At 68.2% G+C, this 55,374-nt stretch carries 54 protein-coding genes (2 of these 54 running past the window's edge); 33 read left to right on the forward strand and 21 right to left on the reverse strand.

Translation table 11 applies throughout. The annotated features are described in order from the left end of the window. Window positions 1-563, forward strand: the 3' portion of a protein-coding gene (paaX, locus tag ACZ5PP_RS12680; protein WP_004324810.1) for a phenylacetic acid degradation operon negative regulatory protein PaaX. The gene continues 397 nt to the left of window position 1, outside the view; only the last 563 of its 960 coding nucleotides appear in the window; its start codon lies off the left edge, out of view; it ends in the stop codon at window positions 561-563. A 34-nt stretch (window positions 564-597) separates the two neighbouring features. Here the strand turns inward: paaX and ACZ5PP_RS12685 are convergent, their stop codons facing one another. The 6 genes from ACZ5PP_RS12685 to ACZ5PP_RS12710 form a co-directional block, all read right to left on the reverse strand. After that, entirely contained in the window at window positions 598-1,503 is a 906-nt protein-coding gene (locus ACZ5PP_RS12685; RefSeq protein WP_012584298.1) for a DmsC/YnfH family molybdoenzyme membrane anchor subunit, read from the reverse strand. Further along, on the reverse strand, window positions 1,503-2,150 hold the full coding sequence (locus ACZ5PP_RS12690) for a 4Fe-4S dicluster domain-containing protein (protein ID WP_004301603.1): 648 nt from the start codon (window positions 2,148-2,150) through the stop codon (window positions 1,503-1,505). The genes ACZ5PP_RS12685 and ACZ5PP_RS12690 overlap by 1 nt, the downstream gene beginning before the upstream one ends. Then, complete coding sequence (locus tag ACZ5PP_RS12695) at window positions 2,147-4,900, reverse strand: molybdopterin-dependent oxidoreductase (RefSeq protein ID WP_004301606.1); 2,754 nt, start codon at window positions 4,898-4,900, stop codon at window positions 2,147-2,149. Before ACZ5PP_RS12695 ends, ACZ5PP_RS12690 begins: the two co-directional genes overlap by 4 nt. A gap of 14 nt (window positions 4,901-4,914) precedes the next feature. Continuing rightward, the gene (fdhD, locus tag ACZ5PP_RS12700) at window positions 4,915-5,733 is read right to left on the reverse strand and encodes a formate dehydrogenase accessory sulfurtransferase FdhD (protein ID WP_004301608.1); all 819 of its coding nucleotides are present in this window, start codon (window positions 5,731-5,733) and stop codon (window positions 4,915-4,917) included. Window positions 5,734-5,981: 248 nt separating this feature from the next. After that, window positions 5,982-6,590, reverse strand: coding sequence for a nucleotidyltransferase family protein (locus ACZ5PP_RS12705; RefSeq protein ID WP_464826106.1), 609 nt, complete (start codon window positions 6,588-6,590; stop codon window positions 5,982-5,984). Then, the gene (locus ACZ5PP_RS12710) at window positions 6,566-7,567 is read right to left on the reverse strand and encodes an XdhC family protein (protein ID WP_273424341.1); all 1,002 of its coding nucleotides are present in this window, start codon (window positions 7,565-7,567) and stop codon (window positions 6,566-6,568) included. Before ACZ5PP_RS12710 ends, ACZ5PP_RS12705 begins: the two co-directional genes overlap by 25 nt. A gap of 240 nt (window positions 7,568-7,807) precedes the next feature. On the opposite strand from ACZ5PP_RS12710, the gene ACZ5PP_RS12715 reads away from it, so the two are divergent. From ACZ5PP_RS12715 to ltrA, 15 genes are all read left to right on the forward strand, one after another. Then, on the forward strand, window positions 7,808-8,932 hold the full coding sequence (locus ACZ5PP_RS12715) for a substrate-binding domain-containing protein (RefSeq protein WP_004301616.1): 1,125 nt from the start codon (window positions 7,808-7,810) through the stop codon (window positions 8,930-8,932). A 113-nt stretch (window positions 8,933-9,045) separates the two neighbouring features. Then, on the forward strand, window positions 9,046-11,004 hold the full coding sequence (gene mnmG / locus ACZ5PP_RS12720) for a tRNA uridine-5-carboxymethylaminomethyl(34) synthesis enzyme MnmG (protein WP_464826107.1): 1,959 nt from the start codon (window positions 9,046-9,048) through the stop codon (window positions 11,002-11,004). A gap of 79 nt (window positions 11,005-11,083) precedes the next feature. Next, window positions 11,084-11,737 carry a 16S rRNA (guanine(527)-N(7))-methyltransferase RsmG gene (gene rsmG / locus ACZ5PP_RS12725; RefSeq protein ID WP_004301620.1) on the forward strand — a complete coding sequence of 218 codons (654 nt, stop codon included), beginning with the start codon at window positions 11,084-11,086 and terminating at the stop codon, window positions 11,735-11,737. A gap of 107 nt (window positions 11,738-11,844) precedes the next feature. Next, the gene (locus tag ACZ5PP_RS12730; RefSeq protein ID WP_004301621.1) at window positions 11,845-12,615 is read left to right on the forward strand and encodes a ParA family protein; all 771 of its coding nucleotides are present in this window, start codon (window positions 11,845-11,847) and stop codon (window positions 12,613-12,615) included. Between the two features lie 14 nt (window positions 12,616-12,629). Further along, window positions 12,630-13,481, forward strand: a complete 852-nt coding sequence (locus ACZ5PP_RS12735) for a ParB/RepB/Spo0J family partition protein (protein WP_004301623.1) — start codon at window positions 12,630-12,632, stop codon at window positions 13,479-13,481. Between the two features lie 281 nt (window positions 13,482-13,762). Then, the gene (locus tag ACZ5PP_RS12740) at window positions 13,763-14,104 is read left to right on the forward strand and encodes an ATP synthase subunit I (RefSeq protein WP_004301624.1); all 342 of its coding nucleotides are present in this window, start codon (window positions 13,763-13,765) and stop codon (window positions 14,102-14,104) included. A gap of 2 nt (window positions 14,105-14,106) precedes the next feature. Continuing rightward, window positions 14,107-14,958 carry a F0F1 ATP synthase subunit A gene (gene atpB / locus ACZ5PP_RS12745; protein WP_004301627.1) on the forward strand — a complete coding sequence of 284 codons (852 nt, stop codon included), beginning with the start codon at window positions 14,107-14,109 and terminating at the stop codon, window positions 14,956-14,958. 66 nt (window positions 14,959-15,024) lie between these two features. Continuing rightward, window positions 15,025-15,270 carry a F0F1 ATP synthase subunit C gene (gene atpE, locus ACZ5PP_RS12750; protein WP_002925444.1) on the forward strand — a complete coding sequence of 82 codons (246 nt, stop codon included), beginning with the start codon at window positions 15,025-15,027 and terminating at the stop codon, window positions 15,268-15,270. 47 nt (window positions 15,271-15,317) lie between these two features. Beyond that, window positions 15,318-15,791 (forward strand): F0F1 ATP synthase subunit B, encoded by a 474-nt coding sequence (locus tag ACZ5PP_RS12755; RefSeq protein ID WP_012584301.1) that lies wholly within the window; start codon window positions 15,318-15,320, stop codon window positions 15,789-15,791. 3 nt (window positions 15,792-15,794) lie between these two features. Continuing rightward, window positions 15,795-16,328: a F0F1 ATP synthase subunit delta gene (locus tag ACZ5PP_RS12760; protein ID WP_004301629.1), complete on the forward strand. Its 534-nt coding sequence runs from the start codon at window positions 15,795-15,797 to the stop codon at window positions 16,326-16,328. Between the two features lie 14 nt (window positions 16,329-16,342). Beyond that, complete coding sequence (atpA, locus tag ACZ5PP_RS12765; RefSeq protein WP_004301630.1) at window positions 16,343-17,881, forward strand: F0F1 ATP synthase subunit alpha; 1,539 nt, start codon at window positions 16,343-16,345, stop codon at window positions 17,879-17,881. 21 nt (window positions 17,882-17,902) lie between these two features. Then, on the forward strand, window positions 17,903-18,772 hold the full coding sequence (gene atpG, locus ACZ5PP_RS12770) for a F0F1 ATP synthase subunit gamma (protein WP_004301632.1): 870 nt from the start codon (window positions 17,903-17,905) through the stop codon (window positions 18,770-18,772). Window positions 18,773-18,798: 26 nt separating this feature from the next. Next, window positions 18,799-20,199 (forward strand): F0F1 ATP synthase subunit beta, encoded by a 1,401-nt coding sequence (atpD, locus tag ACZ5PP_RS12775; RefSeq protein WP_004301634.1) that lies wholly within the window; start codon window positions 18,799-18,801, stop codon window positions 20,197-20,199. 54 nt (window positions 20,200-20,253) lie between these two features. Further along, complete coding sequence (locus ACZ5PP_RS12780) at window positions 20,254-20,679, forward strand: F0F1 ATP synthase subunit epsilon (RefSeq protein ID WP_004301635.1); 426 nt, start codon at window positions 20,254-20,256, stop codon at window positions 20,677-20,679. 632 nt (window positions 20,680-21,311) lie between these two features. Next, window positions 21,312-22,568, forward strand: a complete 1,257-nt coding sequence (gene ltrA / locus ACZ5PP_RS12785; protein WP_464826108.1) for a group II intron reverse transcriptase/maturase — start codon at window positions 21,312-21,314, stop codon at window positions 22,566-22,568. Between the two features lie 134 nt (window positions 22,569-22,702). On the opposite strand, the gene ACZ5PP_RS12790 is transcribed toward ltrA, so the two are convergent. From ACZ5PP_RS12790 to cobS, 6 genes are all read right to left on the reverse strand, one after another. Continuing rightward, window positions 22,703-23,284, reverse strand: a complete 582-nt coding sequence (locus tag ACZ5PP_RS12790) for a ubiquinone biosynthesis accessory factor UbiJ (protein ID WP_004301636.1) — start codon at window positions 23,282-23,284, stop codon at window positions 22,703-22,705. Between the two features lie 169 nt (window positions 23,285-23,453). After that, window positions 23,454-24,338, reverse strand: coding sequence for a Tim44 domain-containing protein (locus ACZ5PP_RS12795; protein ID WP_464826109.1), 885 nt, complete (start codon window positions 24,336-24,338; stop codon window positions 23,454-23,456). Window positions 24,339-24,356: 18 nt separating this feature from the next. Further along, on the reverse strand, window positions 24,357-25,094 hold the full coding sequence (gene ubiE / locus ACZ5PP_RS12800) for a bifunctional demethylmenaquinone methyltransferase/2-methoxy-6-polyprenyl-1,4-benzoquinol methylase UbiE (RefSeq protein ID WP_004301638.1): 738 nt from the start codon (window positions 25,092-25,094) through the stop codon (window positions 24,357-24,359). Window positions 25,095-25,101: 7 nt separating this feature from the next. Continuing rightward, window positions 25,102-25,524 (reverse strand): gamma-butyrobetaine hydroxylase family protein, encoded by a 423-nt coding sequence (locus tag ACZ5PP_RS12805; RefSeq protein ID WP_004301640.1) that lies wholly within the window; start codon window positions 25,522-25,524, stop codon window positions 25,102-25,104. A 39-nt stretch (window positions 25,525-25,563) separates the two neighbouring features. Further along, window positions 25,564-27,432 (reverse strand): cobaltochelatase CobT-related protein, encoded by a 1,869-nt coding sequence (locus ACZ5PP_RS12810; RefSeq protein WP_464826110.1) that lies wholly within the window; start codon window positions 27,430-27,432, stop codon window positions 25,564-25,566. Between the two features lie 10 nt (window positions 27,433-27,442). Further along, window positions 27,443-28,435: a cobaltochelatase subunit CobS gene (gene cobS / locus ACZ5PP_RS12815; protein ID WP_464826111.1), complete on the reverse strand. Its 993-nt coding sequence runs from the start codon at window positions 28,433-28,435 to the stop codon at window positions 27,443-27,445. 174 nt (window positions 28,436-28,609) lie between these two features. Between cobS and ACZ5PP_RS12820 the strand changes: the two genes are divergently transcribed. From ACZ5PP_RS12820 to phoR, 6 genes are all read left to right on the forward strand, one after another. After that, the gene (locus tag ACZ5PP_RS12820; RefSeq protein WP_004301646.1) at window positions 28,610-29,065 is read left to right on the forward strand and encodes a MarR family winged helix-turn-helix transcriptional regulator; all 456 of its coding nucleotides are present in this window, start codon (window positions 28,610-28,612) and stop codon (window positions 29,063-29,065) included. Beyond that, window positions 29,062-29,547, forward strand: coding sequence for a 4-hydroxybenzoyl-CoA reductase subunit gamma (hcrC, locus tag ACZ5PP_RS12825; RefSeq protein ID WP_004301648.1), 486 nt, complete (start codon window positions 29,062-29,064; stop codon window positions 29,545-29,547). Before ACZ5PP_RS12820 ends, hcrC begins: the two co-directional genes overlap by 4 nt. Beyond that, window positions 29,544-31,853, forward strand: a complete 2,310-nt coding sequence (gene hcrA, locus ACZ5PP_RS12830; RefSeq protein WP_012584306.1) for a 4-hydroxybenzoyl-CoA reductase subunit alpha — start codon at window positions 29,544-29,546, stop codon at window positions 31,851-31,853. The genes hcrC and hcrA overlap by 4 nt, the downstream gene beginning before the upstream one ends. Continuing rightward, window positions 31,850-32,824 (forward strand): 4-hydroxybenzoyl-CoA reductase subunit beta, encoded by a 975-nt coding sequence (gene hcrB / locus ACZ5PP_RS12835; RefSeq protein WP_004301651.1) that lies wholly within the window; start codon window positions 31,850-31,852, stop codon window positions 32,822-32,824. The genes hcrA and hcrB overlap by 4 nt, the downstream gene beginning before the upstream one ends. 232 nt (window positions 32,825-33,056) lie before the next feature. Beyond that, entirely contained in the window at window positions 33,057-33,767 is a 711-nt protein-coding gene (gene phoB / locus ACZ5PP_RS12840) for a phosphate regulon transcriptional regulator PhoB (RefSeq protein WP_004301653.1), read from the forward strand. A 34-nt stretch (window positions 33,768-33,801) separates the two neighbouring features. Next, window positions 33,802-35,118, forward strand: coding sequence for a phosphate regulon sensor histidine kinase PhoR (gene phoR, locus ACZ5PP_RS12845; RefSeq protein WP_004301655.1), 1,317 nt, complete (start codon window positions 33,802-33,804; stop codon window positions 35,116-35,118). On the opposite strand, the gene ACZ5PP_RS12850 is transcribed toward phoR, so the two are convergent. The 7 genes from ACZ5PP_RS12850 to gatC all read right to left on the reverse strand — a co-directional run bounded on the left by ACZ5PP_RS12850 (window position 35,105) and on the right by gatC (window position 41,972). Beyond that, a complete protein-coding gene (locus tag ACZ5PP_RS12850; protein WP_004301661.1) occupies window positions 35,105-36,724 on the reverse strand; it encodes a hypothetical protein in 1,620 nt (539 codons plus the stop codon). The two genes, phoR and ACZ5PP_RS12850, sit on opposite strands and share 14 nt — an antisense overlap. A gap of 14 nt (window positions 36,725-36,738) precedes the next feature. Further along, entirely contained in the window at window positions 36,739-37,158 is a 420-nt protein-coding gene (locus tag ACZ5PP_RS12855) for an HIT family protein (protein WP_004301666.1), read from the reverse strand. Between the two features lie 77 nt (window positions 37,159-37,235). Continuing rightward, window positions 37,236-38,069, reverse strand: coding sequence for a class II glutamine amidotransferase (locus tag ACZ5PP_RS12860; protein WP_004301668.1), 834 nt, complete (start codon window positions 38,067-38,069; stop codon window positions 37,236-37,238). Window positions 38,070-38,102: 33 nt separating this feature from the next. Next, window positions 38,103-39,563 (reverse strand): Asp-tRNA(Asn)/Glu-tRNA(Gln) amidotransferase subunit GatB, encoded by a 1,461-nt coding sequence (gatB, locus tag ACZ5PP_RS12865; RefSeq protein ID WP_004301670.1) that lies wholly within the window; start codon window positions 39,561-39,563, stop codon window positions 38,103-38,105. A gap of 37 nt (window positions 39,564-39,600) precedes the next feature. Beyond that, window positions 39,601-40,116: a hypothetical protein gene (locus ACZ5PP_RS12870; protein WP_004301672.1), complete on the reverse strand. Its 516-nt coding sequence runs from the start codon at window positions 40,114-40,116 to the stop codon at window positions 39,601-39,603. A 10-nt stretch (window positions 40,117-40,126) separates the two neighbouring features. After that, window positions 40,127-41,599, reverse strand: coding sequence for an Asp-tRNA(Asn)/Glu-tRNA(Gln) amidotransferase subunit GatA (gatA, locus tag ACZ5PP_RS12875; RefSeq protein ID WP_004301674.1), 1,473 nt, complete (start codon window positions 41,597-41,599; stop codon window positions 40,127-40,129). Between the two features lie 85 nt (window positions 41,600-41,684). Further along, on the reverse strand, window positions 41,685-41,972 hold the full coding sequence (gatC, locus tag ACZ5PP_RS12880) for an Asp-tRNA(Asn)/Glu-tRNA(Gln) amidotransferase subunit GatC (protein WP_004301676.1): 288 nt from the start codon (window positions 41,970-41,972) through the stop codon (window positions 41,685-41,687). A 169-nt stretch (window positions 41,973-42,141) separates the two neighbouring features. Here gatC and ACZ5PP_RS12885 point away from each other — a divergent pair, with 169 nt between their 5' ends. The 11 genes from ACZ5PP_RS12885 (at window position 42,142) to ACZ5PP_RS12935 (ending at window position 54,034) form a co-directional block, all read left to right on the forward strand. Beyond that, entirely contained in the window at window positions 42,142-43,185 is a 1,044-nt protein-coding gene (locus tag ACZ5PP_RS12885; RefSeq protein ID WP_004301678.1) for a rod shape-determining protein, read from the forward strand. A gap of 71 nt (window positions 43,186-43,256) precedes the next feature. Further along, complete coding sequence (gene mreC / locus ACZ5PP_RS12890) at window positions 43,257-44,135, forward strand: rod shape-determining protein MreC (RefSeq protein WP_012584308.1); 879 nt, start codon at window positions 43,257-43,259, stop codon at window positions 44,133-44,135. 3 nt (window positions 44,136-44,138) lie between these two features. Beyond that, the gene (mreD, locus tag ACZ5PP_RS12895; RefSeq protein WP_004301680.1) at window positions 44,139-44,660 is read left to right on the forward strand and encodes a rod shape-determining protein MreD; all 522 of its coding nucleotides are present in this window, start codon (window positions 44,139-44,141) and stop codon (window positions 44,658-44,660) included. Window positions 44,661-44,672: 12 nt separating this feature from the next. Continuing rightward, window positions 44,673-46,718, forward strand: coding sequence for a penicillin-binding protein 2 (gene mrdA, locus ACZ5PP_RS12900; RefSeq protein ID WP_012584309.1), 2,046 nt, complete (start codon window positions 44,673-44,675; stop codon window positions 46,716-46,718). Further along, window positions 46,715-47,857: a rod shape-determining protein RodA gene (gene rodA, locus ACZ5PP_RS12905; protein WP_004328740.1), complete on the forward strand. Its 1,143-nt coding sequence runs from the start codon at window positions 46,715-46,717 to the stop codon at window positions 47,855-47,857. The genes mrdA and rodA overlap by 4 nt, the downstream gene beginning before the upstream one ends. A 17-nt stretch (window positions 47,858-47,874) precedes the next feature. Continuing rightward, entirely contained in the window at window positions 47,875-49,020 is a 1,146-nt protein-coding gene (locus tag ACZ5PP_RS12910) for a septal ring lytic transglycosylase RlpA family protein (RefSeq protein WP_012584310.1), read from the forward strand. A 108-nt stretch (window positions 49,021-49,128) separates the two neighbouring features. After that, window positions 49,129-50,256 (forward strand): D-alanyl-D-alanine carboxypeptidase family protein, encoded by a 1,128-nt coding sequence (locus ACZ5PP_RS12915; protein ID WP_004322953.1) that lies wholly within the window; start codon window positions 49,129-49,131, stop codon window positions 50,254-50,256. Between the two features lie 42 nt (window positions 50,257-50,298). Further along, entirely contained in the window at window positions 50,299-50,583 is a 285-nt protein-coding gene (locus ACZ5PP_RS12920) for a YbeD family protein (protein WP_138860777.1), read from the forward strand. Further along, entirely contained in the window at window positions 50,580-51,248 is a 669-nt protein-coding gene (lipB, locus tag ACZ5PP_RS12925; RefSeq protein WP_464826112.1) for a lipoyl(octanoyl) transferase LipB, read from the forward strand. The genes ACZ5PP_RS12920 and lipB overlap by 4 nt, the downstream gene beginning before the upstream one ends. Window positions 51,249-51,370: 122 nt before the next feature. Then, a complete protein-coding gene (gene lipA / locus ACZ5PP_RS12930) occupies window positions 51,371-52,318 on the forward strand; it encodes a lipoyl synthase (RefSeq protein ID WP_012584312.1) in 948 nt (315 codons plus the stop codon). A 75-nt stretch (window positions 52,319-52,393) separates the two neighbouring features. Further along, on the forward strand, window positions 52,394-54,034 hold the full coding sequence (locus tag ACZ5PP_RS12935) for a hypothetical protein (RefSeq protein ID WP_324539754.1): 1,641 nt from the start codon (window positions 52,394-52,396) through the stop codon (window positions 54,032-54,034). A 92-nt stretch (window positions 54,035-54,126) separates the two neighbouring features. On the opposite strand, the gene ACZ5PP_RS12940 is transcribed toward ACZ5PP_RS12935, so the two are convergent. Then, window positions 54,127-54,927, reverse strand: coding sequence for a hypothetical protein (locus ACZ5PP_RS12940; RefSeq protein WP_464826113.1), 801 nt, complete (start codon window positions 54,925-54,927; stop codon window positions 54,127-54,129). Next, window positions 54,893-55,374, reverse strand: partial view of a type II secretion system protein GspD gene (locus ACZ5PP_RS12945; RefSeq protein WP_464826114.1) — the 3' portion only. The gene runs 166 nt beyond the window's last position; 482 of the gene's 648 nt are visible here — the last part of the coding sequence; its start codon lies beyond the right edge, outside the window; it ends in the stop codon at window positions 54,893-54,895. The genes ACZ5PP_RS12940 and ACZ5PP_RS12945 overlap by 35 nt, the downstream gene beginning before the upstream one ends.

Raw genomic sequence — 55,374 nt, forward strand, 5'->3', positions numbered from 1 at the left:
TGTCTTGGGCGGGCTACGGGGCGCTCAACGCCGGCGTGCTGTTGCGCCCGACCGACGACGCCTCGACCCTGCGCAACATCCTCGACGGCTGCGGCCTGCGCGACCGCGTGGTGCCGCTCACCGCGCGCGGCCTGGACGGGGTGACCGGCGCGGCCACCGACGAGCTGGTGCGCGAGTGCTGGGACCTGCAGGCGATCGCCGCCACCTACGACGGCTTCATCGAGCACTTCCGGCCGCTGCTGCGCGCCTTCGGTGCGGGCGAGGCCGAGCCGGAGCAGGCCTTCCTGGTGCAGACCCTGTTGATGCACGAGTTCCGCCGCGTGCTGCTGCACGATCCGCAGCTGCCGGTGCAGGTCATGCCCAACCGCTGGCGGGGGGACGCGGCGCGCGAGCTGTGCGCGCGACTGTATCGGCTGAGCTGGCGAGCGGCGTGCCGGCACCTGCAGGCGAGTTGCGCCACGCCCGAGGGGCCGCTGCCGCCGCCGTCGGCGCAGTTCTTCCGCCGCTTCGGCGGTCTGGAGCTGCCGCCGGCGGCGACGGACGAGGTCGCGGCCGAGGGCTGAGCGGGCGCTGTGAGGCGCCCGCCCGCATGGCCGCTCAGGCGTTGCCGAGGCGGGGTGCGCTGGCGAGGCCGGCGGGCTTGCCGCCGCGCACGGGGTGATGCTTGAGCGCGATGCCCTGGGTGAAGGCGGCGCGACGGATCAGGGTGTATTTGAACCACCAGCCGGCGCCGGCAGCCAGCAGACCCGCCGCGGCGAGCGCGCTGCCCGCGCCGGGCACGCCGGCGAGGATGCCCGCCGCGGCGAGCAGCGCGAGCCCAGCCGGCAGCAGGTGGCCGACGCGCACCATGCGCGCCGCGATCGCCTCGAAGGCCTGCACGCTGGGGGCCGGGGCGCGATCGGCGCGCAGGCCGTCGAGGTAGCGTCTCCACAGCAGCAGGCGGGCGCACAGGGCGAGCACGAGGGCCATCGCGGCGGCGATCTGCAGCCCGCCCGCCAGGGTGGTGGCGATCAGGCCCGCGCCCTCGGCCAGTCCGGTGCCCAGTACCAGCGGCGCGCAGCGCGCATGGCGCCAGGCGGGGATGCCCTTGTCGGCGGCGAGGATGCGCGCCTGGGCGTAGACGAAGGCGAGGCCGCACAGCCCGGCGAGTGCCTGCGCGGCGGGGTGGGCGGTGTAGAGGGCGAGCACGCCCGCGCCGAACAGCGCCAGTGCGACCGAGGCCTCGCGCGTCATCCACGAGCTGCGGATGTGACGGAAGACGTTGAGCGCGCGCCACGGTCGGCCGATCTCGAACCAGACGCACAGCAGCCCGAGGGCGACGAGGAGCAGGCCGGCGGCGAGTTGCGGGCGCACCTCGACACCGGCGAGGCCGGCGAGCCCGGCGAACAGCACGAGCCCGCCGCCGCTGCCGCCGCAGATGAAGTTGCCGGCGGCGCGCCAGTCCCAGTGCTGCTGCAGGCGGGGTGCGGGCTGGCCGGGGAGGGGGGAACGGTTCGGTTTCATCAGGCGTGATCCCAGATGTAATAGACGCTCGGCCCGGTGCCGAGCTCCTCGTGCATGTGGAAGTGCTGGGTTTTTGCGAGCAGGCGGCTGACCGCGCTGTCGGGGTCGTCGATGTCGCCGAAGACCATCGCGCCCGAGATGCAGGAGTTGACGCAGGCCGGGGTGACCTCGGGGTCGCGCCCGGGGATGCGTCCGCTCGCCGCGGCGGCGTCGATGCGTTCCTTGCAGAAAGAACACTTGGTCGCCACCGAGATGCGCGACGGGTCGAAGCGGATCGCCTCGGAGGCGATCGGCTGCTCGCCGTAGGCGAAGCGCGCTTCGTGCACGATCGAGCGCGCCTCGTAGGGACAGGCCATCACGCAGTTGGCGCAGCCGATGCACACGTCGTAGTCGATGGTGACCAGGCCGTCGCGGCGCTTCTGCGTCGCCTCGGTGGGGCAGACCGCCGCGCACGGCGGCTCGGCGCAGTGCATGCAGGCCGTCGGCAGGAAGCTGCGGCGCACGTCGGGGAACTCGCCGGTCTCGAGGTCGAGCACGCGGCGCCACTGCACGCCGGGCGGGGTGGCGTTGGCGTTCTTGCACGCCGCGGTACAGGTCTGGCAGCCCACGCAGCGGCGCAGGTCGATGCTCATCACATAGCGGGTCATTGCACGGTGCTCCCTTCGAGACGGCGGATCGCCACGCGCACGATGTCGGCGCCCGAGCCGGTGGCGTCGGTGAGTTCGAGCGACATCGGCGCCACGGTGTTGAGGCTGGGCATGCCGAAATCCTTGGCGACCGGGGTGGCCCAGTGGTCGAACTGGCCCGGGATGACCAGGGTGTCGGGGCGGATGCCGTGGGCGAGCACCGCCTTGCCGTAGGTGGCGCCGATGTGCGAGCGGATCTCGACGCGGTCGCCGTCGGCGATGCCGAGGCGCCTGGCGGTGTTGGCGTTCATGATCACCCCGGCGTGGCCCCGCACGTTCTGCGCCACCTCGCGCATCAGCGCGATGCTGACGTTGCCGCCGGTGTGGTACTGCATGCTCTTGGTGGCGAGCAGCCACAGCGGGTAGTCCTCGGGCTTCGCGCCGCTGTCGACCAGGGCCTGCTCCCAGCGCCCGGGAACGTCGTGCCATTCGGGCAGGGCGGTGTATTCGGAGAGCTGGGTGTCCCACCAGTGCATGTCGTGCTCGTGCAGGCGGTTGCCGAGCTCGCGGCCGATGCGCAGCAGGCGCTCCTGGTAGGGCAGCTCGTAGCGCAGGCCCTTCTCGGCCAGGGTGGGGGTGAGGTACCACGAGCGCTGCGGCATCGGCACGGTGTAGAAGCCGTGCTCCTTGAACCAGGCGAGGTCGTGGGTCTCCTGCCCCTGCGAGAGATCGGTGCTCGCCGCGCGGCAGATGGCGTCCCAGATCGTGTCCACGTCGTGCGTGCGCGTGGGGTCGAGGCTGAAGTCGTAGCCCTCGCCGGCGAGCGGCGAGACGCCGCCGGCGCCGCGGTTGATCGCCTTGTTGTAGGGCTCGAGCAGGCCGGTGCGGCGCGCCAGCTCGGTGCTGATCCAGGTGAAGTCGCGCGCCTCGCCCTGCGGCTCGACCGCCGGCTGGCGCAGCACCACGCCGCGCGCGGTCCAGAACTGCTCGACGAACTTGGTGCCGCCGACCTTGATCATCTGCAGGGATTCGAGGTCGGTGGCCTCGGGCAGCAGCAGGTCGGCGAAGAAGTTGGTCTCGTCCACCGTGTAGGCGAAGGACACGGTGAAGGGGAAGGTGGCGATCGTCTCCACCAGGCTGGGCGTGTCCCAGAACGAGATCGCCGGGTTGGAGCGGTAGATGAACCAGATGTCGGGCAGGGTCGGCTTGGGCATGTTGAAGTCGCGCGGCACCTCGCGCTGGAACATCCACGCCAGCTGGGTGGGGCCGAGCGCCTGGCTCCATGCCGAGTTGCCGACGATCGGCACCAGGGTGCGGTGGGCGTTGCGGCCGGTGGGCCGGGCGACCCAGTGCTCCTTGTCGGTGGGGTTGAATTTCTGCGCCATGAAGCCGTCCTCGCCAGCGGCGACGCTAAGGTGGCGGTCGTCGTGCGGGCGGTTCAGCCGCACCGTGGTGCCGAGGGTACCGCCCGGCACCTCGAGCGCGCCCACCAGGGTGGCGAGCACCGTGCGCGCCCAGCAGCACTCGAAGGCGCCCCAGCCGTTATTCACCGACTTGCCGAGGGTGACCGCGACCGGGCGCAGCGGCAGGGTGGCGCCGTCCACCTCGATGGTGGCGCCGACCTGCGCGTTCTCGAGGTACTCGCCCGCGATGCGGCGGATGGTGGCCGCAGGCACGTCGCAGATGCCCTCCGCCCACTCCGGCGTGTATTTGCGCATGTGCTCGACCAGCATCGTGTGGGCGGGTGCGCCCTCCACGTCGGCGAGCGCATGGCGGGCGTCGTCGGCATCCACGGTCACCGCGGCGGCGACGCGGAAGCGGCCCTCGAGCGCGGGCTCGACGCCCGGGGTGTCGAAGGGCACGGCGCGGCCGGCGGCGGGATCCCACACCAGCGGCTTCGCGCTGTCGGGGGCGCGCAGGTAGAGACCGTCGGGGCCGACCAGGTAGGGCGAGGACGTGCGGTCGCGCAGGAAGGGCAGGTCGAGCTGCCCGAGGCCGTGCTCGCACACCAGCACGTGGATCAGCGCGAACATGAAGGCGGGGTCGGTCTTGGGGCGGATCGGCACCCACTCGGACGCACAGGCGCCGGTGATCGACAGGTGGGGCTCGACCTGCACGCGCTTGTAGCCGCGCACGCGCGCGTCGGCGTGGCGGGTGACCGCGCACGGGCCGCCGGAGGCGTCGACGTTGCTGCCGATCGAGATCACGTAGCGGCAGTTGGGCGTGTCCGCGGCGACGGTGAAGGCGCGGTGCCAGAACTCGCCGTAGAGGTGCTCGGAATGCACGCACTTGACGCCCTGGCCGGAGCCGAAGCTGAAGTCGATCGGCCCCCAGGCGGCGAGGAAGGCGGGCAGGGTGCCCATGTACATCGCCGGCGTGCCGCCATGGCCGAAGCTGGCCGCCACGCGCGGCAGGCCGGAGTCGTCGACGAGGCCCTTCTCGCGCACCGCGGCGAGGCGGGCGGCGATGGTATCGAGCGCCTCGTCCCAGGAGATCGGTACGAAGCCCGGATCCTCGTTGCGCCCCTTCTTCGGGTTGGTGCGCTTCATCGGCTGCAGGATGCGGTGCGGGTTGTAGGTCTTCTGCACCAGGCCGTGCGCCTTCACGCATACGCGTCCGCGCGCGGGATGCACGTCGGCGGCGGCGAAATTGGGTTCGATCTCGGTGGCCACGCCGTCGATCACCTTGACGGTCATGAAGTCGGGGCCGGCGACGCAGTTGTAGCAGTAGCTCGGAATCTTGCGTTCGTTGCGGGCGGTGGCGGCGGTCATCGCGGACTCCTCGCTCAGTGCATGCGTTGCGGGTGGGTGTAGACGCTGTGGCGGTGGCCGCGCGCGAAGCCGACCAGGGTGACGCCCGCGGCCTCGGCCAGGCGCACCGCCATGCCGGTCGGCGCCGAGAGCGCGGCGATCGCGGCGATGCCGACGGTGGCGGCCTTCTGCACGATCTCGTAGCTGGCGCGGCTGGTCATCAGCACGAAGCCGTCGTCGAAGCCGCAGCCGCGCGTGGCGATCGCGCCGATGAGCTTGTCGAGCGCGTTGTGGCGGCCGACGTCCTCGCGCACCAGCGCGACGCTGCCGTCGCGCCGGCACCACGCCGCCGCATGCACCGCGCCGGTGAGCTGGAACAGCGGCTGCAACGCGGCGAGCTCAGCCTGGGCGCGCTCGAGCGCGCCGGGCTGGATCGCGGTGTCGGCGAGGCGGGCGGGCGGCAGCGGGCGCTGCAACTGGGCGAGGCTCTCGATGCCGCACAGGCCGCAGCCGGTGCGCCCGGCGAGCGCGCGGCGGCGTTCGCGCATGGCGGCGAAGCGCTCGCTGGCGAGCGCCATGCGCACCTCGCAGCCGAGGGCGTGCTCCACCACGTCGATGTCGTGGAGCTCGCGCGCGCTCGCGGCGATGCCCTCGCTGAGCGTGAAGCCGAGCGCGAAGTCCTCGAGATCCTGCGGGGTGGCGAGCATCACCGCGTGGGAGAAGCCGTTATAGACGAGGGCGACCGGCGCCTCTTCGGCGACCGCGTCCTCGCCGAGGATCGCGGAGTCGGTGCCCCGGCGTTCGACGCCGTAGCTGCGGTGCGCGCCGCTTGCGGGGGAAGGGTGGTCGAGCATGGGGACCTCCTGTCGGGAAGGAGCCGCAAGAGGGTCGTGCAGCGGCTTGACTTAATGATACAAAAAAATATCAAGAAATCAATATCTGCGTATCACAAAATTATAAAGTCAAGTTAAATCATGACGTTGCAGATAGTTAGATATCCACGAATAAGATTGCTCGTGTTGCTTCGCTATGGGGGATTTTGCATAGGATGGGTGCGGCGGGAGCCCGGGCGGTCCGTGCTTGCCGTGCGAGGGGCGGGCGTTCAGTGGCTGCCGAGGCGGTGATTCACGGCGGCCAGGTCGGACGGCGTGTCGATGTCCAGCCAGCTGGCGTCGTTGTCGACAGCGAGTTCGACCAGCGCCCCACGGTGGCGAGCGAGCAGTGCGCGTGCGCCTTCGTCGCCGGCGAGGGCGCGCAGCTCGTCACCGAAGCGCGCGGCGAAGCCTACCGGATGGCCGCGGCGGCCCCGGCAGACGGGGGCGGCGATGGCGGCGCCGGAGCGCAGCGCGTCGGCGACCAGGCGGTGCTGGGCGGTGGGCACCAGCGGCATGTCGCCGAGCGCGACCAGCCAGCCTGCGGCATCGGCGGTGGCGGCCACGCCACAGGCGATGCTGACGCCCATGCCGGGGTGCTCGGCGCCACAGCGAACCACCTCGGCACCCGCCGCACGCAGCTCGTCCTCGAGCGTGCCGGGCTGGGCGGGAACGACCGCCACCACCAAGTCGACGGCCGGCAGCAGGCGGGCGCAGGTGGTCGCGGCCACGCCGCGGCCGTCGGCCAGGCGGGCGACGAGCTTGCCGCCGCCGAAGCGGCTGCCGGCACCGGCGGCGAGCAGGATGCCGACGATCAGGCCGCGCGTGCGAGCGGGCATGCGGCGGACTCCGTCGCCGGGCGTGCGACTGCGGCCGTCAGGCTCGTGCCGTTGCGGCGTGCGGTGAGGTCGGCGACGATCGCGAGCGCGATCTCGGGCGGCGTGCGGCTGCCCAGCGGCAGGCCTGCCGGTGCATGCAGGCGGGCGATCTGCGCGTCGTCGAGGTCGAACAGGCGCAGGCGCTCGCGGCGGGCGGCGCTGGTTGCGCGCGAGCCCACTGCGCCGATGTAGAAGGCGTCGCTGTGCAGCGCGTCGATGAGGGCGAGGTCGTCGAGCTTGGGATCGTGGGCGGCGGCGAGGATCACGCTGCGGCGGTCGGGGCGCATCGCGGCGACCGCGTCGTCGGGCATCTCGGTGGTGATCTCCACGCCGGGCAGCGTCCAGCTCGCGCGGTATTCCTCGCGCGGCTCGCTGAGCGTGACGCGGTAGTCGAGGGCGAGCGCGAACTGGGCGAGATAGGCGGAGAGCTGGCCGGCGCCGACGATCAGCATGCGCCAGCGCGGCCCGAAGGCCGCGGTGAGCCGGGAGCCGTCGAACACCACCGCGGTGTCCGGGACGGAGTCGAGCAGTTCCACGGCGCCCGTGGCGAGGCTCAGCCGGCGTGCGAGCAGTTCGCCGCGCTCGATGCGCGCGAGCGCCTCGGCGAGCCGGCTGCCGGCGTGCAGCGGCTCGAGCACCAGGCTCAGCGAGCCGCCGCAGGGTAGCTGGAAGCGCCGGGTCTGGTCCGCGGTGATGCCGTAGGTGACGAGCTCCGGGCGCTCGAGCCATTGCGTGCGCAGGCGATCACTCAGGTCGTCCTCGATGCAGCCGCCGGAGACCGAGCCGGCCAGGCGTCCGTCGCCGCAGATCGCCAGCAACGCGCCTTCGGGTCGCGGCGAGGAGCCCCAGGTGCGCACCACCGTCGCGAGCGTGACCGGCAGTCCGGCCGCCTGCCAGGCGACGGCTTGGCGCAAGGTCTCGAGATTGACGCTGTCCATGTCGGTTCCTCGGGAAAGGAAAATGTTAGACACGCTAACTATTGGAGTTCAAACAATTACACTTCGAAGTGTAGCAGGGTGCCGGGCCCTTGCAAATTGAAAAGCACAGCAGCGGGACGTCCGGTTTCGTCTCGGCCAGGCCTTATGCCCCGGGGGCGCGGGCTCGCCGCGGACGACGCGCTTGCGCTAACCTCGCACGAGGCCGCCACGATGGCGGCAGACACGGAGAGCGGGCGGCAGATGCGCAGGATCAGGCTGAACTACGTACTCGGCGCGGACACGGGGTCGGCGCCGCTCCACAATCCCCTGCTCGACCTCCTGCAGGCGGTGCGCGAGCAGGGCTCGATCTCCGCCGCCGCGCGTGTGCTGGACCTCTCCTACCGCCACGTTTGGGGCGAGCTCAAGCGCTGGGAGCTCGAGCTCGGCCAGCCGCTGATCCTGTGGGAGAAGGGCCAGGCCGCGCGCCTGTCCGAGTTCGGCGCCAAGCTGCTGCTCGCCGAGCGCCAGGTGCAGGCTCGCCTGTTGCCGCAGATCGAGGCGCTGCGCGCCGACCTCGAGCGCGCCTTCGCGATCGCCTTCGACGATTCGGTGCATGTGCTGTCCTTCCACGCCAGCCACGACGAGGCGCTCGCCGCGCTCGGCGAGGAGGCGCGGACCCGCGGCCTGCACCTGGACATCCGCTTCACCGGCAGCGTCGATGCGATCCGCGCATTGAACGAGGGCCGCTGCACCATGGCCGGCTTCCACGTGCGCCTGCCGGCGGTGCCGGGCTCGCGGGGGTCGTCGTCACACTCGCAGCGCACCTACAAGCCGCTGCTGCGCCCCGGCCTGCACAAGCTGATCGGCTTCGCCCGCCGCAGCCAGGGCCTGATCGTGGCACGCGGCAATCCGCGCGGCCTGCACGGCCTCGCCGACCTCGCGCGCCCCGGCGTGCGCTTCGTCAATCGCGCGCGCGGCACCGGCACGCGGGTGATTTTCGACGAGCTGCTCGGCGAGCTCGGCCTCGCGCCCGCCGCGATCGAGGGCTACGCCAATGACGAACCCTCGCACGCCGCGGTCGCGCAGGCGGTGGCGAGCGGTCAGGCCGACGCCGGCTTCGGCATCGAGGCGAGCGCGCGCGGCCGCGGACTGGACTTCGTGCCGCTGGTCGAAGAGGCCTACTTCCTCGCCTGCCTCAAGTCCACCCTGGAGCACGACGCCACCCGCGCCCTGCTCGCGCTGCTGCGCACCGCCGCATGGCAGCAGCGCCTGGCCGACCTGCCCGGCTACGCGCCGATGCAGAGCGGCGAGGTGCTGTCGATGAGCCGGGTGCTGCCGTGGTGGCGCTTCGGGGGGCGTGGAAACGCTCGCGAAGGAAAGCAATAAGCTGATGTTTGAATTGCAATTTTCCGTGAAACATTAGCGCGGAACCTGGCCGCTCGCGTCCGAAGCGCGTAGAATCCTGCCCCTTGTTCACGCATTGCAGCACGGAGCGCGCCATGCTCTATCCCACCCGTTTCGATGTCATCGTGGTCGGCGGCGGTCACGCCGGGACCGAGGCTGCGCTCGCCGCGGCGCGCATGGGCGCGGCCACGCTGCTGCTCACCCACAACATCGAGACGCTCGGGGCGATGAGCTGCAACCCCTCGATCGGCGGCATCGGCAAGGGCCACCTGGTGAAGGAGGTCGATGCGCTCGGCGGCGCGATGGCGGCGGCCACCGACGAGGGCGGCATCCAGTTCCGCATCCTCAACGCGTCCAAGGGCCCGGCGGTGCGCGCCACCCGCGCCCAGGCCGACCGCGTGCTGTACAAGGCGGCGATCCGCCGGCGGCTGGAGAACCAGCCGAACCTGTGGCTGTTCCAGCAGGCGGTGGACGATCTCACCGTGGTCGGCGACCGCGTCACCGGCGTGGTCACCCAGATCGGCCTGCGCTTCGAGGCGCCGGCGGTGGTGCTGACCGCGGGCACCTTCCTCAACGGCCTGGTGCATGTGGGGATGCAGAACTACTCCGCCGGGCGCGCGGGCGACCCGCCGGCGATCTCGCTCGGGGCGCGGCTCAAGGAGCTGGCGCTGCCGCAGGGGCGCCTGAAGACCGGCACGCCGCCGCGGCTGGACGCGCGCACGATCGACTTCTCGGTGATGACGGTGCAGCCGGGCGACGATCCGGTGCCGGTGTTCAGCTTCCTCGGCCATGCCGCGCAGCACCTGCGCCAGCTGCCGTGCTGGATGACGCAGACCAACGAGCGCACGCATGACGTGATCCGCGCCAACCTCGACCGCTCGCCGATGTATTCCGGCGTGATCGAGGGCGTGGGGCCGCGCTACTGTCCGTCGATCGAGGACAAGATCCACCGCTTCGCAGACAAGGACAGCCACAACATCTTCCTCGAGCCCGAGGGCCTGGAAACGCACGAGATCTACCCCAACGGCATCTCCACCTCGCTACCCTTCGACGTGCAGCTGCAGATCGTGCGCAGCATCCGCGGCCTGGAGAACGCCCACATCCTGCGCCCCGGCTACGCCATCGAGTACGACTACTTCGACCCGCGCAACCTCAAGTCCAGCCTGGAGACCAAGTCGATCGGCGGGCTCTTCTTCGCCGGCCAGATCAACGGCACCACCGGCTACGAGGAGGCCGCCGCTCAGGGCCTGCTCGCCGGCGCCAACGCCGCGCTGCAGGTGCAGGGGCGCGAGCCTTGGTGCCCGCGCCGCGACGAGGCCTACCTGGGCGTGCTGGTGGACGACCTGATCACCCGCGGCGTGTCCGAGCCCTACCGCATGTTCACCTCGCGCGCCGAGTACCGCCTCAGCTTGCGCGAGGACAACGCCGACCTGCGCCTGACCGGGAAGGGCCGCGAGTTGGGCCTGGTCGACGACGTGCGCTGGGCCGCCTTCTGCGCCAAGCGCGAGGCCATCGAGCGTGGCACGGCGCAGCTGAAGGCGGCGTGGGCGCGGCCGGAGGCGATTCCGGCCGAGGACCAGCAGCGCGTGCTCGGCAAGGCGCTCGAGCGCGAGCAGCGCTACTTCGAGCTGCTGCGCCGGCCGGAGACCAGTTACGCCTCGCTGATGAGCCTGCCCGGCGCGCCGGACGAGCGCGAGACCGACGCGCAGGTGATCGAGCAGATCGAGATCGCCGCCAAGTACCAGGGCTACATCGACCGCCAGCAGGACGAGGTCACGAAGCAGATGCAGGCCGAGGCCACGCGCTTGCCGGTTGGCCTCGACTACGCCCAGGTGCGCGGCCTGTCCAAGGAAGTGCAGCAGAAGCTCAACCAGCACAAGCCCGAGACCATCGGCCAGGCCGGCCGTATCCAGGGCGTGACCCCGGCGGCGATCTCGCTGCTGCTGGTGTGGCTCAAGCGCCGCGACTTGGCGGCGCGCGCGGGCGCTGTGGCGCCCGAGCTTGCGGCGCCTGCGGACGCGGGCGACGACGTGGCACGGAGGCCGGCGGCATGAGCGCGCTCGTATGGCGGCCGGAAGGCAAGCGCACAGCTTCCATGGGGAAGAGCTCGCATCGCGACGGGAGAGAATTGCAGTGAGCGGGCGCCTGCAGCCTTACGCCGCCCGGCTCGCCGACGGCATCGCCGCGCTCGGCCTCGCCCTCCCGCAGGAGACCATCGACCGCCTGCTCGCCTTCGGCGAGCTGCTGCTGAAGTGGAACAAGGTCTACAACCTCACGGCGATCCGCTCGCCGCAGGAGCTGATCACTCACCACCTGCTCGACTCGCTCGCGGTGCTGCCGCAGCTGGAGGCGGTGAACCGGCTCGCCGACATCGGCTCCGGGGGCGGCCTGCCGGGCGTGGTGCTGGCGATCGTGCGCCCCGGGCTGGTGGTGTCCTCGATCGAGACCGTGGGCAAGAAGGCGAGCTTCCAGCAGCAGGCGAAGATCGAGCTCGGGCTGGACAACTTCAGCGTGCTGAACCAGCGCGTCGAGCAGGTTCGGCCGCAGTCGCTGCCCGGCGGCGCGCCGGAAGGCGCGATCTCGCGGGCCTTCTCCAGCCTGGCGGATTTCGTCGCGCTGTCCGGCCACCTCGTCGCCGAGGGCGGCGCGCTGTACGCGATGAAAGGCGTGAATCCGGTCGACGAGATCGCCGCGCTGCCTGCGGGCTGGGCGGTGGCGGAGACCCATGCGCTCACGGTGCCGGGGCTGGGCGCCGAGCGTCATCTGCTGGTCATCCGGCGGGCGTGACACTGCGGCCCTGAGAAGCGTCGTGCATGCTGCATCGCCGCATTGAAGTACACTCCAGGGTTTGCACCGTGTGTGCGAGCCTTCCAACCGGAACAGCCTGAACCGACATGGCCAAGATATTCTGCGTCGCCAACCAGAAGGGCGGGGTGGGCAAGACCACCACCTGCGTCAATCTCGCCGCCGCCCTGCACCAGGCCGGGCAGCGCGTGCTGCTGATCGACCTCGATCCGCAGGGCAACGCCACCATGGGCAGCGGGGTCGACAAGCGCGACCTGAAGAGTTCGGTGTATCACCTGCTGGTGGGCATGGTCGACCTCGCCGGGGTGCGGGTGGCCTCGCCCACCGGCGGCTACGACGTGCTGCCGGCCAATCGGGACCTCGCCGGCGCCGAGGTCGAGCTGGTCAACCTCGACCAGCGCGAGAAGCGCCTGCGCAACGCGCTCGCCGCCTTCGTCGACGACTACGACTTCGTCCTCATCGACTGCCCGCCCTCGCTGTCGATGCTGACCCTCAACGGCCTGTGCTGCGCCACCGGGGTGATCATCCCGATGCAGTGCGAGTACTACGCGCTCGAGGGGCTTTCGGACCTGGTCAACACGATCAAGAAGGTGCATGCCAACCTCAACCGCGACCTCAAGATCATCGGCCTGCTGCGGGTGATGTTCGACCCGCGCGTGACCCTGCAGCAGCAGGTCTCGAACCAGCTCGAGGGTCACTTCGGCGACAAGGTCTTCCGCGCCATCGTGCCGCGCAACGTGCGCCTGGCCGAGGCGCCCAGCCACGGCATGCCTGGTGTGGTGTTCGACAAGTCCGCCAAGGGTGCGCAGGCCTACATGGCCTTCGCGCACGAGATGATCGAGCGCGCGAAGATCTTCTGAATTCCGGAGCCGACATGAACAAACCCAGACTCAAGGGCCTCGGCCGCGGACTCGACGCGCTGCTGGCCGCGAACCAGGAAGAGGAGGCCGAGAAGGGCGAACTGCAGTCCTTGCCCACGATCGCCTTGCAGCCCGGCAAGTACCAGCCACGCACGCGCATGGATCCGGGTTCGCTGGAGGAACTCGCGGCCTCGATCAAGGCCCAGGGCGTGATGCAGCCGATCATGGTGCGTCCGGTGGGCGAGGACGCCTACGAGATCATCGCCGGCGAACGGCGCTGGCGTGCTTCGCAGATCGCCGGGCTGGCCGAGGTCCCCTGCCTGGTGCGCGAGATACCCGACGAGGCCGCGCTGGCGATGTCGCTGATCGAGAACATCCAGCGCGAGGACCTCAATCCGCTCGAAGAGGCCGGCGGCATCCAGCGCCTGATCGACGAGTTCGACATGACCCACCAGCAGGCCGCCGACGCGGTCGGCCGCTCACGCCCCGCGGCGTCGAACCTGCTGCGCCTGCTCAATCTCGCCAAACCGGTGCAGGAGCTGTTGATGGCGGGTGACCTCGACATGGGTCATGCGCGCGCGCTGCTGCCGCTCGACGCCGCCAGTCAGATCCAGCTCGGCAACCAGGTCGCCGCGCGCCAGCTTTCCGTGCGCGACACCGAACGGCTGGTACAGCAGATCCTGAACCCGCGCCAGAAGAAGCCTGTGCCGCCGCCCGACCGCGACCTGCTGCGCCTGGAAGAGGAGATCGCGGACGCGATCGGCGCGACGGTCAAGATCAAGGCCAACAAGAACGGTGCTGGCGAGCTCACGATCCGTTTCGGCAGCCTCGACCAGCTGGACGGCGTGCTCGGCAGGCTGCGCTGACTCATCCCGGACGCAGACCGGCGCCGCCCTGCGGCCGGCCTTTCCTCACACTGATCACCGCGTTTGCCGAGGCGGATGCGCGCCCCTCCATGCGTTTCCTCCGGGGCCGCGTGACCGCAATGGCGAAGGCTCGTTATGTTATGTCTTCTATAAGATACAACAGCAATGCATTTACCCTTGTTGCAGCGCATCCAAGGTTTGACTTTGCTGCGGTAAACCCCTACCATCCGCGGGATTTCAGGCGGTCGCCGGCGTCTCAGACGCGCACGCGATAACACCGGATGCTTAAAGCTGTCATACTGCAGGTGATCGCGACGCTCGTCGCAGCGGCCCTATCGGGCGCGCTCTTCGGCGTCAGCGGAGCGGTCTCCGCCGCAGGAGCAGGACTGGCATGCGTGCTGCCGAGCGGTCTGTTCGCGTTGCGCCTCGCGGCGATCACGCGCAGGTCCGGTACGGCGAGTGTGACTGCCTTCGTCGCAGGCGAGTTCCTCAAGATCGCCTCGATCGTGGGATTGTTGGTGCTGGTGTGGGCCGTCTATCCTGACCTCCATTGGGGGGGCATGCTGGTCGGTCTCATCCTGGCGCTTAAGGCGAATTTGTTTGCATTTTTGGTAAAGACCTGACCATGGCTACAGAAGGGCACGCCCCCACCGCATCCGAGTACGTCATTCACCACCTGACGCACCTCAACAACACCGGACACGCGCAAGAAAACATCATCGACTGGAGCGTCATCAACCTCGATTCGATGTTCTATTCGATCGTGATCGGTGCGCTCACCGTCTTCCTGCTCTGGCTTGCCGCGCGCAAGGCGACCTCGGGCGTTCCGGGGCGCTTCCAGGGAATCGTCGAGATCCTAGTCGACATGGTGGCCGACCAAGCCAAGGGTATCGTCCATAGCGCCGAGTCGCGCCGCTTCGTCGCGCCGCTCGCGCTGACCGTGTTCGTGTGGATCTTCCTGATGAACGCGATGGATCTGCTGCCGGTCGATCTGCTGCCGCGCATCTGGGAAGGCATGTACGCCGCCGGTGGTGGCGACCCCGCCCACGCCTACATGCGTGTGGTGGCGACCGCCGACCTCTCCGCGACGCTCGGCATGTCCACCGGCGTGTTGCTGCTGTGTCTCTACTACAACATCAAGATCAAGGGTGTCGGTGGCTGGGTGCACGAGCTCTTCACCGCTCCCTTCGGCAGCCATCCGCTGCTGTATCCGATCAACTTCGCGATGCAGATCATCGAGTTCGTCGCCAAGACCGTCTCGCACGGCATGCGACTGTTCGGCAACATGTACGCCGGCGAGCTGATCTTCATCCTGATCGCGCTGCTGGGCAGCACCGCCACCGTGTTCGGCTTCCTCGGTCACGTGATCGCGGGTTCGATCTGGGCGATCTTCCATATCCTGATCATCACCCTCCAGGCCTTCATCTTCATGATGCTGACTCTGGTGTATGTCGGTCAGGCGCACGAGAGCCACTAAGAGTTTCGGTTTCACCTTCAGCGTAGTACCTGGTTTTTAAACTTACTTCCCCACTAAGGAGTCGTCATGGAAAACGTTCTGGGTTTTGTTGCTCTGGCTGCTGGTCTGATCATCGGTCTGGGTGCGATCGGTGCTTGTATCGGTATCGGCATCATGGGTTCCAAGTACCTCGAGGCGTCGGCTCGCCAGCCCGAGCTGATGAACGCCCTGCAGACCAAGATGTTCCTCCTGGCCGGTCTGATCGACGCCGCGTTCCTGATCGGTGTCGGTATCGCCATGATGTTCGCCTTCGCCAACCCGTTCCAGCTCTGATCGGTTCGAGTTCATCCTTTTTTGAACCAACCTGAGGGCCAAGAACCGTGAATTTGAACGCAACCCTGATAGCCCAGCTCGTTGTGTTCTTCATTCTGGCGTGGTTCACGATGAAATTCGTGTGGCCGCCCATCGTGAAGGCGCTGGACGAGCGTGCGAACAAGATCGCAGACGGGCTGGCAGCTGCGGACAAGGCCAAGGCCGATCTGGCACTCGCCGAGAAGAAGGTCGTCGAGGAACTGCGCAAGGCCCGCGAATCCGCGGGTGATGTGCGGACCTCCGCTGAAAAGCAGGCGAGCCAGCTGATCGACGAGGCCCGCGCCGAAGCCAGTCGCATCATTGCCGCCGCGCGCGAGGCCGCCGAGCACGAAGCCGGTGCCGCCACGCAGCGTGCCAAGGAAGCCCTGCGCGACCAGGTCGCCCATCTGGCCGTCGCCGGCGCGGAGAAGATCCTGCGCCGCGAGATCGACGCCAAGGTGCACGCGAAGCTGCTTGCCAACCTGAAACAGGAACTGCAATAAGTCATGGCCGAGAACGTCACCATCGCGCGCCCCTATGCGGATGCCGCCTTCGAGCTGGCTCGCGGGGCAGGTGCGCTGGGGCCTTGGTCGGAAGCGCTGGATCGGCTTGCCCTCGTGGCGGCCGATTCCGGCATGAAGGCGTGCTTCAACGATCCCAAACTGTCCGCCGAGCAGCTCTGCCAGCTCGTGTTGGGTGTCTCGGGTGACCTGACCGCCGAACAGCAGAATTTCGTCCGCGTCCTCGTGGAAAGCGAACGTCTGCAGGTGCTTCCGGAGATCCGTGACCTGTTCGTTGCTCTCAAGAACGAACACGAAGGCGTCCGGGAGGCGCAAATCGCCTCCGCCTTCCCGCTCGACGATGCCGCTCTGGCCGCATTGAAGGCCGACCTCGAAGCCCGCTTCAAGGCCGCCGTCAATGTCTCCGTCAGTATCGACCCCGAACTGATCGGTGGGGTCCGCATCGCCGTCGGCGACGAAGTCATCGACGCCTCGGTCCGCGGCAAGCTCGCGAACATGGCCGCTGCGCTAAAGAACTAGGAGCATAAATGTCTATGCAACTCAACCCCTCTGAAATCAGCGATCTGATCAAGAGCCGGATCCAGAACCTGCAGCTCGCCGCCACGTCGCGCAACGAGGGTACGGTGGTCTCCGTCACCGACGGCATCACCCGCGTTCATGGCCTGACCGACGTCATGCAGGGCGAAATGCTGGAGTTCCCCGGCAACACCTTCGGCATGGCGCTCAACCTCGAGCGCGACTCCGTCGGCGCCGTGGTGCTCGGCGAATACGAGCACATCACCGAAGGCGACACCGTCAAGGCCACCGGCCGCATTCTCGAAGTTCCGGTCGGCCCCGAGCTGATCGGCCGCGTCGTGAACGCGCTCGGCCAGCCGATCGACGGCAAGGGCCCGATCAACGCCAAGCTTACCGACAAGATCGAAAAGGTCGCGCCGGGCGTCATCGCCCGTCAGTCCGTTTCGCAGCCGGTGCAGACCGGTCTGAAGTCGGTCGACTCGATGGTGCCGATCGGTCGTGGCCAGCGCGAGCTGATCATCGGCGACCGCCAGACCGGCAAGACCGCCGTCGCGGTCGACGCGATCATCAACCAGAAGGGCCAGGACATGTACTGCGTGTACGTGGCCATCGGCCAGAAGGCCTCGACTGTCGCGAACGTCGTGCGCAAGCTCGAAGAGAACGGCGCGATGGAATACACCATCGTCGTCGCCGCCACCGCGTCGGAGTCGGCCGCCATGCAGTATCTGGCTGCCTACGCCGGCTGCACCATGGGCGAGTACTTCCGCGACCGCGGCATGGACGCGCTGATCGTCTACGACGACCTCACCAAGCAGGCCTGGGCGTATCGCCAGGTTTCGCTGCTGCTGCGCCGTCCGCCTGGCCGTGAAGCCTACCCGGGCGATGTGTTCTACCTGCACTCCCGTCTGCTCGAGCGTGCCGCACGCGTCAACGCCGACTACGTCGAGAAGTTCACCAACGGCGAGGTCAAGGGCAAGACCGGTTCGCTGACTGCGCTGCCGGTCATCGAGACCCAGGCCGGCGACGTGTCCGCGTTCGTTCCGACCAACGTGATCTCGATTACCGACGGCCAGATCTTCCTCGAGACCGACCTCTTCAACGCCGGTATCCGTCCCGCGATCAACGCCGGTATCTCGGTGTCCCGCGTCGGTGGTGCAGCTCAGACCAAGGTCGTCAAGAAGCTCTCCGGCGGTATCCGTACCGACCTCGCACAGTATCGCGAACTCGCTGCGTTCGCCCAGTTCGCCTCCGACCTGGACGATGCCACGCGCAAGCAGCTGGAGCGCGGCCGCCGCGTCACCGAGCTGATGAAGCAGGCCCAGTACTCGCCGATGTCGATCGCCGACATGGCCATCGTTCTGTACGCGGTGAACAACGGCTACTTCGACGATGTCGACGTGGGTCGCGTGCTGGCTTTCGAGTCCGCGATGATCCAGTTCGTCAAGACCAAGCAGGCCGCCCTGGTCTCCTCGATCCTGAGCAAGAAGGAACTCGACGCCGAAGGCGAAAAGTCCCTGGCTGCCGCGATCGCCGAGTTCAAGAAGAGCTGGGCTTAAGGCCGGCGAGGGAGACGGAATATGGCTAGCGGTAAGGAAATCCGTACCAAGATCAAGAGCGTGCAAAACACGCGCAAGATCACCAAGGCCATGGAGATGGTGGCTGCATCCAAGATGCGCAAGGCGCAGGACCGGATGCGTAGCGCCCGCCCCTTTGCCGAAAAGATCCGCCGACTCGCCGCGAACCTGTCCCAGGCCAATGTGACCGACTACAAGCACCCCTTCCTGGTCCGCAAGGACCAGGTCAAGCGGGTGGGCCTGATCCTGGTGACCACCGACAAGGGCTTGTGCGGTGGCCTCAACACCAACGTCCAGCGTATTGCGCTCAACGCCATGAAGGACTGGGAGTCCTCGGGCGTGACCGAGATCCGTGCCTGCGCCATCGGCAACAAGGGTCTGGGCTTCATGCAGCGCATGGGCGTCAAGGTGGTGTCGAACGTCACCCAGCTGGGTGACACGCCGCACCTGGAAAAGCTGATCGGTCCGGTCAAGGTCATGCTCGATGCGTTCCAGAACGACGAGCTCGACGCGGTTTACGTGGCTTACACCCGTTTCATCAACACGATGAAGCAGGAGCCGGTGCTCGAGCAGCTTCTGCCGCTCACCGGCGAACAGCTGGGTACGCCGGAGAGCTCCTGGGACTACCTCTACGAGCCGGACCCGCAGGTCGTCATCGACGAGCTGCTGGTGCGCTACGTCGAGGCGCTGGTGTACCAGGCTGTGGCTGAGAACATGGCATCCGAACAGAGTGCGCGCATGGTGGCGATGAAGGCCGCGTCCGACAATGCCAAGAACGTGATAGGCGAACTGCAGCTGGTCTATAACAAGACCCGTCAGGCCGCAATCACCAAGGAGCTGTCGGAAATCGTCGGCGGCGCCGCCGCGGTGTAAGGCATTATTGAATTAAGGATATGACGATGAGTCAAGGTACGATCGTTCAGTGCATCGGCGCCGTGGTGGACATCCAGTTCCCGCGTGATTCGATGCCCAAGGTATATGACGCCCTGAAGCTCGAGGACGTGGCCGACTCCTTCGCCGAAGCGAACCTGACCTTCGAGGTTCAGCAGCAGCTCGGTGATGGCGTGGTGCGCACCATTGCGATGGGTTCTTCCGACGGCCTGCGCCGCGGGATGAAGGTTGCGAACACGGGCACGCAGATTTCCGTGCCTGTCGGCATGGGTACGCTCGGCCGCATCATGGACGTGCTGGGTCGCCCGATCGACGACGCCGGCCCGATCGAGACCGACGAGCTGCGTGCCATTCACCAGAAGGCGCCGAAGTTCGACGAGCTGTCGCCGTCGGTGGAACTGCTCGAGACCGGCATCAAGGTTATCGACCTGATCTGCCCGTTCGCCAAGGGCGGCAAGGTGGGTCTGTTCGGTGGCGCCGGCGTCGGCAAGACCGTGAACATGATGGAGCTGATCAACAACATCGCGAAGCAGCACTCCGGTCTGTCGGTGTTCGCTGGCGTGGGTGAGCGTACTCGTGAGGGTAACGACTTCTACCACGAGATGAAGGACTCCAACGTTCTCGACAAGGTCGCGATGGTGTTCGGTCAGATGAACGAGCCCCCGGGCAACCGTCTGCGCGTGGCGCTGACCGGCCTGACCATGGCCGAGCGCTTCCGGGACGAAGGCCGCGACATCCTGTTCTTCGTGGATAACATCTACCGCTACACCCTGGCCGGTACCGAAGTGTCCGCGCTCCTGGGGCGTATGCCGTCCGCGGTGGGTTACCAGCCGACGCTGGCCGAAGAAATGGGCCGCCTGCAGGAGCGCATCACCTCCACCAAGGTCGGTTCGATCACCTCGATCCAGGCCGTGTATGTGCCTGCGGACGACTTGACCGACCCGTCGCCTGCCACCACCTTCCTGCACCTCGACTCCACCGTCGTGCTGTCGCGTGACATCGCTGCCCTGGGTATCTACCCGGCCGTCGATCCGCTCGACTCCACCTCGCGCCAGCTCGATCCGCTGGTCGTGGGTGAAGAGCACTACAACGTGGCGCGTCAGGTTCAGATGACGCTGCAGAAGTACAAGGAACTGCGCGACATCATCGCGATTCTGGGCATGGACGAGCTGTCGCCGGAAGACAAGCTGTCGGTGGCACGCGCGCGCAAGATCCAGCGTTTCCTGTCGCAGCCCTTCCACGTTGCGGAAGTGTTTACCGGCTCGCCGGGCAAGTACGTCTCGCTCAAGGACACGATCAAGGGCTTCAAGATGATCGTCTCCGGCGAACTGGACAGCCTGCCTGAACAGGCCTTCTACATGGTCGGCAACATCGACGAGGCCATCGAGAAGGCGAAGAAGCTCCAGTAACGAGGCCGCCCGCGCGTCGTGCAAGCGGCGTGCGGGACATCAAGGGGAAACACAATGGCTATGACGGTTCATGTCGACATCGTCAGCGCGGAAGAGCAGATCTTCTCCGGGCTGGCCGAGTTTGTCGCATTGCCGGGCGAAGCGGGCGAGCTGGGCATCCTGCCCGGTCACATGCCGCTGATGACCCGGATCAAGCCGGGTGCCGTGCGCGTGCGTGCCCAAAACGCGACCGAGGAAGAGCTGATCTTCGTCGCGGGAGGCCTGCTGGAGGTTCAACCGGGTCTGGTGACGGTGCTCGCCGACACCGCGATCCGCGGCAAGGACCTCGACGAGGCGAAGGCGCTCGAAGCCAAGCGCAAGGCTGAGGAAACCATGGCGAACCAGACCGCGCGTCTGGACTATGCCAAGGCCCAGGCCGAGCTCATGGAAGCGGTGGCGCAGCTCGCCGCGATCCAGCGCCTGCGCAAGCGCGGTCACTGAGACCGGAGCGCGCCGGTCCGCCGGCGCGTTCGACATCCCGAAAGCAGCTCACGTCGAGCTGCTTTTTTTTTTGGTGCGCCCGGCAGGGCGCACTCACTTGGAGGTGAAAGTCCTCTACTCGCCCGGCAAGGGGAAGAGTTAGCTGAACGGCAAGGGTGTCGCGGGTAACTGCGAATCTGGAGGAAGCCGAAGGCAAAGCGCTGGCCTGACGAACAGGAAGCGGATAGGAGGCGCTGCAGCGGGGTGAGGCGGCCAATATTGTCAAAGCCCGAAACTTGCACGGAACGCTGTGACGTATATCCGACAGGTATAAGCGTGAAGGTGGGTGCGTCATACCCGGGGAGATCCTCACGGGTGCCGTTGTGCTACTGACGTCGTGAGGCGTTGGGATGCGCGTGAGGAAGTCAGCAGAGGCCATAGTAGCCGCCGGGATGGGGCGAAGGGCTGAACATGGAAGAACGCGAGTAGGCGAACGTTTCTCGATGAAGCCGAGGAAGACAGAAGCCCATCGGCCAGATGGGGCGCAGGCAGCGGATTCCGGACGGTATCCGGAGGGGGCTGGGCTGCGTGTCGAGGTGGAGTCGGCGGACGTTGAGCGGACGAAAGCGGAGTTGGAGCGGGCAAGCGGGCTGATGGAAGCCGTGTGTGAGCGCGGCAACCTGTGGCTTGCGTACGAGCGGGTGATCCGCAACAAGGGTGCAGCCGGTGTCGATGGCATCGGGGTATCCGAGTTCAAGGCTCATCTGCAGCAACACTGGCCGACGATCAAGGCCAAGCTGCTGGCGGGGACGTACATCCCGCAAGCGGTGCGCCGGGTGGATATTCCGAAGCCCCAAGGCGGGATGAGGACGCTCGGCATACCGACGCTGACGGATCGACTGATCCAGCAAGCGTTGCATCAGGTGCTCTCACCGATCTTCGAGGTGGCGTTCTCCGAGTCGAGCTACGGCTTCCGACCGGGGCGATCTGCCCATCAGGCGGTCAAGGCGGCGCAGCGGTATGTGGCTCAAGGTCGTCGCGTCGTGGTGGATATGGATCTGGAGAAGTTCTTCGACCGGGTCAATCACGACATTCTGATGGCGAAGTTGGCGAAGAAGATCGGGGACGGGCGGGTACTGAAGCTGATCCGACGGTATCTGGAAGCGGGGATGATGGCAGAGGGCGTCGTCAGCCCGCGGACGCAGGGTACGCCGCAAGGCGGCCCCTTGAGTCCGCTGCTGTCGAACATTCTGCTGACAGAATTGGATCGGGAGCTGGAGCGCCGGGGCCACGCGTTCTGTCGCTATGCGGACGACTGCAACATCTACGTCAGAAGTCAGGCGGCAGGCGAGCGTGTCCTGGGCGGTATTACCCAGTTTCTGTCCGAGCGGCTCAAGCTCACGGTCAACGAGGCCAAGAGCGCGGTCGCACGACCGTGGGAGCGGAAGTTTCTGGGCTACAGCCTGACTTGGCACAAGGCCCCGAAGCTGCGGATTGCGCCGACTAGCCTGAAACGGCTGGAGGACAAGATTCGCGAGGTGCTCAAAGGTGCGAGGGGGCGTAGTGTGCGGCGCACGATCGAAGAACTGAATCCGGTGCTACGGGGTTGGGCAGCGTACTTCAAGCTGACCGAGACCAAGCGGGCGCTGGAAGAGATCGACGGTTGGCTCCGGCGCAAGCTGCGCTGCATCCTGTGGCGGCAGTGGAAGCGCCCTTATACTCGCGCCAGAAACCTGATGAAGGCGGGGCTGAAGGAGGAGCGGGCGTTTCGCTCCGCGTTCAACCAACGCGGGCCGTGGTGGAACAGTGGCGCTAGCCACATGAACGCGGCCTTCCCGAAAGTCTTCTTTGATCGTTTGGGGCTGGTGTCGCTGCTCGATACGACGCGACGACTCCAGTGTCTTTCATGAACCGCCGTATGCGGAACCGCACGTACGGTGGTGTGAGAGGGCGACGGGGGTGACCCCGTCCCCTACTCGATCCGGTTTTCGGGGCTCGGTGCGCGGCGCGCGCTACATGCGAGCCGGGTGCGCGTACCGCTTGCTCAGCGCCGCTTTTCCAGCCTCGCTACGCGCTTGTCCAGGCGCGCCACGGCGTCGCGCAACGCCACCACCTCTTCGGCGAATGCGGGCAGGGCCTTGCGCGGAACGAGCAGGGTGGATTCCTCGGTAAGGTATTCGGCCACGTTCCCGCTCGCGCGCTCCAGGCTGCGGCGGCCCTCGTCCACGACCTTGCGCCCTCCTTCCACCAGGCGGTGGGCGGCGATGTCGCCGAACAGCCGCGCCAGGTCTTCCTCGGCATCCCAGCGCAGATGACGGAAGACGAAGCCGAGCGCCTCGGCGAGTTCGGCGTTGCCTTCGATGCGCACGTGGCGCATCGCCGTCTCCAGTCCGTCCACCAGCAGCCGCGGCAGGTCGGCCACCGCGAGGCGCAGGCTCACCTCGGGTGCTTCCTCACCGCTCCACTCGGCGAGCTGACCCTCGTTGGTCACGGAAAAGTCGATCTCGGCCACAGGGCTGAGGACCAGCCGCGCCGTGCGTCCCGCGTGCGGCTGCAGGCGCTGGCGAGCCCAGCCGGCCTGGGACAGCAGATGGTTGGTGGCCGAGAGGAACAGGCTCGAAATCATGATCGGGGCTCCGGAGAAGGGCTGGAGGGAGGTTCGCCAAGGATACGCAGCGGTGAGGCATCCTGTCGCGGGCGGGGCGCCGAAAATGCCGCGGGCCTGCCGATGCCTCCGGGGAGACACGGGCAGGCCCGCGGCAGCGGGGGGACACGAGGCTCGTGCCCCCGATCGCTTACTGCGACTGCTGGATTCCCGCGATCAGCCAGCCGCCGCTGCCGGCGAGCGGCTTGCTCAGGTGCCAGATCTCGTCGAAGGCTTCCGGAGCGGCTTCGGCCTGTTCGCGCAGCAGGCCGCTGAACCGGACGCTGACGACGTAGCGATCGTTCTCCTCGGCGACGTCGATCACCTGGGCGTTCAACTCGATCACGTCCGTACGCTGCCCGGCACCCTTGCGCTCGTTGACCTGCATGCACAGCTCGGCGAACACTTCGGGGGTGGTGAACTCGCGCAGATCGTCCAGGTTGCCGGCGTCGTTGGCAGCCTGCAGGCGGATGAAGTTGAGCTTGGCCTGGCGGGCGAAGCCTTCGGCATCGAAGCCACTGGCGAGCGCCTTGTCGAGGCCGCTCTGGGCGGAGACACTGCCGCCGGCCAGCGGACGACCGGCCTCGAACTGCTGCGGACGGGCCTGTTGCGCGGCGCCTGCAGGTGCGCCGGCGTACTGCAGGTCGCGCGCTGGCTGTTGCGCGGCCGCGTTCGTTCCGCGCCTGAAGATCAGGCGGAAGACGAAGAATGCCGCCGCGGCGAGGAGCAGGATCATGACGAAGTTGGCGAAGCCTTCGCCGAGGCCCAGGGCCGAGAACAGTGCAGCAAGGCCCAGACCTGCGGCCAAGCCCGCGATCGGACCCATCCACGAACGTTTGGGCTGCGCAGCCGCGCTGGCTGCACCGGCGGCGGGCGCCTGCTGCTGGGTTGCCGAGGGCTGGCGCTGCGCAGGTGGCGTGGCTTGTCGCTGCATGCCGAAGCTGCTGCCACCGCCGAGGCGCTTGGCTTCGGCTTCGGTGGCGACGAAGCCGAAAGACATCACGGCGACGATCAGGCTGAGGAAGAACTGCTTCATCTGTCGGGGTCTCCTGGTTCAGATCTTGTAACCGCGGTGCAGGGCAACCACCCCCGCACTGAGATTGAAGTAATTGACCCTCGACAGGCCGGCTTGTTCCATCATCGCCTTCAATTCTTCCTGGCCCGGATGCATGCGGATGGATTCGGCCAGGTAGCGGTAGCTGTCCGCGTCATTGGCGACCTTCTGGCCCATCCACGGCAGCAGCTTGAAGGAATATAGGTCATAGAGCGGCGACAGCGGTTTCCACACGCGCGAGAACTCGAGCACCAGCAGGCGTCCGCCCGGACGCAGCACGCGCCGCATCTCGGCGAGTGCGACGTCCTTGTGGGTCATGTTGCGCAGGCCGAAGGCCACGGTGACGCAGTCGAACCAATCGTCCGGGAAAGGCAGCTTCTCGCCGTTGCACTGCGCGGCCGGCATCGCGAAGCCGTGGTCGATCATGCGGTCGCGGCCACGAGCGAGCATCGCGTGGTTGATGTCGGTGAGCCAGACCTGGCCGCTGCGTCCGACCTTCTTCGCGAACGCGAGCGAAAGGTCGGCGGTGCCGCCTGCCACGTCGAGTACGCGGTCGCCCTCGCGCACATCGGAGACCTGGATGGTGAAGTGCTTCCACAGCCGATGCAGGCCGAACGACATGAGGTCGTTCATCACGTCGTACTTCTGCGCCACCGAGGAAAACACCTCGGCGACCTTCTTTTCCTTCTGTTCCTCGGCCACGGTCTGGAAGCCGAAGTGGGTCGTCTTGTCGCTCATGATCTGCTCAGTGATGGTGGCCGCAGCCGCCCTTGGGCGGCGGGGGCGGGACCTTGGACGGGTCGCGGGTGCCGCCCGCACGCTCGAGGGCCTCGAGATAGTTGTTCCACAGTTCTTCCTGGTTGCGGCCGATCGCGAACAGGTAGTCCCAGGAGTACAGGCCGCTGTCGTGGCCGTCCGAGAAGGTGGGCTTGATCGCATAGTTGCCGACCGGCGCGAGGTCCACGATGTCGACGTCGCGCTTGCCCTGCTGCAGGGTCTCCTGTCCCGGGCCGTGGCCGCGCACCTCGGCCGAGGGGGAATACACGCGCAGGAACTCGAACGGCAGCTCGAAGCGGCTGCCGTCGTCGAAGGCGACTTCGAGCGTCTTGCGGTCGCGATGGACGATGATGTCGGTGGGCGTCGGGGTGTTTTCGTCGAGTCCGGCCATGGCGTCGGTCCGCGTGCAGGGGGCCCAATCATACCCGAATCATCGGGGAGCCGTTTCGCTGGCCCGCGGGCGCATCCTCGCTCCCGCGGGCGCTCGGGGCCGCTCGTCGAACAGCCGCGCGAGCTGCTCGAGCAGGGCGGCGCCGAGCGCGTCGGCATCCCGCAGGGTGACCGCGCGGCGGTAATGGCGGGTCACGTCGTGGCCGATGCCGATGGCAAGCAGCTCGACGGGCGAGCGCCGCTCGATCCAGGCGATCACCTCGTGGAGGTGACGTTCCAGATAATCGCCCGGGTTGGCCGCAAGCGTGGCCTCGTCGGCAGGCGCGCCATCCGACACGACGACCAGGATGCGACGCTGCTCGGGGCGGGCGACGAGGCGGCGGTGGGCCCACAGCAGGGCTTCGCCGTCGATGTTCTCCTTGGGGATGCCGTCACGCAGCATCAGGCCCAGGTTCTTGCGCGCACGCCGCCAGGGCGTGTCCGCAGCCTTGTATACGATGTGACGCAGCTCGGCGAGCCGCCCCGGAGCGACGGGTTCGCCCTCGCGCCGCCACTGCTCGCGGGCACGGCCGCCCTTCCAGGTGCGCGTGGTGAAGCCGAGGATCTCGACCTTGATGCCGCAGCGCTCCAGCGTACGGGCGAGGATGTCGGCGCTCATCGCCGCAACGGCGAGCGGACGGCCGCGCATCGAGCTGGAGTTGTCGATCAGCACGCCGACCACGGTATCGCGAAAGCCGGAAGCCTTCTCCATCCTGAACGACAGGCCATGATCGGGACTGACGACGATGCGGTCGAGTCGCCCGGGATCGAGCCAGCCTTCCTCCAGATCGAAGGCCCAGTCGCGCAGCTGGCTCGCCAGCAGGCGTCGCTGCAACCGCTTGGCGAGTCGCCCGACGAGTTCCGGGAGACGCATCAGCTCGCGGTCCAGGCGGGCGCGCAGCGGGTGCAGTTCCGACGCGTCGCAGAGCTCTTCCGCGCCCACGGTCTGGTCGAAGGCGGTGGTGTAGGCACGGTACGACGCGCTGGGCCCCCGCGCCGACGCGGCGTCGCGGACTGCGTCCCCTCCTGCCGCGCCAGTCCGTGCCGGCGCGGCGGCCAAGTCTGCCTGCGCTGCCCGCCCGCCCTCGTTCCGACCGGACGAGGCGTGGCGGAGCGAGGGCTGCGCGTCCCTCGCAGCCGCGCCGCCCGCCCGCGCCTGCTCCGCAGCGTCCTCGTCCCCGGGTTCGCCCTCGCTGCGGGCCAGCTTGCGCGGCTCGCGGGCTTCGCTGGTGGGGTTTTCCAGGTCGAGCGCCTCGATCAGTTCATGCAATCCCGCGGCGAACGCGCGCTCGTCGCGCAGGTGCTCGCGTAGGCCGTCGAGGTGCGGGCCGACGTGGGCGTCGAAGTAGGGTCGCCACAGCTCGGCCATGGTCCGTGCCGCCGGCGGGGGAGGCGCGCCGCAGAAGCGTTCGCAGGCGAGGACGTGCAGGGCCTCGGCGAGCGCAACCTGTTCCCGGCTGGTCGCGCGGTCGAGCCGCCTGTCCCGGCAGCGCTGCTCGATGAGGGCGGCGATGTTGGCCGCCACGCCCGGCATCCGGCCCGCCCCCAAGGCCTCGACGCGTGCCTGTGCGATCGCATCGTAGGCCGCGCGTGCGCGCTCGCCCTGCAGATCGTGCAGGGCATGGAGGCGCTCGTCGTGATGGCGCAGGCGCAGGGCCAGCGCGTCGGCCTCGCCGCGCAGGCGGACGATCTCCGCCGTCGTCAGGGCGGGCGGCAGTGCAGCGGTTTCGATGCCGTCGACGCCGGATGGGGCGGACGCGCCGCCGGCGCACCCGGCGATCGCACGCAGGGCGCTGTCGACCGCCCGCAGAAAGACGGCCGTGTTCGCGACTCCGCGCAGGGGCCGGGAGCGGGGGCGTTCGCTTGTCATGAGGCTGCGATCAGCCCGCGGCGGCGCGCGGATCGATCAGCTCCTCGCCGAAACAGCGCTGGTAGTACTCGGCCACCACCGCGCGCTCGATCTCGTCGCACCGGTTCAGGAAGCTGACCCGGAATGCGAAGCGAAGGTCCGCGAAGATCAGCGCGTTCTCGGCCCAGGTCAGCACCGTGCGCGGCGACATGACCGTCGACAGGTCGCCGTCGATGAAGCCGCTGCGGGTCAGTCCGGCCAGCATCACCATGGCGCCGACGCGGGCGCGTCCGGCTTTCGTGTCGTATGCGGGCATCTTGGCGACGACGATCTCCACCTCGGCATCGTGGTCGAGGTAGTTCAGGGTCGCGACGATGTTCCAGCGGTCCATCTGGGCCTGGTTGATCTGTTGGGTGCCGTGATAGAGCCCGGTGGTGTCGCCCAGGCCGATGGTGTTGGCGGTGGCGAACAGGCGAAACGCCGGATGCGGATGGATCACCCGCGACTGATCGAGCAGCGTGAGCCTGCCCTCGACCTCCAGTACGCGCTGGATCACGAACATCACGTCGGGCCGGCCGGCGTCGTATTCGTCGAAGACCAGTGCGCAGGCATGTTGCAGGGCCCAGGGCAGGATGCCCTCGCGGAACTCGGTCACCTGCTTGCCGTCGCGCAGCACGATGGCGTCCTTGCCGATCAGGTCGATGCGGCTGACGTGGCTGTCGAGGTTGATGCGCACGCACGGCCAGTTCAGGCGTGCGGCGACCTGCTCGATGTGGGTCGATTTTCCGGTGCCGTGATAGCCCTGGATCATCACCCGCCGGTTGAAGGCGAAGCCCGCCAGGATGGCCAAGGTCGTATCGGGATCGAAGCGGTAGGTGTCGTCGCGTGGCGGCACATGCTCGCTGCCCCGGCTGAAGGCCGGCACCTTCATGTCGCTGTCCAGCCCGAAGGCCTCGCGCACTGGACATTCGGTATCGGGCAGGGGCGGAAGAGGGCCTGCGGCTGTCATCGGGATTTCGGTCATCGAGGGCTCCCGGGTGTGGAGGAGGCAAGGGCGGTCCTGGCGAATCGGCAAACAATCCAGTTGCAGAAAAAGTTTGTTGGAGCAACAATTGGAACACAAACAATTTGAGGCGCCAATAGCATGCCCCCGGATGATCCGAACCCAGGCAAGCCGGCAGTGGTTTCCCATGGTCCCATGGCCGACGAACTCGGCTTCCACCTGCGCTGCGCGCAGCTTGCCGCGTTCAAGCACTTCGCCCATGCCGTCGGTGCGGTGGAAGGGATCACACCCGGCCTCTACGGCATGCTCCAGGCGATCGACAACAACCCCGGGCTGAGCCAAAGCGCGCTGGCGGTCGCGATGGATGTCGACCGCTCCTCGATCGTCAAGGTCGTCGATCGGCTGGAGGGGAAAGGCTTGATCGTCCGTGACGCCTCTCCGACCGATCGCAGGCGGTACCGGCTGCACATGACGGCGACCGGCGCGCGGGCGCTACGGCGTATCCAGGACGCCGTGATACGCCAGGACCGGGTCTTCTCGGCGCGCCTCGACGACACCGAGCGCGCCACGCTGATCGCGCTGCTGACCCGACTTTACCGACCAGACAGTGAAACCCCGACCGCTCGCGCGGGAATAGGAGCCGAATCTTGAAGAACATCCTTCGCCTGACCCTCAACGGGCGTCTCCGTGAGGACCTCGTCCCCGACAACATGCTGCTGCTGGATTACCTGCGCGAAGCGGTCGGCCTCACCGGGACCAAGCAGGGCTGCGATGGCGGCGAATGCGGCGCCTGCACCGTCCTGGTGGACGATCGCCCCCGCCTCGCCTGTTCCACCCTGGCGCACCAGGTCGCCGGCCGGAAGGTCGAGACCGTCGAGTCGCTGTCGACCCACGGCACGCTCTCGAAGCTGCAGGCCGCATTCCACGAGAAGCTGGGCACCCAGTGCGGCTTCTGCACGCCGGGCATGCTGATGGCGTCCGAAGCCTTGCTGCGCAAGAACCCCGATCCCTCGCGCGAGGAGATCAAGACGGCGCTGGCCGGCAATCTGTGCCGCTGCACCGGGTACGTGAAGATCATCGAGTCCGTGGAGGCCGCGGCGGCGGCCCGGCTGTGCGCGGAGGAGGCGAAATGAACCCGAGGCTCCCCAGGAATGGCACGGTCGGCGCCCGCACGCCCTTGGTCGACGGGGTGGAGAAGGTCACCGGCAAGGCCAAATACACGGCGGACATCGCCGCCCCCGGCGCGCTGGTTGGACGCATCCTGCGCTCGCCGCACGCCCACGCCCGCATCCTGTCCATCGACACCGCGGCGGCCGAGGCGCTGGAGGGGGTGTTCGCGGTCTGCACCGGTGCCGAGACCCCGGTGCCCTACGGCGTGCTGCCGATCGCCGAGAACGAATACCCGCTCGCGCGCGAGAAGGTGCGCTATCGCGGCGATCCGGTCGCAGCGGTCGCCGCGATCGACGAGGCGACGGCGGAGAAGGCCCTCGGCCTGATCCGGGTCGACTACGAGGTCCTGCCCGCGTATTTCACCCCCAAGGCGGCGCGCAAGGCGGGGGCGGTCGCGATCCACGACGACAAGCCCGACAACGTGCTGCGCGAGGTGCACGCCGAGTTCGGCGACGTCGCCGCGGCCTTCGCCGAGGCCGACCTGATCCGCGAGAAGACCTACACCTTCGCCGGGGTCAACCACGTCCACATGGAGCTCAACGCCACCCTGGCCGAGTACGACCCGGTGCGCGACATGCTGACGCTGAACACCACCACCCAGGTGCCCTACTACGTTCACCTGAAGGTGGCGGCCTGCCTGCAGATGGACTCGGCCCGCATCCGCGTGATCAAGCCCTTCCTGGGCGGGGGCTTCGGCGCCCGCACCGAGACCCTGCACTTCGAGATCATCGCCGCGCTGCTCGCGCGCAAGGCCCGGGGCACGGTGCGCCTGATGCAGACCCGCGAGGAAACCTTCATCGCGCATCGCGGGCGACCGTGGACCGAGGTGAAGATGAAGCTCGGCCTCAAGAAGGACGGCAAGATCGCCGCCCTCGCGCTCGAGGCCACCCAGGCCGGCGGTGCGTATGCCGGCTACGGCATCATCACCATCCTCTACAGCGGCGCGCTGATGCACGGGCTCTACCACATCCCGGCGATCAAGCACGACGCCTGGCGCGTGTACACCAACCTGCCGCCGAGCGGCGCGATGCGCGGCCACGGCACCGTGGACACCCGCGCCGCCTTCGAGGCGCTGCTGACCGAGATGGCCGAGGAGCTCGGCATCGACTCGCTGCGCATCCGCCAGATCAACATGCTGCCGGAGATCCCCTACGTCACCATGTACGCCCAGCGGGTGATGAGCTATGGCGTGCCGGAGTGCCTCGAGAAGGTCAAGGCCGCCTCGGGCTGGGAGGAACGCAAGGGCAGGCTGCCCAAGGGGCGCGGCCTCGGCATCGCGCTGTCGCATTTCGTGTCGGGGACCTCGACGCCCAAGCACTGGACGGGCGAACCCCACGCCACGGTCAACCTCAAGCTCGACTTCGACGGCGGCATCACCCTGCTGACCGGCGCAGCCGACATCGGCCAGGGCTCCAACACCATGGCCTCGCAGGTGGCCGCCGAGGTCCTGGGCGTGCGCCTCGACCGTATCCGGGTGATCTCCGCCGACAGCGCGCTGACGCCCAAGGACAACGGCTCGTATTCCTCGCGCGTCACCTTCATGGTCGGCAACGCGTCGATCTCCGCCGCCGAGGAGCTCAAGGGCATCCTGGTCAAGGCGGCGGCGAAGAAGCTCGACGCCCGCGAGGAAGACATCGAGGTCATCGACGAGCTGTTCATGGTGTCGGGCAGCCAGGACCCCGGGCTTACCTTCCAGGAGGTGGTCAAGGCCGCGATGGTCGACTCCGGCACCATCACCGTGAAGGGCACCTTCACCTGCCCGACCGAGTTCCAGGGCGACAAGCGCATCCGCGGCAGCGCGATCGGCGCCACCATGGGCTTCTGCTACGCCGCCCAGGTGGTCGAGGCCTCGGTGGACGAGATCACCGGCAAGGTCACCGCGCACAAGGTGTGGGTGGCGGTCGATGTGGGCAAGGCGCTCAACCCGCTCGCGGTGGAAGGGCAGACGCAAGGCGGCGTGTGGATGGGCATGGGCCAGGCGCTGTCGGAAGAGATCGTCTATGACAAGGGCAGGATGCTGCATGGCAACATCCTGGATTACCGCGTCCCAACCATGATGGAGAGCCCCGACATCGAGGTGATCATCGTCGAGAGCCTCGACCCCAACGGCCCGTTCGGCGCCAAGGAAGCCTCGGAAGGCATGCTGGCCGGCTTCCTCCCCGCCGTCCAGGAGGCGGTATACGAAGCGGTCGGCGTGCGCGCCACCGAATTCCCGCTCAGCCCCGACCGCATCACCGAACTGCTCGACGCCAAGGAAGCCGCAGCATGAACATCCTCGCCGATTTCCGCACCCATCGCCCCGCCACCCTGGCCGACGCGGTCAGTGCGCTGGCCGCCGACGGGGCCGTTCCCCTGGCTGCCGGCACCGACCTGCTGCCCAATCTTCGTCGCGGCCTGGGACAGCCCGCCGTGCTGGTGGATCTGACCGGAATCGGGGGCCTGGAGACGATCTCCATCCTCGCCGACGGCAGCCTGCGCATCGGTGCCGGCGCCACGCTGGAGGCCATCGCCGAGCACGGGCTCGTCCGCAACGCCTGGCCGGCACTGGCCGAGGCGGCCGCGGCGGTCGCGGGTCCGACCCACCGCGCCGCGGCCACTTTGGGCGGCAACCTGTGCCAGGACACGCGCTGCATCTTCTACAACCAGAGCGAGTGGTGGCGTGCCGGCAACGGCTACTGCCTCAAGTACCAGGGCGACAAGTGCCACGTCATCGTCAAGAACGATCGCTGCTACGCCACCTACCACGGCGACGTCGCCCCGGCGCTGATGGTGCTGGGCGCGCGTGTCGAGATCGCGGGGCCCGCGGGCAGGCGCAGCCTCGCGGTGGAGGAATTGTTCCGCGAAGACGGGGCGGGGCACCTGAGCCTCGGACGGGGCGAACTGGTCGTGGCCGTGGAGGTTCCCCCCGCCAGCGGCTGGAGGACCGTCTACGCCAAGGCACGCATCCGCGACGCCGTCGATTTTCCGCTCGCGGGGGTCGCCGTCGCCCTGCGCCGTGACGGAGACCGGGTCGCCGGCCTGAAGGTAGCGATTACCGGCACCAACTCCGCCCCGCTGCGCGTGCCCACGGACGAGCTCGTGGGAGGGCGCTGGGATGCCGCCGCCGCCGAGACCCTGTCCCAGCTGGTGCGCAAGACCTCGAACGTGCTCAAGACCACCGTCACCGGCGTCGGCTATCGGCGCCGGGTGCTGCTGGCGCTGGCGCCGCGGACGGTCGACGCGCTCTGGCAGGGAGGCTGAATCCTTGTAGCCTGGTGTTCCGTTCGCCCTGTGCCGCGCCCTCTGCGAGGGGGCGACCGCAAGCATCCTGCCCGCGTGGCGCCCCACGATGGCGCGCTTCGCCCGCCCCGCACGCCTCTTGTCCGGCCTGGACGGAGGCGCGCGGGGATTGTGCATTGCGCTTCGATGACGTGTCATCAAAGCTTCAAGGAGCTGCAATACACTTCACGGGCATTTTTCAGGGAGCACAGGCATGCCAGCGAACATATTGCTCGTGGAAGACGAGCCGGCGATCCAGGAGCTGATCGCGGCCAACCTCGCCCGCGCCGGCCACCACGTGGTGCGCGCCAACGACGCCGAGAGCGCGCAACGCATCGTGCGCGAGGCGCTGCCCGATCTGGTGCTGCTGGACTGGATGCTGCCCGGCGCCTCGGGCGTCGAATTCGCCCGCCGGCTGCGTGCCGACGAGCGCACCCGCGACATCCCGATCATCATGCTGACCGCGCGCGGCGAGGAGCAGGACAAGGTCACCGCGCTCGAGGTCGGTGCCGACGACTACGTCACCAAGCCCTTCAGCCCGCGCGAGCTGGTCGCGCGCATCAAGGCGGTGCTGCGCCGGCGTGCGCCGCAGACCACCGAGGACGTGGTCGAGCTCGGCGGCCTGCGCCTGGACCCCGCCACCCACCGTGTCAGCGCGGGCGAGACCGCGCTCGCGCTCGGACCGACCGAGTTCCGCCTGCTGCATTTCCTCATGACCCATCCCGAGCGCGTGCATTCGCGTGCGCAGCTGCTCGACCAGGTGTGGGGAGACCATGTCTTCGTCGAGGAGCGCACGGTGGATGTGCACATCCGCCGCCTGCGCTGCGCGCTCGAACCCAGCGCGCACGACGCGCTGATCCAGACCGTGCGCGGCAGCGGCTATCGTTTTTCGGTGCACACCGCGCAAGCCGCGGCCGCCTCCTGAGCGCACCCCCGATCCGTCCCGTGATCCGCTCCCAGTGATCCGCCGCCCGCTCAGCTACGTCGCCCTCGTCATCGTCCTGCCGCTGGGGACGCTGATGGTCCTGGCGGCCCTGGCCGCCGCCTACCGCGGCAGCGATGCCGCACTCGCCCTGCTGGTGGTCGGGCTGGTCGGCTGGACGATCATGCTGGTGCACAACCTGCGCCAGCTCGTCATCTGGGCGCGCCAGCCGGTGGGCACCCCGGTGCCGCAGGTCGAGGGCCTGTGGGGGCGGATCTTCGCCGAGATCGGCGACCGCATGCAGAGCGAGTGCGAGGTCAAGGAGCGCCTCTCGGCCGAACTCGGCCGCTTCCAGCAAGCCGCGCTGGCCATGCCCGACGGCGTGATCTACCTCGCCGAGGACGACACCATCGAGTGGATGAATCCGATGGCCGAGCAGCACTTCGACCTCGACCGCCGCAAGGACCTGCGCATGGCCTTGCCCGGCCTGGTGCGCCAGCCCGAGTTCGTCCGCTACCTTGCCGGGCGCGAGTATGCCGAACCGCTGGTGATGCGCTCGCTGCGCCGGCGCGAGCGCAGCCTGCAGGTGCAGGTCATCGGCTTCGCTGGCAACCGGCGCATGGTGCTGTCGCGCGACGTCTCCCAGCTCGAGCGCCTGGAGACCATGCGGCGCGACTTCGTCTCCAACGTGTCGCACGAGCTGCGGACCCCGCTGACCGTGGTCTGCGGCTTCCTCGAGACCCTGATCGACGGCCTCGACGACTTCGGGCGCGACGAGGTGCTGCAGTACCTGAGCCTCGCCAGCGAACAGTCCTCGCGCATGCAGCGCCTGATCGAGGAGTTGCTGACCTTGTCGGCGCTCGAGACCGGGGCGCCCGCGCCGGCGGAAGAGCAGGTGGATGCCCAGGCGCTGGTGCGCGACGTCGTGCGCGATTGCGAACTGCTCTCCGCGGGCCGTCACGAGGTGCGCCTGGTGCTCGAGGGTGGCGGCGAACTCCTCGGCAGCCACAAGGAATTGCGCAGCGCCTTCTCCAACCTGGCCAGCAACGCGGTGCGCTACACGCCGGCCGGCGGCCACATCGAGATCGGCTGGCGCAGCGGTGCGGGTGGTGGCGAATTCTGGGTCGCGGACGACGGCATCGGCATCGACTCGGCGCACATCCCGCGCCTGACCGAACGCTTTTACCGGGTGGATCGCGGGCGGTCGCGCGAGACCGGGGGCACAGGGCTGGGGCTGGCGATCGTCAAGCACGTCACCACGCGCCACCAGGGCGAACTCGCCATCGAGAGCGAACCGGGGCGGGGCAGCCGCTTCACGCTGCGCTTCACGCCGGCACGGGTCAGGCCGGCCTGACTTCCTGCTCGACCGGCACGAAGCTGCACTGGTCGAAGTTCGCGCCACGCATCAGCACCTTGAGCAGGCGCACCTGCTGACGCTCCTCGCCGTCCCGTACCTCGACGATGCGGTCCTTCTTGAACCAGGCGGGCGGCAGCACGAGCGCGCCTGCGGTCTTGAGCGCGGGCGAGGGCGGCAGCACGAAGGCCTGGTGGAAGGGTTCGCGCGCTCCCGTGCGTGCAGCCGTGCGCCGCACCCCGACCACCCGCGGTACGCCGGGCAGCACGTTGACGCCGACTTCCAGCGTGCCGTCGGTGCGGTACATCAGCCAGCTCAGATCGGCGATCAGCAGCTGATCGGCGTCGGGCGGGCGGATGCCGACGAGCTGGTGGTGGTCCAGGCGCGCCCCGTTGCCGCTGCGGCGCAGGCGGAAGCCGCCCACCGACTGGTCCATCAGTTCCCAGCGCTCGCACTCCATGCCCAGGTCCGCGGCCTGCGCCTCGCGTCGCCGGCTCTCCGAGGTGCTGCCATCGACCGTGGCCACGCGCTCGCCGAAGGTGAGCAGGGAGATGTCGTCGCGGAAGGCGCGCGCCCGTTGCTCGCCGACGGGTTGCTGGAAGAGCTCGCCCTTGATCGCGTAGCCGATCGCGAGCCAGTCGCCGGTGAAGTCGATCGCTCCGGCTTTCTGCCGGCGCGGGAAGCGCCGCCCGGAAGCCGCCAGTCCCCACGGGCGGTAGAGCGACAGCAGCAGGCGCGCGCTGGAACTGGCCGAGCAGTCGTTGCCGAGCCCGAGCGAGGCGGGCGTGACACCACGCTTGAACTGCGCGAGGACGGCCTGGATCTGGGTGGCGAGCCCGCTGCCGTCGAAGCGCAGCACGGTAGGCGTGCGCGCGAGCAGCCCAAGGGGGCGCAGGCCGCTGTCGCCGTCGGTGTCGATGCCGTAGGTGCTGGGCTTGTGTCCCTCGATGCCGGTGTCGAGCGTGCAATAGGGCGCAAAGCGCTGCGCCCAGCGCACGACCCAGTTCAGTTCGCGCTCGCCGCGGCCATAGGGGTTGGCGAGCTCGGCGAGCAGGGTGGCGACGTAGGCTTCCTGGGCACTCTGTGCACGCCAGACCTCGTTGAGCGGGTCGGTCACGCGTACCTGTGCGAGTCCGTTGCGCACGGCATCGTTGTAGGCGACATGCACCGCCCGCCACAACCCTTGCGGCAACTCGAGGTGGGCGCGGTAATACTCGACCAGCACGAGGCCCTCGTAGAACACCCGGCGCTGGGCGAGCAGCGCACGCTGGTCCTCGAGCGTGCCTTCGCGCGCGTCGGCGTCGGCGATGCGTGCGTAGGAGCGCGCCACCGCCTTCCACAGCGAGACCACGCGCTCGAGCGCGCCGCCCTCCTGGTTGCGCGCCGGAGGTTGCGGGTGGATCGCATAAGCGTGCGCCATCTCGCCCTGCACGAAGGCGAGCGTCTCGCGCGCGGCCTCCAGCACCTCGAGGTGCTGGTTGGGCGCCGGGGAGGCCTCCAGCAGGCCGTTGACGATGCGACCCAGGCTGGCATGCGTGGCGCGGAAATCGGTCGGGTGCAGCTTCTGCAGCAGGGCGAGGCAGACCGCGGGCTGGCTGTAGTCCATGGCTTCGCGCGTCCTCAGTCCGGTCCGCTCGGGTGCAGCGCGCCGTCGATCGCGCGTGCGAGGGCGACCGCGTCGGCGGCGGGGTGGATCACGCCGTCGCGCTGCGGTGCGCCCCACACCGACTCGGGGAAGTGGCGGTCGTCGCGGTAGCGCGGGATCACGTGCCAGTGCAGGTGCGGCACCATGTTGCCGAAGCTGGCCAGGTTGATCTTGTCCGGGTCGAGCAGATTGCGCAGCGCCGCCTCGGTGGCCATCACCACATCCAGAAGATGACGGCGATCGGCCGGCGAGAGGTCGGTCATCTCGCCGACGTGCTCGCCCCACACCACCCGGCAGAAGCCCGGGTGGGCGGCGTCATCGACGCGGATGACGCGGCAGCGCTCGTCTTCCCAGAGGACGAGTTCGGACGGCAGGGCGCACAGGGGGCAATCCATGAGGGTTTCTCGGTCGGCTGCGGAGGGTTCGACGGATTTTCAATCTAGGCCCGACGCTGCGGGCGGGCGAGGAACTGTTACGCACTCGGAGCCTTGTCGATGCCCCGGCGCGGGTAATCCTGCGCCACGGTGGCGGTTTCCCCGAGCGCGATCGTGTCGCCGTCGCGGAAGGCGACCAGGTTGCCCGGCGCGATTTGCGTCCAGTGCTCGTTATCGGTGAGCGGCGTGGTGGCGATCACCGCGACGCGGTCCTGCGGACCGGTGAGGCGGCGGAAATCCACCGTGAGGTCCTCGTCGGCCAGGTGGGCCTCGGCGAAGGGCGCGCGCCGGACGATGTAGCACAAGCGCGACGAGCAGTGCGCGAACAGCCAGTCGCCGTCCGAGAGCAGGAAGTTGAACTCGCCGCGGCTGCCGATCTCGCGCGCGAGCTCGCGCAGCGCCGCGTGCAGTTCCGCGGGCGCAGGCTTGCCCGCGGGAAAGCGCGCGGCCAGCGTGTCGAGGATGTGGCAGAAGGCGAGCTCCGAGTCGGTGCTGCCGACCGGCAGAAAGCGCCCCGAGAGCGGCGGCGCGAAGTCCTTCAGGTTGCCGTTGTGGGCGAAGATCCAGTAGCGTCCCCACAGCTCGCGCTGGAAGGGGTGGGTGTTCTCGAGCCGGATCTCGCCCTGGGTGGCCTTGCGGATGTGGGCGATGACGTTGAGCGAGCGGATCGGGTAGCGATTCACCAGCTCCGCCACCGGCGAATGCGCGCTCGGCGCCGGGTCGAGGAAGACGCGCACGCCGCGGCCCTCGAAGAAGGCGATCCCCCAGCCGTCGCGGTGGTGGTCGGTGAGCCCGCCGCGCGCGCGGAAGCCCGCGAACGAGAAACAGATGTCGGTCGGCACGTTGCAGTTCATGCCCAGCAACTGGCACATCGTGAAACCCTCCGTTCGCGGCCGCTTTCCCGCTCAGGCGCCGAGCTTCTTCCTCAGCAGCGCGTTGACCTGGGCAGGGCCGGCCTTGCCCTTGCTCGCCTTCATGACCTGGCCGACCAGGGCGTTGAAGGCCTTCTCCTTGCCGGCGCGGAATTCCTCCACCGATTTCTGGTTGGCCGCCAGCACCTCGTCGATCATGGCCTCGATCGCGCCGGTGTCCGTCACCTGCCTGAGGCCTTGCTTGTCGATGACTTCGTCCGCCGTCGCACCCTCGCCGTTCCACAGCGCTTCGAACACCTTCCTGGCGATGGCGTTGGAGATGGTGTTGTCGGCGATGCGCGCCACCAGGCCGGCGAGCTGCGCCGGCGACACCGGCGAGGCGGCGACGTCGAGCTCGGCCTTGTTGAGGCGGGCGGCGAGTTCGCCCATGACCCAGTTGGCGCAAGGCTTGGCGAGCGCGGCCCCGGCCGCCGACACCGTGGCCTGGTAGAAGTCGGCGACTTCCTTGGAGGCGGTGAGCGTGGTCGCGTCGTAGGCCGACAGCCCCCAGTCGTCCATGAAGCGCCCCTTCATCGCCCCCGGCAGCTCAGGCATCTCCGCCTGCACGCGCGCCTTCCACTCCGGCGCGATCATCAGCGGCAGCAGGTCGGGGTCGGGGAAGTAGCGGTAGTCGTGGGCGTCTTCCTTGCTGCGCATCATGCGCGTCTCGCCCGTGTCCGGGTCGAACAGCACGGTGGCCTGCTCGATGCGGCCGCCGTCCTCGAGGGTGTCGATCTGCCACTGCACCTCGTAGTCGATCGCCTGCTGCAGGAAGCGGAAGGAGTTGAGGTTCTTGATCTCGCGCCGGGTGCCGAACTCGGTCGCGCCCTTCCTGCGCACCGAGACGTTGGCGTCGCAGCGGAACGAGCCTTCCTGCATGTTGCCGTCGCAGATGTCGATCCAGCGCACCAGCGCGTGCAGCGTGCGCGCATAGGCCACGGCCTCGGCGGACGAGCGCATGTCGGGCTCGGAGACGATCTCGAGCAGCGGCGTGCCGGCGCGGTTGAGGTCGATGCCGGTCATGCCGTGGAAGTCCTCGTGCAGGCTCTTGCCCGCGTCTTCCTCGAGGTGGGCGCGGGTCAGGCGCACGGTCTTCTCATACGCCGACTCGCCCTCGCCGACGCGGATGGTGATCGTGCCGCCGACTACCACCGGCAGGTCCATCTGGCTGATCTGGTAGCCCTTGGGGAGGTCGGGGTAGAAGTAGTTCTTGCGCGCGAACACGCTCTTTTCCGCCACGTGGGCGCCGATCGCCAGCCCGAAGCGGATCGCGCGCTCGACCGCGCCGCGGTTGAGCACCGGCAGCACGCCGGGGAGCGCGATGTCCACCGCGCTCGCCTGGCGGTTGGGCTCGGCGCCGAAGGCGGTGCTGGCGCCGGAAAAGATCTTGCTGGCGGTGTCGAGCTGGGCGTGGACTTCCAGCCCGATGACGACTTCCCAATCGGATCGGCTCATGGTGTGTTCTCGTGTTGCGTGCAGCCGGCCACCGGGGTCAGTGGCACTGGCCGTTGGTCCGATCGACGAGGATCGGCCACAGGTAATCGGAGGCGCCGCGGGTGCAGCGGCTGGCGCAGTTGGCGAAGCCGACGGTGACGGCCTTGCCCTGCTCGAAGATGTCCACCGTGCAGCCGTCGGGCGCGCGCAGCTGCACGCTCGGCTTCTCGCGCGTCTGCGTGAATGGGCCGTGGAAGCTGCAACTGCCGCGGCGCGGGATGTCGACGTCGGCGTTGAAGGCGTTGACCTTGGACTGCGCGATGTCGAGCGTGATGCGCGTGGTGTAGCCGGCCTCGTCGCGGAAGCGGCAGTCGGCGCGCACGTCGAGCGGCCGCCACGGCATCGGGCGCAGGTGCTTGCCGGCCGAGCTCGGACTGGCCAGCACCTCGTCGCTGATCGGCGCGTCGGAAGGCGGCAGCACCGGCAACGCGCAGGCCGACAGCAGCACCGCCGCCGCCAGTGCGGCGAGGCGGCCGTGGAGCGGGCGCAGCGTCGGGCGGGACAGGGCGCTCACTGCGTGGAACTCACGCGGCGCACGCCGGCCGGCGCGCGTGCCAGTCGGTGGCGTGCTGGAAGCGGTGTGCGGCGTGCAGCAGGCGGGATTCGGCGAAATAGTCGCCGATCAGCTGCAGGCCCACCGGCAGGCCGTCGGCGCCGAAGCCCACCGGGTGCGACAGTCCGGGCAGGCCGGCGAGGTTCACCGCGATGGTGTAGATGTCGGACAGGTACATCTGCACCGGGTCGTCGGCCTTCTCGCCGAGCGTCCAGGCCGTGGTCGGCGTGGTCGGTCCGGCGATCAGGTCGCAGTGTTGCAGCGCGGCCTGGAAGTCCTGCGCGATCAGGCGGCGCAGGCGCTGCGCCTGCAGGTAGTAGGCATCGTAGTAGCCGTGCGAGAGCACGTAGGTGCCGACCAGGATGCGGCGCTTGACTTCGGCGCCGAAGCCCTCGGCGCGGCTCTTCGCGTACATGTCGGCGAGGTCGCCGTAGTCGGCGGCGCGGTGGCCGTAGCGCACGCCATCGAAGCGACTGAGGTTGCTCGAGCATTCCGCCGGCGCGATCACGTAGTAGGCCGGGATCGCCAGCTTCGCGTTGGGCAGCGAGACCTCGACCGTGGTGGCGCCGAGCACGCGGTACTGCTCGACCGCCGCCTCGACCGCGGCGCGTACGTCGTCGGACATGCCCTCGGCGAAGAACTCGCGCGGCAGGCCGATGCGCAGGCCTTCGAGCGGGCGGGCGCAAGCGGGGCCGGCGAGCGCGGCGGCGTAGTCCTCGGTCGGGCGCTCCAGGCTGGTGGAGTCGCGCGCGTCGAAGCCGGTCATCGCCCCGAGCAGCAGCGCGCAGTCCTCGGCGCTGGCGCCGAAGGCGCCGCCCTGGTCGAGCGAGGAGGCGTAGGCGATCATGCCGTAGCGGCTCACCAGGCCGTAGGTGGGCTTGATGCCGGTGATGCCGCAGTAGGCTGCGGGCTGGCGCACCGAGCCGCCGGTGTCGGTGCCGGTGGCGATCGGCGCCAGGCGCGCCGCCACCGCGGCGGCCGAGCCGCCGGACGAGCCGCCGGGGATGCGGCCGAGGTTCCACGGGTTCTTCACCGCGCCGAAGTACGAGCTCTCGTTCGACGAGCCCATGGCGAACTCGTCCATGTTGGCCTTGCCCAGGCTTACCGCGCCGGCGGCCTCGAGCAGGCTCACCACGTGGGCGTCGTAGGGGCTGACGAAGTTGGCCAGCATCTTCGAGCCGCAGGTGGTGAGCACGCCCTCGGTGCAGAACACGTCCTTGTGCGCGAGCGGGATGCCGGTGAGCGGCCCGGCGCTGCCGGCGGCGATGCGCGCGTCGGCCGCGCGCGCGGCGGCGAGCGCGCCTTCGCGGTCGACGGTGATGAAGGCGTTGAGCGCGGGGTTGAGCGCGTCGATGCGGTCGAGGAACAGGCCCGCGAGTTCGACGGCGGAGATCTGCCGGGCGTCGAGCGCGCGGCGCAGTTCCGGGAGGGAAGCGTTGATCATTTTACGGTCGGGCAGGTTGGCGCAGCGGCGCGCTCCGGGCGGACGGGCGCGGGCGCAGCGACGGGAACGGTGGCCGCGGAGCGGATCATTCGATGACTTTCGGCACCAGGTAGAGGCCGGCCTCGGTTTGCGGCGCGACCTTCTGGAAGGCGTCGCGGCGGTCGGTCTCGGTGACGACGTCGGGACGCAGGCGGGTGGGAAACTCCTGCGGGTGGCTCATCGGCTCCACGCCGGTGGTGTCGACCGCCTGCATCTGCTCGATGAGGCCGAAGATTCCGTCGAGCTTGGCGCGCGTGGCTTCGAGTTCCGTGTCGGAAAGCGCGATGCGCGCGAGGCGGGCGATGTGCCCGACCTGGTCATTGGAGAGCGACATGGCGTAACAAAACCTGCTGAATCCACAAAGGTTTGTAGGTTATCATAATCGTCTTTGCCCCGCCCGGGGCTACACCGCTTCGCGGTAGCGGGCGGGGTTTTCGTGTTGCAGCGCGCCCAGGGCGCCGACTGCGCGCGGCTCGACCACTCCACCGGTTTCGGAAGGCTTCATGTTCGGTTTCCTGCGCTCCTATTTCTCCAACGATCTCGCGATCGACCTCGGCACGGCCAATACCCTGATCTACGTGCGCGGCAAGGGCATCGTGCTGGACGAACCCTCGGTGGTGGCGATCCGTACCGAGGGGGGGCCCAACGCCAAGCGCTCCATCCAGGCGGTCGGCCACCAGGCCAAGCAGATGCTCGGCAAGACGCCGGGCAACATCACCGCCATCCGGCCGATGAAGGACGGCGTGATCGCCGACTTCGTCGTTACCGAACAGATGATCAAGCAGTTCATCAAGAAGGTGCACGACTCCCGCCTGCTTTCGCCGTCCCCGCGCATCATCATCTGCGTGCCTTGCGGCTCGACCCAGGTCGAGCGCCGCGCGATCCGCGATGCGGCCCTGGCGGCCGGCGCCTCGCAGGTCTTCCTCATCGAAGAACCCATGGCCGCGGCGATCGGCGCCGGCCTGCCGGTGTCGGACGCGACCGGCTCGATGGTGGTCGACATCGGCGGCGGCACCACCGAAGTCGGTGTCATCTCGCTCGGCGGCATCGTGTACTCCGGCAGCATCCGTGTCGGCGGCGACAAGTTCGACGAGTCCATCGTCAATTACATCCGCCGCAACTACGGCATGCTGATCGGCGAAACCACCGCCGAGAAGATCAAGAAGCAGATCGGTTCCGCCTTCCCCGGTTCCGAGGTGCGCGAAATGGAGGTCAAGGGCCGCAACCTGGCCGAGGGCATCCCGCGCAGCTTCACGATCTCGTCCAACGAGATCCTCGAGGCGCTCACCGAGCCGCTCAACCAGATCGTCTCCGCGGTCAAGATCGGCCTCGAGCAGACGCCGCCCGAGCTCGGCGCCGACATCGCCGAGCGCGGCATGATGCTCACCGGCGGTGGCGCCCTAGTGCGCGATCTCGACCGCCTGCTGATGGAAGAGACCGGCCTGCCGGTGGTCGTGGCCGAGGAACCGCTGACCTGCGTCGCGCGCGGCTGCGGCATGGCGCTCGACAAGATGGACAAGCTCGCCTCCATCTTCACGTCCGAGTGACGCTCTCCGGCCCCGGTGCGCGCGCCGGGGCGCGTTTCTCCTCTCCACCCGACGGCCCTGGTTCGTAGCGGATGTCTCTCGTCGGCCATCAGCCCCCTCCCATCTTCCGGCGCGGCCCGGCACCCTTGGCGCGCCTGTTCGTGTTCGTCGCGCTGTGCCTCGTGCTGCTCGTGGCCGACCTGCGCTTCCGCTATCTCGAGGTGCTGCGCAACGCGCTGTCCGTGGTCACCTACCCGCTGCAGATGGCGGCGTCGACGCCGGCCGACGTGGTGCGCAACGCCTCGCGCTATTTCGGCACCCTGGTCGATGTGCAGCTCGAGAACGCAGAGTTGCGCCGCCACCAGCTCGGCGCCGGCGAACGCCTGCTGCGCTTCGAGCAGCTCGAGCAGGAGAACCTGCATCTGCGCGAGCTGCTGCAGATGTCGCAGCGCGTGCAGACGAAGAGCATCGCCGCCGACATCCTCTACAACGCGCCCGACCCCTTCGCGCGCAAGGTGATCCTCGACCGCGGCACCCAGCAGGGTGTCGAGGCCGGTCTCGCGGTGCTCGACGCCAACGGCGTGATCGGCCAAGTCACCCGCGTCCATCCGGTCCAGTCCGAAGTCACCCTGCTCACCGACCGCAACCAGTCGATTCCGGTCAGCGTGGTGCGCAACGGCGTGCGCGGCGTGCTCTACGGCGTCGGCCGCGGCATGCTGGAGATGCGCCACGTACTCGCCGAGGTCGATATCCAGCCCGGCGACCGCCTCGTCACCTCGGGCCTCGACGGCATCTTCGTGCCCGGCCTGCCGGTGGCGACGGTGACCCGGGTCGATCGCGACCAGGACGCCTTCGCGCGCATCGAATGCGAGCCGCTGGCGGCGATCGAGCGCAGCGTGCAGGTGCTGGTGATCGGGCGCGCCGCGTATCCGCCGCCTCCACCGCCGCCCGAACCCGCGGGAGGGCGCTGAACCATGCACCCCACCAACCGTTCCAGCCGCATCCTGCAGCCGGTCAAGCTGTGGTTCGTCTACCTGAGCCTGTTCGTCGCGCTCGGCCTGGAGTACATCCCCACCGGACGCACGCCCGGCCTGCCCGACTGGGTAGCGCTGGCGTTGGCCTTCTGGTGCGTGCGCGAGCCGCTCGCGATCGGCATGGGCGCGGGTTTCGCCTTCGGCCTGCTGATGGACGTCGGCCTCGGCGCGGCGATGGGGCAGCACGCGCTCGCCTATGTCGTGCTGGCTTATCTGGCCAACGCGCTCGCCCGCCGCGTGCTGTGGTTCCCCGCCTGGCAGCAGGCGCTGCACGTGTTGCCCCTGCTGCTGCTGGCGCAGGCGATCATGGCGCTGGTGCGCCTGGTGGCGGGGGCGGAGTTCCCCGGGTGGGCGTATTTCCTGTCGAGCTTCGGCAGCGCGCTGCTGTGGACGCCGCTGTCCTTCCTGCTGCTGCTGCCGCAGTACCAGCCGGACGAGCGCGATGACAATCGCCCGATCTGAGGCGGGCGGGCGATGACCGAGTTTCGTGCGCCCGCGGTCGAACTGGCCCGCTTCCGGCTTCGCGTCGTGGTGGCGGCGGTGTTCGTGCTCGTCTGTTTCGGTCTGCTCGCGGCGCGCTTCCACCACCTGCAGGTCAAGCGCCACGACTACTTCCTCACCCGCGCCGAGGACAACCGCATCGCGTTGCTGCCGGTGGTGCCGCACCGCGGCACCATCGTCGATCGCAAGGGCGTGGTGCTGGCGCGCAACTACGCCACCTACACGCTCGAGATCACCCCCTCGCAGGTGCGCGACCTCGACGCCACGCTCGACGAGCTCGCCAGCCTGCTGCCGATCGACGGACGCGACCGCCGCCGTTTCCGCAAGCTCTACGAGGAGAGCCGCAACTTCGAGAGCGTGCCGCTGCGCAGCCGGCTCACCGACGAGGAGGTCGCACGCGTGGTCTCGCAGCGCTACCGCCTGCCCGGCGTCGACGTGAAGGCCCGCCTGCTGCGCGACTACCCGCAGGGAACTACCGCATCGCATGTGATCGGCTACATCGGCCGCATCACCGAGCGCGACGTCGAGCGCATCGAGGAGGCCGGCAACGCGGCCAACTACCGCGGCAGCCAGCACATGGGCAAGGCCGGCCTGGAGCAGTCCTACGAGCACGAGTTGCACGGCACCACCGGCTTCGAGCAGGTCGAGGTCAACGCCGGCGGGCGCGCGGTGCGCGCGCTGTCGCACACTCCGGCGACGTCGGGCAACGATCTCGAGCTGACCCTCGACATCGAACTGCAGAAGGTGGCCGAGAAGGCCTTCGGTGATCGCCGCGGCGCCCTGGTGGCGATCGAGCCCTCGACCGGCGGCGTGCTCGCGCTGGCGTCGATGCCGACCTACGACCCCAACCTCTTCGTCGACGGCATCTCGACCCAGGACTGGAAGGCGCTCAACGATTCGCCCGACCACCCGATGCTGCACCGCGCGATCTATTCCACCTATCCGCCCGGCTCCACCTTCAAACCCTTCATGGCGCTCGCCGGCCTCGAGACCGGCAAGCGCACCGCGCGGCAGGCGATCCACGACGTCGGCTACTTCAACTCCGGCGGCCACCGTTTCATGGACGACAAGATCGGCGGCCACGGCATGGTGGACCTGCACAAGTCGATCGTGGTGTCGTGCAACACCTATTACTACCAGCTCGCCAACGACCTCGGCATCGAGGGCATCGCCGGCTTCATGGCCCCCTTCGGCTTCGGCGAGCGCACCGGCATCGACCTGCCCGGGGAGGCCACCGGCGTGCTGCCCTCGCCGGAGTGGAAGCGCAAGCGCTTCAAGAAGGCCGAGCAGCAGCGCTGGTTCGGCGGCGAGACGATCTCGGTGGGCATCGGCCAGGGCTACAACGCCTACACGCCGCTGCAACTCGCCAACGCGCTCGCCGCGCTGGTCAGCCGGGGCCGTCTGTACCGCCCGCATGTGGTCAAGTACGTGGTCGATTCGCGCACCGGCGAGCGGCGTGCGGTCGAACCGGAGCCCCTGCGCCAGATTCCGCTGCGGGATGCGCACCTGAGGGCGGTGCTCGACGCGATGGTCGACGTCAACCGCACGGGCACCGGCAAGCGCGCGTTCAAGGGGGCGCCTTACACGGTCGGCGGCAAGACCGGCACCGCCCAGGTGTTCTCGCTGCGCGGCCAGCGCTACGTCGAGGGCCGCGTGCGCGAGCGCCTGCGCGACCACTCCTGGTTCGTCGCTTACGCCCCGGCCGAGAATCCGAAGATCGCGCTCGCGGTGCTGGTCGAGAACGGCGGCTTCGGCGCCCAGTCGGCGGCGCCGATCGCGCGCCAGGTGATCGACTACTACCTGCTCGACCAGCGTGCCGGCGCGCCGGCCGCCGAGGACGAGGAGGGCGCCGAGAGCGAGGAGGGCGCGGAGGGCGGCGGCGAGGCGTCGCCGGCGACGCCGGCGGTGGAGTCCGCGACGCCGGCGGAGGAGCCGACCGCGCCCCCGCAGCCGCGCCCGGTGCCGCAGCCCGCGGCGGTGCCCGCGCCGCAGCCCGGCGTGGCGAGGAGCACACGATGAACGACAACCGCTTCAACCCGCTCGCGCTCGTCCTCGGCTTCCTGCGCCCGCTCGACCCCCTGCTGCTGCTGCTGCTCGCCGTCCTGCTCGGCTACGCCCACGTGCTGATGCAGAGCGCCTCGCCGGAGCGCCTGGATTCGCAGATCACCCATATCGGCATCGCGCTCGCCGGCATGTGGCTGCTGGCCTGGCTCAAGCCGCAGCGCCTGCTGTCGATGGCGGTACCGCTCTACCTGCTCGGCGTGGTGCTGCTGCTGGCGGTGGAGCTGTTCGGAGAGATCTCCAAGGGTGCGCAGCGCTGGCTCGATCTCGGCGTGGCGCGCATCCAGCCCTCGGAATTGATGAAGATCGCGATGCCGCTGATGCTGGCCTGGTTCTTCCAGATGCGCGAGGGCCAGACCCGCCTCGTCGACTTCATCCTCGCCGGCGTGCTTCTGCTCGTGCCGGTGGGGCTGATCCTGATCCAGCCCGACCTCGGCACCAGCCTGCTTGTGGCCGCATCCGGCATCTACGTGATCTACTTCGCCGGGCTGTCGTGGAAGCTGCTGATCCCGATCGTGGTCGCGGGCGTGATCGGGCTGGGCTCGATCGTCGCCTTCGGCGACACCCTGTGTCAGCCCGATGTGGACTGGCAGGTGCTGCGCGAATACCAGAAGCAGCGCGTGTGCACCCTGCTCGACCCCACGCGCGATCCGCTCGGACGAGGCTTCCACATCATCCAGTCCACGATCGCGATCGGCTCCGGCGGGCTCACCGGGAAGGGCTGGATGGACGGCACCCAGACTCATCTCGCCTTCCTGCCCGAGCGCCACACCGACTTCATCTTCGCCGTGCTCGCCGAGGAGTTCGGCCTCGTCGGCGCCGTGCTGCTGCTGGTCATCTACGTGCTGCTGCTGCTGCGCGGCTTCCACATCGCCGCGAATGCGCCCACCCACGCTTCGCGCCTGCTCGGCGGGGCGATCACGATGATCTTCTTCACCTATGCCTTCGTGAACATGGGCATGGTGAGCGGCATCCTGCCGGTGGTGGGGGTGCCGCTGCCTTTCATCAGCTATGGCGGAACCGCGCTCGTCACGCTCTGTCTGGGGATCGGCATCCTCATGAGCATCCAGCGCAGCCGCTTCGCGGAAAAGACCTGAGAGAACCCCGACCGACCATGACGCCAGTTCCTCCCGTGCTTCCCGCAGCCTTCGCAGCCCGCCCGCAGGCAGCGCGGGCGCCGCGTGCCCTGGTGGCGGCAGGCCTCGCCTGCGCCGTCGCGCTGCTCTCGGCCTGCAGCTCCGCGCCCAAGCGCGAAGGACCGGTCGCCGAGGTGCCGGCGCAGGCCGGAAAGCCCGGACGCAGCCCGGTGCGCGGTGGCGGCTACTACAAGGACGACGGCCCGGGCGACGACATCCCCGACAACCTCGACGCGATCCCCGACGCGGAGCCGCGCGACGAGCCCCTGCATCGCTTCGCCAACCGCCCCTACCACGTCATGGGGCAGAGCTTCGTGCCCGCCACCGAGCTGCGCCCCTTCCGCCAGCGCGGCCACGGCAGCTGGTACGGCCGCCGCTTCCACGGCAACCCGACCTCGAGTGGCGAACCCTACGACATGTACGCGATGACGGCCGCGCATCCGACCCTGCCGATCCCGAGCTACGCGCGCGTGACCAACCTCGCCAACGGCCGTTCGGTGGTGGTGCGGGTGAACGATCGCGGCCCCTTCCTGCGCGGCCGGGTGATCGACCTGTCGTATGCCGCGGCGCACAAGCTGGGCTATGTCAACGGCGGCAGCGCCGAGGTCGAGGTCGAGCAGATCCTGCCCGGCGAGGCGCCCCTCGTCGCCATGGCGCGCCCGGTGCCGCCGCTGCCGGCGCGCGCCAACGAGGGCCTCATGCCGGGGTCGGGGCCGGCGACCGGGATGAAGGCACTCGCGCCCTTGCCGGTGGCGCAGGCTCCGCTGCCCGCGCCGGTCGCGAGCCCCCCGCGGGCAGCCGGCAGCGCGATCGCCCTCGCCCCGCCCGAGTGCGAGGAAGGCCCCGTCTGCGGTGCCGCGGGCGGCTTCGCGCCGCCGGTCGCTTCGGCGAGCGCGGGCATCTTCCTGCAGCTCGGCGCCTTCTCCTCGTTCGCCAACGCCGAAGGCTTTCGCGACACGGTGCGTAGCCAGGCCTCGGATCTGGCCGAGCGTTTCGAATTGTTCGCCGATGGCGAACGTTTCCGCCTCCACGCCGGTCCCTACGACACGGTCGAGGCGGCGCGCGATGCGGCCGAGCGCATGGGCAACGTGCTCAAGCTCAAGCCCTTCGTGGTGGTGCGCTGACCGTCGCGCACCGCGCCCGGGTTGCAACAAAGGCTTTCCATTTTTTGCCCGTCCATGCGCGGCGCCTATAATCCGCCGTTCCCATTCCCGCTTCTCCAGGTTTTCCCGATGCGTTTCCTCATTGCCGTACTCGTCTCGCTGTTCTCGCTGTCCGCGCTCGCGCAGACGGTGCCGCCCCCCGCGCTGGCCGCCAAGGCCTGGGCGCTGGTCGACCATGCCACCGGGCAGACGCTCGCCGAGAAGGACGCCGACGCCCGCATCGAGCCGGCCTCGCTGACCAAGCTGATGACGGCCTACATCACCTTCTCCAAGCTCAAGGAAGGCTCGCTCAAGCCCGACCAGGTGGTGCCGGTCTCCACCAAGGCCTGGCGCATGGAAGGCTCGCGCATGTTCATCGAGCCCAACAAGCCGGTCAGTGTGGATGAGCTCATCCGCGGCGTGATCGTGCAGTCGGGCAACGACGCCTGCGTGGCGCTCGCCGAGACCATCGCCGGCAGCGAGGAAGCCTTCGCCGCGCTGATGAACCGCGAGGCGCAACGCCTGGGCATGACCAACACCCACTTCACCAATTCCACCGGCCTGCCCGATCCGCAGCTGTACACCAGCGCGCGCGACCTCGCCGTGCTGGCGAGCGCGATCGTCCGCGACTTCCCCGAGTACTACGGCCTGTATTCGCTCAAGGAATTCACCTACAACGGCATCAAGCAGCCCAACCGCAACCGCCTGCTGTACATGGACCCCTCCGTCGACGGCATGAAGACCGGCCACACCAGCAGCGCCGGCTACTGCCTCGTGTCCACCGCCCGTCGCGGCGAGCGCCGCCTGGTCTCGGTGGTGCTGGGTGCGGCCTCGGACTCCGTGCGTGCGCAGGAGTCGCTCAAGCTGCTCAACTTCGGCTACCAGTTCTACGAGACGGTCAAGCTCTACTCCGCCGACGAGGCGCTGTCGAAGTTCCGTGTCTGGAAGGGCAAGCTCAACGAGCTGCCGGTCGGGTTCACGAAGGACTTCGCGCTCACCGTGCCCAAGGAGGCGGCAAACAAGATCCAGGTCAGCCTGGAGAGCCGCCAGCCCCTGGTGGCGCCGCTGCAGCGCGGCCAGGAGGTCGGCACCCTGACGGTCGCGGTCGACGGCAAGCCGCTCGGCCAGTACCCGGTGGTGGCGCTGCAGGACGTCGAGGTGGCGGGCTTCTTCGGCCGCCTGTGGGATGCGATCGTGATGTTCTTCAAGAGCTTGTGATGCGCGCTCCGGACCGCGAATCCACGAATACGGTGATCCGCCATGGCTGACCAGCAGGACGCGCAGACGCGCCAGAGCCTGATCGAGTATCCCTGCGACTTTCCCATCAAGGTGATGGGCGCGCGGGTGGACGGCTTCGCCCAGGCGGTGATCGAGGTGGTGCTGCGCCACGCGCCCGACTTCGATCCTGCCGGCGCCGAGATGCGGCCCTCGAGCAAGGGCAATTACCTCGCGGTGACCTGCACCTTCCGCGCGCTGTCGCAGGTGCAGGTGGACGCGATGTACCGCGAGCTCACCGCGCACCCGATGGTCAAGGTGGTGCTGTGATCGTCAAGCGCCTCGGCCTGGTGGAGTACGCACCGGCGCTCGAGGCGATGCGCGTGTTCACCGCCGCGCGCGGCGCCGACACGTCCGACGAGATCTGGCTGCTGCAGCACCCGCCGGTGTACACCCTCGGCCAGGCCGGCAAGCCCGAGCACCTGCTGCAGAACCCGGCCGATATTCCGCTGGTGCGCATCGACCGTGGCGGCCAGATCACCTATCACGGCCCCGGTCAGCTGGTGGCCTACCTGCTGCTGGACCTGCCGCGGCGCAGGCTCAAGGTGCGCGAGCTGGTGCACCTGATGGAGCAGGCGATCATCGACACCCTGGCCGATTACGGCCTCGCCGCAGAACGCAAGGATGGCGCGCCGGGCGTCTACATCGCCGGCGACAAGATCGCCGCGCTCGGCCTGCGCGTCCGCAACGGCTGCAGCTATCACGGCCTGGCGATCAACGTGGATGCCGACCTCTCGCCCTTCGGCTGGATCAACCCCTGTGGCTACGAGGGGCTGAAGACGATCCGCATGAAGGATTTCGGCATCGATGCAAGCGTGGACGGGGTCGGCGAGCGCCTGCTCGGCCACCTGCAGGCCCTGCTGCCGCCCATCGGCACCGCCGATGCGGCGGATCAGCCGCCGGGGGCTGCCGCGGGCGCACGCGCCGGGCCATAATCCGCCCAGCGGCGCCGCAGAGCGCCAGCGCCCGGGCCGATCGCTCGCGCACCCCGAGCGGATGGCGCCCGCCCTTACTCCCGCACCTTTTCCCACCCGGAAACCCACAGAGACCCGCGAACATGGAAACCCCCGCTCGCAAACAGCGCGGCGCCGACAAGACCGCCCGCATCCCGATCAAGATCGTCCCTGCCGAACGCCTCAAGAAGCCCGAGTGGATCCGCATCAAGCTCGGCGCCGGCATGGAGGCCGAGCGCTTCAACGAGATCAAGGCCACGCTGCGCGACCACAAGCTGCACACCGTGTGCGAGGAAGCCTCCTGCCCGAACATCCACGAATGCTTCGGCAAGGGCACGGCCACCTTCATGATCATGGGCGACATCTGCACCCGGCGCTGCCCGTTCTGCGACGTCGGCCACGGCCGTCCCGAGCCGCTCAACCCCGACGAGCCGCGCGACCTCGCCAAGACCATCGCCGCGATGCGGCTGAACTACGTGGTGATCACCTCGGTGGACCGCGACGACCTGCGTGACGGCGGCGCCCAGCACTTCGTCGACTGCATCCGCGAGACCCGCGCCGCCTCGCCGAGTACCCGCATCGAGGTGCTGGTGCCCGACTTCCGCGGCCGCATGGAGATCGCGCTCGACATCTTCGACGCCGCCCCGCCCGACGTCATGAACCACAACCTCGAGACCGTGCCGCGCCTGTACAAGCAGGCCCGCCCGGGTTCGGACTACGCGTATTCGCTCGAGCTGCTCAAGCAGTTCAAGGCCCGCCATCCGGACGTGGCGACCAAGTCCGGCCTGATGGTGGGCCTGGGCGAGACCGACGACGAGATCCTCGAGGTCATGCGCGACCTGCGCGCGCACGACGTCGAGATGCTCACCATCGGCCAGTACCTGCAGCCCTCAGGCGGCCACCTGCCGGTGCTGCGCTACGTGCATCCGGACACCTTCAAGATGTTCGAGACCGAGGCGCTGAAGATGGGCTTCAGAAACGCCGCCTGCGGCCCGATGGTGCGCTCGAGCTACTGGGCCGACCAGCAGGCGCACGGGGCCGGGGTGGTCTGATGTAAATTCCACCGATAAAAGCTAATTTACATCGATCGCTGCAAATTAACATCGATCCGTGCAAATTTGCAGGCCATGAGCCCACTCCCGAATTTCCCCAGTCTGACGCCGGACGAACGAGTCTGGCGTCTTGACTGGTTCGGCGAGTGCGCCTACCCCGGGAGTGTTCGACGCTACGCCCAACCCAGCATCAAGGTGGCGATTTCGCCGCTGCGGTGCGAGCCGAATGACGCTGAGGCGCTTTTGCAGCCTGGCGGCACGGATCACATGCACCAGAGGGAGGTCTGGGCGCCCGTTGCGGTATTGCCGTTGCTGGCGATCGGTGATCTGTGGCAGGGCGGTCGTTTGATCGCCTCGCCGAGTTACCATGCCGAAACCTTTCGAAGCGTCCAGATCGTGCCCGGTACCACCAGCTTCGTTAAAGCAGGTCTGGCGGTAGACGAAAAATTTCTGATTCCACTGCATGCCCACCCGTGGCATCGGCCTCACACGCAGGCTTACTGCGTGGCGGTTTCGTTGGGGGGCGACCGCAGGCTGCTGATCCCTTGCGTGGAGATCATCCGCTTCTACTTCGGCTCGTCGAGCAACCTGCTCCAACGGCTCTTTTCCATGCCGCTCAACGCGGAGGCGCTGTGGTCGAGCAAATCGTTCGATCCAGGCTCCCGGCACATGCACCTTGTCCTCGCTCCCGGGATATCCGGGGCGTCGGCCTCGGATGTCGGCAGGATGGCTGGCGATCGACTCGCCTGGCGCTCGGCGGCTGGCATCCACATTTCCTGCCAGAAAGCTGCGGCAAGTGGACAGGTGGCCTACCCGTATACCGGCTTTCCGTTCGAGGGCGAGACGAACCTCGCTGTAACTGGCGTTTGGTTGCCCTTTGGCGATGAACCAAGAGCCACGTTCCTGGCTTATCAACTTCGCTCCTGCTCGCACGCCTTCCCGTTTCGATCCCTTTCCTATGAAACGTCCCGGCGCAACGCCCAAGGCGCACGAAGCCCGGAAAGTAGCCGGAACGCGACTGGCGTTCGTCACGTAAGCGAGATCTCGCTCCGAACAAAGACGGTCGATGATGATCCCAGTGCTCGTAAGTCGCAGCATTCCGGAGGTTTTACGACCAAGAGGCGCTTTCCGGACCTTCTGCGCAAACCGGTCTGGAAGGAGAAAATCGAGAGCTTTGCAAGCGCTGAGGTTTTCTTGATACGCAGCAACGGCAGCATCGAGCAGGTCGCGTTTGGCGAGCCGGATGGTTCATCGGATGCAGCCGGGATTGATTTGGCTACGCAACCCGAGGCTGGTCCGCCGATGCAAAAGAAGCCTCCGCTACCCCACTTCGTACGTAAGACACTGACCCGGATTCGTCGCGAGATCACGGCAAGCGGCAAGAAGGACAGAACGATCCGGGTGATAGACCCCAAAGAGAGGGCTGTCCCGGTGTTTTCGCTGGCGGTTGCTGTCGATGAGGATGGAGAGGTGCTTCCGGAACTGCTGTTCTCTGATGAGGCAGGACGTGTGCGCCAGCGCAGGGCGTGCTTCGCCGAGGTTATCGAGCGCGGCGTGGCGCTTCGTCAACTGGCAATTATTGAGGAGCAGAACGCCCAAAGCGCGGCTTTGGTAGTGCAGGTTAGGGAGCCGAGCATTCACCAATTGACGCAGAGCTTGCTCAAGCACCTTTCAATGATTGTAAGCGCAGCGGAGAAGGACAACGGGCGGTTGTAGGCCCCCAGAAAAACTGTGCAAACGGCAAGTTGTTGCCGAAGGACTGCCGAGCGGACTTGTGCACAGTTCGGTTGTCTCGGGATCGCCCGTCGTTACGTGTGCTTGTCGCACCTCATGGTTTTTCCTGCTGCGGTTGCGATGCGTTTCCGGCTTCTAACAAGATGGCTGGGATCGATTTGGCCGGTGATCGTGACTTCGATGGAGAGCCCGGCAGCATCACCTTGCTCGTTGGTGGCAAGCGCATTCACACGAAACGTCCTGCCAACGACGCTGTGGACAGGACTGTCAGTCAGGATTGAGCGCTCGCCCAGCGGACCAGATCTCAGTCCGATAAGGTCGGCAAGATGGCTCGACGCATACCGCTCGTCCGGCTCTGCACGGCTCGAGTAAAGCGTAACGTGCGGGTATAGACAGGTAAACCGCTCATGGTCGAGGCCGAGCATTGCCTGAAGGTCTGCGTAGGTGGCAGGGCGAGCTCCAATCGCTGATCTCTCGGCCGAGGAGCCTTGACTCAAGGGGGCTAAAGCAAGGCGTTCCAGCAGGCGGTCGAGCACCTTCGGATCGGACGTCAGCGGATCCACGAGTCCTGTGGCCTGCTGAACCGAAACCCCGATCACCCGCTCCGCGATCTTCACGTCCCGGGTGACGACGCCGTCGCCGATCCAGGGGCTTCGGTTGCCGTTGACCAGAATGTCGTGGATGACCAACTCGACGGCAGACTCGTGCGCAAGGTCCATGCTGAGCCGCTGTTCCGAAATCGCAAGCTCCTCGGTCGAATAGAAGACCGTGGCCATCGAGCCGGCAACAAGTGTTGCCGCTACGAGAAGTAGCCACAACGTATGCAGGAGGACAAAGCCTTTACTGCGCACGAGGCCGCACGAGTGGGCGTGCATGCTCGGCGAGCTGGGAAGCTGCATCGAGGCCGTCAACCAGCGCATCGACGACCGACTGGGTTTCCATCTGATTGCGCATCACATGCGGAACGAGCAAGACCACCAGCTCGGTGCGGCGAGTATCGGAGGTGTTGTTCCTGAACAGGTTGCCGACCACGGGCATGTCCTTGAGCAATGGGATGCCGCTGTTTCCGACACCGCCACTCTCTCGGATCAAGCCGCCGAGCGCCACCGTGAAGCCGTCGCGCGTCGCGACGACGCTGTGGATCTTCCTTCGCTGTATGGTCGGCGAGTCGATGCCAGAAGAGGTGGTTTGAGCAACCTCGCTCACTTCCTGCATGACATCAAGGATCACATTCCCATTGTCATTGACCCGGGGCGTCACCTCCAGGATAACCCCCGTGTCGCGCATCTGGATCGTGCTGATGATCGGAGCGCCGCCCGCGT

It is taken from the genome of Thauera sp. DNT-1, from assembly GCF_055393985.1.

Excerpts from the sequence above, each read along its gene's own strand:
- cobS (WP_464826111.1), bottom strand. The coding sequence starts at position 28,435 with ATGACCGAAATCCCGATGACAGCCGCAGGCCCTCTTCCGCCCCTGCCC.
- mreC (WP_012584308.1), top strand. The coding sequence starts at position 43,257 with ATGTCTCTCGTCGGCCATCAGCCCCCTCCCATCTTCCGGCGCGGCCCG.
- fdhD (WP_004301608.1), bottom strand. The coding sequence starts at position 5,733 with ATGCTCGACCACCCTTCCCCCGCAAGCGGCGCGCACCGCAGCTACGGC.
- rodA (WP_004328740.1), top strand. The coding sequence starts at position 46,715 with ATGAACGACAACCGCTTCAACCCGCTCGCGCTCGTCCTCGGCTTCCTG.
- gatA (WP_004301674.1), bottom strand. The coding sequence starts at position 41,599 with ATGATCAACGCTTCCCTCCCGGAACTGCGCCGCGCGCTCGACGCCCGG.
- ACZ5PP_RS12780 (WP_004301635.1), top strand. The coding sequence starts at position 20,254 with ATGGCTATGACGGTTCATGTCGACATCGTCAGCGCGGAAGAGCAGATC.
- ACZ5PP_RS12940 (WP_464826113.1), bottom strand. The coding sequence starts at position 54,927 with ATGCACGCCCACTCGTGCGGCCTCGTGCGCAGTAAAGGCTTTGTCCTC.
- atpD (WP_004301634.1), top strand. The coding sequence starts at position 18,799 with ATGAGTCAAGGTACGATCGTTCAGTGCATCGGCGCCGTGGTGGACATC.
- phoB (WP_004301653.1), top strand. The coding sequence starts at position 33,057 with ATGCCAGCGAACATATTGCTCGTGGAAGACGAGCCGGCGATCCAGGAG.
- ACZ5PP_RS12910 (WP_012584310.1), top strand. The coding sequence starts at position 47,875 with ATGACGCCAGTTCCTCCCGTGCTTCCCGCAGCCTTCGCAGCCCGCCCG.
- atpA (WP_004301630.1), top strand. The coding sequence starts at position 16,343 with ATGCAACTCAACCCCTCTGAAATCAGCGATCTGATCAAGAGCCGGATC.
- ACZ5PP_RS12740 (WP_004301624.1), top strand. The coding sequence starts at position 13,763 with ATGCTTAAAGCTGTCATACTGCAGGTGATCGCGACGCTCGTCGCAGCG.
- ACZ5PP_RS12730 (WP_004301621.1), top strand. The coding sequence starts at position 11,845 with ATGGCCAAGATATTCTGCGTCGCCAACCAGAAGGGCGGGGTGGGCAAG.
- hcrA (WP_012584306.1), top strand. The coding sequence starts at position 29,544 with ATGAACCCGAGGCTCCCCAGGAATGGCACGGTCGGCGCCCGCACGCCC.
- gatB (WP_004301670.1), bottom strand. The coding sequence starts at position 39,563 with ATGAGCCGATCCGATTGGGAAGTCGTCATCGGGCTGGAAGTCCACGCC.
- ACZ5PP_RS12735 (WP_004301623.1), top strand. The coding sequence starts at position 12,630 with ATGAACAAACCCAGACTCAAGGGCCTCGGCCGCGGACTCGACGCGCTG.
- mnmG (WP_464826107.1), top strand. The coding sequence starts at position 9,046 with ATGCTCTATCCCACCCGTTTCGATGTCATCGTGGTCGGCGGCGGTCAC.
- ACZ5PP_RS12790 (WP_004301636.1), bottom strand. The coding sequence starts at position 23,284 with ATGATTTCGAGCCTGTTCCTCTCGGCCACCAACCATCTGCTGTCCCAG.
- ACZ5PP_RS12715 (WP_004301616.1), top strand. The coding sequence starts at position 7,808 with ATGCGCAGGATCAGGCTGAACTACGTACTCGGCGCGGACACGGGGTCG.
- atpE (WP_002925444.1), top strand. The coding sequence starts at position 15,025 with ATGGAAAACGTTCTGGGTTTTGTTGCTCTGGCTGCTGGTCTGATCATC.
- ACZ5PP_RS12805 (WP_004301640.1), bottom strand. The coding sequence starts at position 25,524 with ATGGCCGGACTCGACGAAAACACCCCGACGCCCACCGACATCATCGTC.
- ACZ5PP_RS12920 (WP_138860777.1), top strand. The coding sequence starts at position 50,299 with ATGGCTGACCAGCAGGACGCGCAGACGCGCCAGAGCCTGATCGAGTAT.
- ACZ5PP_RS12760 (WP_004301629.1), top strand. The coding sequence starts at position 15,795 with ATGGCCGAGAACGTCACCATCGCGCGCCCCTATGCGGATGCCGCCTTC.
- ACZ5PP_RS12915 (WP_004322953.1), top strand. The coding sequence starts at position 49,129 with ATGCGTTTCCTCATTGCCGTACTCGTCTCGCTGTTCTCGCTGTCCGCG.
- mrdA (WP_012584309.1), top strand. The coding sequence starts at position 44,673 with ATGACCGAGTTTCGTGCGCCCGCGGTCGAACTGGCCCGCTTCCGGCTT.
- mreD (WP_004301680.1), top strand. The coding sequence starts at position 44,139 with ATGCACCCCACCAACCGTTCCAGCCGCATCCTGCAGCCGGTCAAGCTG.
- gatC (WP_004301676.1), bottom strand. The coding sequence starts at position 41,972 with ATGTCGCTCTCCAATGACCAGGTCGGGCACATCGCCCGCCTCGCGCGC.
- ACZ5PP_RS12685 (WP_012584298.1), bottom strand. The coding sequence starts at position 1,503 with ATGAAACCGAACCGTTCCCCCCTCCCCGGCCAGCCCGCACCCCGCCTG.
- hcrB (WP_004301651.1), top strand. The coding sequence starts at position 31,850 with ATGAACATCCTCGCCGATTTCCGCACCCATCGCCCCGCCACCCTGGCC.
- ltrA (WP_464826108.1), top strand. The coding sequence starts at position 21,312 with ATGGAAGCCGTGTGTGAGCGCGGCAACCTGTGGCTTGCGTACGAGCGG.
- ACZ5PP_RS12695 (WP_004301606.1), bottom strand. The coding sequence starts at position 4,900 with ATGACCGCCGCCACCGCCCGCAACGAACGCAAGATTCCGAGCTACTGC.
- ACZ5PP_RS12935 (WP_324539754.1), top strand. The coding sequence starts at position 52,394 with ATGAGCCCACTCCCGAATTTCCCCAGTCTGACGCCGGACGAACGAGTC.
- ACZ5PP_RS12710 (WP_273424341.1), bottom strand. The coding sequence starts at position 7,567 with ATGGACAGCGTCAATCTCGAGACCTTGCGCCAAGCCGTCGCCTGGCAG.
- ACZ5PP_RS12705 (WP_464826106.1), bottom strand. The coding sequence starts at position 6,590 with ATGCCCGCTCGCACGCGCGGCCTGATCGTCGGCATCCTGCTCGCCGCC.
- ACZ5PP_RS12690 (WP_004301603.1), bottom strand. The coding sequence starts at position 2,150 with ATGACCCGCTATGTGATGAGCATCGACCTGCGCCGCTGCGTGGGCTGC.
- atpB (WP_004301627.1), top strand. The coding sequence starts at position 14,107 with ATGGCTACAGAAGGGCACGCCCCCACCGCATCCGAGTACGTCATTCAC.
- ACZ5PP_RS12820 (WP_004301646.1), top strand. The coding sequence starts at position 28,610 with ATGGCCGACGAACTCGGCTTCCACCTGCGCTGCGCGCAGCTTGCCGCG.
- ACZ5PP_RS12885 (WP_004301678.1), top strand. The coding sequence starts at position 42,142 with ATGTTCGGTTTCCTGCGCTCCTATTTCTCCAACGATCTCGCGATCGAC.
- lipA (WP_012584312.1), top strand. The coding sequence starts at position 51,371 with ATGGAAACCCCCGCTCGCAAACAGCGCGGCGCCGACAAGACCGCCCGC.
- atpG (WP_004301632.1), top strand. The coding sequence starts at position 17,903 with ATGGCTAGCGGTAAGGAAATCCGTACCAAGATCAAGAGCGTGCAAAAC.
- ubiE (WP_004301638.1), bottom strand. The coding sequence starts at position 25,094 with ATGAGCGACAAGACGACCCACTTCGGCTTCCAGACCGTGGCCGAGGAA.
- ACZ5PP_RS12860 (WP_004301668.1), bottom strand. The coding sequence starts at position 38,069 with ATGTGCCAGTTGCTGGGCATGAACTGCAACGTGCCGACCGACATCTGT.
- ACZ5PP_RS12810 (WP_464826110.1), bottom strand. The coding sequence starts at position 27,432 with ATGACAAGCGAACGCCCCCGCTCCCGGCCCCTGCGCGGAGTCGCGAAC.
- ACZ5PP_RS12795 (WP_464826109.1), bottom strand. The coding sequence starts at position 24,338 with ATGAAGCAGTTCTTCCTCAGCCTGATCGTCGCCGTGATGTCTTTCGGC.
- ACZ5PP_RS12850 (WP_004301661.1), bottom strand. The coding sequence starts at position 36,724 with ATGGACTACAGCCAGCCCGCGGTCTGCCTCGCCCTGCTGCAGAAGCTG.
- ACZ5PP_RS12855 (WP_004301666.1), bottom strand. The coding sequence starts at position 37,158 with ATGGATTGCCCCCTGTGCGCCCTGCCGTCCGAACTCGTCCTCTGGGAA.